The organism is Nocardioides baculatus (assembly GCF_016735675.1).
Classification (GTDB): Bacteria; Actinomycetota; Actinomycetes; order Propionibacteriales; family Nocardioidaceae; genus Nocardioides; species Nocardioides baculatus.
In genome coordinates this window covers 115137-169814 of the sequence record NZ_JAERSG010000001.1, presented here as the reverse complement: position 1 = coordinate 169814, position 54678 = coordinate 115137, and the positions used below count along the sequence as shown (strand labels likewise).

General features: G+C 72.0%; 60 protein-coding genes (2 of these 60 running past the window's edge). 38 read left to right on the top strand and 22 right to left on the bottom strand.

The window, feature by feature from the left end:
• Positions 1-613, bottom strand: partial view of a DNA repair protein RadA gene (radA, locus tag JI751_RS00815; protein WP_201932232.1) — the 5' portion only. Its footprint begins 782 nt before the window's first position; only the first 613 of its 1395 coding nucleotides appear in the window; its start codon is at positions 611-613; the stop codon falls past the left edge of the window.
• Between the two features lie 507 nt (positions 614-1120).
• Here radA and JI751_RS00810 point away from each other — a divergent pair.
• From JI751_RS00810 to JI751_RS00800, 3 genes are all read left to right on the top strand, one after another.
• Positions 1121-2164 (top strand): LacI family DNA-binding transcriptional regulator, encoded by a 1044-nt coding sequence (locus tag JI751_RS00810; RefSeq protein ID WP_201932230.1) that lies wholly within the window; start codon positions 1121-1123, stop codon positions 2162-2164.
• 78 nt (positions 2165-2242) lie between these two features.
• On the top strand, positions 2243-2743 hold the full coding sequence (locus JI751_RS00805; protein WP_201932228.1) for a SigE family RNA polymerase sigma factor: 501 nt from the start codon (positions 2243-2245) through the stop codon (positions 2741-2743).
• Positions 2740-4011 (top strand): hypothetical protein, encoded by a 1272-nt coding sequence (locus JI751_RS00800; RefSeq protein WP_201932226.1) that lies wholly within the window; start codon positions 2740-2742, stop codon positions 4009-4011. The genes JI751_RS00805 and JI751_RS00800 overlap by 4 nt, the downstream gene beginning before the upstream one ends.
• On the opposite strand, the gene JI751_RS00795 is transcribed toward JI751_RS00800, so the two are convergent.
• From JI751_RS00795 to JI751_RS00785, 3 genes are all read right to left on the bottom strand, one after another.
• Positions 4008-4697 (bottom strand): class I SAM-dependent methyltransferase, encoded by a 690-nt coding sequence (locus JI751_RS00795; RefSeq protein ID WP_236665507.1) that lies wholly within the window; start codon positions 4695-4697, stop codon positions 4008-4010. The genes JI751_RS00800 and JI751_RS00795 overlap by 4 nt on opposite strands.
• Positions 4698-4699: 2 nt before the next feature.
• Positions 4700-5338, bottom strand: coding sequence for a VOC family protein (locus tag JI751_RS00790; RefSeq protein WP_201932225.1), 639 nt, complete (start codon positions 5336-5338; stop codon positions 4700-4702).
• Positions 5339-5429: 91 nt separating this feature from the next.
• Entirely contained in the window at positions 5430-6206 is a 777-nt protein-coding gene (locus tag JI751_RS00785) for a DUF3109 family protein (RefSeq protein ID WP_201932224.1), read from the bottom strand.
• 26 nt (positions 6207-6232) lie between these two features.
• On the opposite strand from JI751_RS00785, the gene JI751_RS00780 reads away from it, so the two are divergent.
• From JI751_RS00780 to JI751_RS00745, 8 genes are all read left to right on the top strand, one after another.
• Complete coding sequence (locus JI751_RS00780; protein ID WP_201932223.1) at positions 6233-7177, top strand: Ppx/GppA family phosphatase; 945 nt, start codon at positions 6233-6235, stop codon at positions 7175-7177.
• Positions 7178-7181: 4 nt separating this feature from the next.
• Positions 7182-7982 (top strand): sugar phosphate isomerase/epimerase family protein, encoded by an 801-nt coding sequence (locus JI751_RS00775; protein ID WP_201932222.1) that lies wholly within the window; start codon positions 7182-7184, stop codon positions 7980-7982.
• Entirely contained in the window at positions 7979-8566 is a 588-nt protein-coding gene (locus JI751_RS00770; protein ID WP_201932221.1) for a TetR/AcrR family transcriptional regulator, read from the top strand. Before JI751_RS00775 ends, JI751_RS00770 begins: the two co-directional genes overlap by 4 nt.
• 204 nt (positions 8567-8770) lie before the next feature.
• Positions 8771-9481, top strand: coding sequence for an ABC transporter ATP-binding protein (locus JI751_RS00765; RefSeq protein WP_201932219.1), 711 nt, complete (start codon positions 8771-8773; stop codon positions 9479-9481).
• Positions 9478-10215: an ABC transporter permease gene (locus tag JI751_RS00760; protein WP_201932216.1), complete on the top strand. Its 738-nt coding sequence runs from the start codon at positions 9478-9480 to the stop codon at positions 10213-10215. Before JI751_RS00765 ends, JI751_RS00760 begins: the two co-directional genes overlap by 4 nt.
• 100 nt (positions 10216-10315) lie before the next feature.
• Positions 10316-11251, top strand: a complete 936-nt coding sequence (locus JI751_RS00755) for a proline dehydrogenase family protein (protein WP_236665506.1) — start codon at positions 10316-10318, stop codon at positions 11249-11251.
• Positions 11252-11373: 122 nt separating this feature from the next.
• Positions 11374-12174: a pyrroline-5-carboxylate reductase gene (gene proC, locus JI751_RS00750; protein WP_201932214.1), complete on the top strand. Its 801-nt coding sequence runs from the start codon at positions 11374-11376 to the stop codon at positions 12172-12174.
• Between the two features lie 40 nt (positions 12175-12214).
• Positions 12215-12934, top strand: coding sequence for a DinB family protein (locus JI751_RS00745; RefSeq protein WP_236665505.1), 720 nt, complete (start codon positions 12215-12217; stop codon positions 12932-12934).
• On the opposite strand, the gene JI751_RS00740 is transcribed toward JI751_RS00745, so the two are convergent.
• Both JI751_RS00740 and JI751_RS00735 read right to left on the bottom strand, forming a co-directional pair.
• Positions 12920-13585, bottom strand: coding sequence for a TetR/AcrR family transcriptional regulator (locus JI751_RS00740; protein ID WP_201932209.1), 666 nt, complete (start codon positions 13583-13585; stop codon positions 12920-12922). The two genes, JI751_RS00745 and JI751_RS00740, sit on opposite strands and share 15 nt — an antisense overlap.
• A 9-nt stretch (positions 13586-13594) precedes the next feature.
• Entirely contained in the window at positions 13595-14077 is a 483-nt protein-coding gene (locus tag JI751_RS00735) for a hypothetical protein (RefSeq protein WP_201932207.1), read from the bottom strand.
• A 107-nt stretch (positions 14078-14184) separates the two neighbouring features.
• Between JI751_RS00735 and JI751_RS00730 the strand changes: the two genes are divergently transcribed.
• From JI751_RS00730 to JI751_RS00710, 5 genes are all read left to right on the top strand, one after another.
• Positions 14185-15366, top strand: a complete 1182-nt coding sequence (locus JI751_RS00730) for an acetoin utilization protein AcuC (RefSeq protein WP_201932205.1) — start codon at positions 14185-14187, stop codon at positions 15364-15366.
• A 179-nt stretch (positions 15367-15545) separates the two neighbouring features.
• The gene (locus JI751_RS00725) at positions 15546-15752 is read left to right on the top strand and encodes a helix-turn-helix domain-containing protein (RefSeq protein WP_201932203.1); all 207 of its coding nucleotides are present in this window, start codon (positions 15546-15548) and stop codon (positions 15750-15752) included.
• Between the two features lie 108 nt (positions 15753-15860).
• On the top strand, positions 15861-15962 hold the full coding sequence (locus JI751_RS00720) for a 30S ribosomal protein bS22 (RefSeq protein WP_008356322.1): 102 nt from the start codon (positions 15861-15863) through the stop codon (positions 15960-15962).
• Positions 15963-15973: 11 nt separating this feature from the next.
• A complete protein-coding gene (locus JI751_RS00715) occupies positions 15974-16960 on the top strand; it encodes an NAD-dependent epimerase/dehydratase family protein (RefSeq protein WP_201932201.1) in 987 nt (328 codons plus the stop codon).
• A complete protein-coding gene (locus JI751_RS00710; protein WP_307813643.1) occupies positions 16953-18152 on the top strand; it encodes a lysophospholipid acyltransferase family protein in 1200 nt (399 codons plus the stop codon). The genes JI751_RS00715 and JI751_RS00710 overlap by 8 nt, the downstream gene beginning before the upstream one ends.
• Before the next feature lie 16 nt (positions 18153-18168).
• Here the strand turns inward: JI751_RS00710 and JI751_RS00705 are convergent, their stop codons facing one another.
• The 3 genes from JI751_RS00705 to JI751_RS00695 form a co-directional block, all read right to left on the bottom strand.
• Positions 18169-19422, bottom strand: a complete 1254-nt coding sequence (locus tag JI751_RS00705) for a DUF5667 domain-containing protein (protein ID WP_201934642.1) — start codon at positions 19420-19422, stop codon at positions 18169-18171.
• An 82-nt stretch (positions 19423-19504) separates the two neighbouring features.
• Positions 19505-20275 (bottom strand): sigma-70 family RNA polymerase sigma factor, encoded by a 771-nt coding sequence (locus JI751_RS00700; protein ID WP_201932199.1) that lies wholly within the window; start codon positions 20273-20275, stop codon positions 19505-19507.
• A gap of 86 nt (positions 20276-20361) precedes the next feature.
• Complete coding sequence (locus tag JI751_RS00695) at positions 20362-21246, bottom strand: HAD family hydrolase (protein WP_201932197.1); 885 nt, start codon at positions 21244-21246, stop codon at positions 20362-20364.
• Between the two features lie 40 nt (positions 21247-21286).
• Here JI751_RS00695 and JI751_RS00690 point away from each other — a divergent pair, with 40 nt between their 5' ends.
• The 7 genes from JI751_RS00690 to hemB all read left to right on the top strand — a co-directional run bounded on the left by JI751_RS00690 (position 21287) and on the right by hemB (position 28852).
• A complete protein-coding gene (locus JI751_RS00690) occupies positions 21287-22831 on the top strand; it encodes a class I adenylate-forming enzyme family protein (protein ID WP_201932195.1) in 1545 nt (514 codons plus the stop codon).
• Positions 22831-23067 (top strand): glutaredoxin family protein, encoded by a 237-nt coding sequence (locus JI751_RS00685; protein ID WP_201932193.1) that lies wholly within the window; start codon positions 22831-22833, stop codon positions 23065-23067. Before JI751_RS00690 ends, JI751_RS00685 begins: the two co-directional genes overlap by 1 nt.
• 233 nt (positions 23068-23300) lie before the next feature.
• Complete coding sequence (locus JI751_RS00680) at positions 23301-23975, top strand: redox-sensing transcriptional repressor Rex (RefSeq protein WP_201932189.1); 675 nt, start codon at positions 23301-23303, stop codon at positions 23973-23975.
• A complete protein-coding gene (locus JI751_RS00675) occupies positions 23972-25258 on the top strand; it encodes a glutamyl-tRNA reductase (protein ID WP_201932188.1) in 1287 nt (428 codons plus the stop codon). Before JI751_RS00680 ends, JI751_RS00675 begins: the two co-directional genes overlap by 4 nt.
• A complete protein-coding gene (gene hemC, locus JI751_RS00670; protein WP_201932187.1) occupies positions 25255-26208 on the top strand; it encodes a hydroxymethylbilane synthase in 954 nt (317 codons plus the stop codon). Before JI751_RS00675 ends, hemC begins: the two co-directional genes overlap by 4 nt.
• The gene (locus JI751_RS00665; protein WP_201932186.1) at positions 26205-27857 is read left to right on the top strand and encodes a bifunctional uroporphyrinogen-III C-methyltransferase/uroporphyrinogen-III synthase; all 1653 of its coding nucleotides are present in this window, start codon (positions 26205-26207) and stop codon (positions 27855-27857) included. Before hemC ends, JI751_RS00665 begins: the two co-directional genes overlap by 4 nt.
• Positions 27854-28852 (top strand): porphobilinogen synthase, encoded by a 999-nt coding sequence (gene hemB / locus JI751_RS00660; protein WP_307813640.1) that lies wholly within the window; start codon positions 27854-27856, stop codon positions 28850-28852. The genes JI751_RS00665 and hemB overlap by 4 nt, the downstream gene beginning before the upstream one ends.
• Positions 28853-29016: 164 nt before the next feature.
• Here the strand turns inward: hemB and JI751_RS00655 are convergent, their stop codons facing one another.
• Complete coding sequence (locus tag JI751_RS00655; protein WP_201932185.1) at positions 29017-29334, bottom strand: GIY-YIG nuclease family protein; 318 nt, start codon at positions 29332-29334, stop codon at positions 29017-29019.
• A 258-nt stretch (positions 29335-29592) separates the two neighbouring features.
• Entirely contained in the window at positions 29593-30792 is a 1200-nt protein-coding gene (locus tag JI751_RS00650; protein WP_201932183.1) for a lytic transglycosylase domain-containing protein, read from the bottom strand.
• Between the two features lie 178 nt (positions 30793-30970).
• On the opposite strand from JI751_RS00650, the gene hemL reads away from it, so the two are divergent.
• The 6 genes from hemL to ccsB are packed head-to-tail and all read left to right on the top strand — an operon-like array spanning position 30971 to position 36998.
• Positions 30971-32299, top strand: a complete 1329-nt coding sequence (gene hemL / locus JI751_RS00645; protein ID WP_201932181.1) for a glutamate-1-semialdehyde 2,1-aminomutase — start codon at positions 30971-30973, stop codon at positions 32297-32299.
• Complete coding sequence (locus JI751_RS00640) at positions 32299-32976, top strand: histidine phosphatase family protein (protein ID WP_201932179.1); 678 nt, start codon at positions 32299-32301, stop codon at positions 32974-32976. Before hemL ends, JI751_RS00640 begins: the two co-directional genes overlap by 1 nt.
• A gap of 29 nt (positions 32977-33005) precedes the next feature.
• Complete coding sequence (locus tag JI751_RS00635) at positions 33006-33542, top strand: TlpA family protein disulfide reductase (RefSeq protein WP_307813637.1); 537 nt, start codon at positions 33006-33008, stop codon at positions 33540-33542.
• Entirely contained in the window at positions 33539-34285 is a 747-nt protein-coding gene (locus tag JI751_RS00630; protein ID WP_201932178.1) for a cytochrome c biogenesis CcdA family protein, read from the top strand. The genes JI751_RS00635 and JI751_RS00630 overlap by 4 nt, the downstream gene beginning before the upstream one ends.
• Entirely contained in the window at positions 34282-35913 is a 1632-nt protein-coding gene (gene resB, locus JI751_RS00625) for a cytochrome c biogenesis protein ResB (protein WP_307813636.1), read from the top strand. The genes JI751_RS00630 and resB overlap by 4 nt, the downstream gene beginning before the upstream one ends.
• Positions 35910-36998, top strand: a complete 1089-nt coding sequence (gene ccsB / locus JI751_RS00620) for a c-type cytochrome biogenesis protein CcsB (RefSeq protein ID WP_201932177.1) — start codon at positions 35910-35912, stop codon at positions 36996-36998. The genes resB and ccsB overlap by 4 nt, the downstream gene beginning before the upstream one ends.
• Here ccsB and JI751_RS00615 read toward each other — a convergent pair.
• Positions 36903-37097: a hypothetical protein gene (locus JI751_RS00615; protein ID WP_201932176.1), complete on the bottom strand. Its 195-nt coding sequence runs from the start codon at positions 37095-37097 to the stop codon at positions 36903-36905. The genes ccsB and JI751_RS00615 overlap by 96 nt on opposite strands.
• Positions 37098-37133: 36 nt before the next feature.
• On the opposite strand from JI751_RS00615, the gene JI751_RS00610 reads away from it, so the two are divergent.
• On the top strand, positions 37134-37397 hold the full coding sequence (locus JI751_RS00610) for a DUF4229 domain-containing protein (protein WP_201932175.1): 264 nt from the start codon (positions 37134-37136) through the stop codon (positions 37395-37397).
• Between the two features lie 2 nt (positions 37398-37399).
• Positions 37400-38464, top strand: coding sequence for a DNA glycosylase AlkZ-like family protein (locus JI751_RS00605; protein WP_201932174.1), 1065 nt, complete (start codon positions 37400-37402; stop codon positions 38462-38464).
• Here JI751_RS00605 and JI751_RS21320 read toward each other — a convergent pair.
• Genes JI751_RS21320 through JI751_RS00585 form a run of 4 tightly spaced genes read right to left on the bottom strand, consistent with a single transcriptional unit; the run spans position 38451 to position 42563 of the window.
• Positions 38451-39707 (bottom strand): GNAT family N-acetyltransferase, encoded by a 1257-nt coding sequence (locus JI751_RS21320; RefSeq protein ID WP_201932173.1) that lies wholly within the window; start codon positions 39705-39707, stop codon positions 38451-38453. The two genes, JI751_RS00605 and JI751_RS21320, sit on opposite strands and share 14 nt — an antisense overlap.
• 52 nt (positions 39708-39759) lie before the next feature.
• Positions 39760-40272: a DUF1707 SHOCT-like domain-containing protein gene (locus JI751_RS00595; RefSeq protein WP_201932170.1), complete on the bottom strand. Its 513-nt coding sequence runs from the start codon at positions 40270-40272 to the stop codon at positions 39760-39762.
• A 52-nt stretch (positions 40273-40324) separates the two neighbouring features.
• Entirely contained in the window at positions 40325-41197 is an 873-nt protein-coding gene (locus JI751_RS00590) for a 1,4-dihydroxy-2-naphthoate polyprenyltransferase (RefSeq protein ID WP_201932167.1), read from the bottom strand.
• Entirely contained in the window at positions 41181-42563 is a 1383-nt protein-coding gene (locus tag JI751_RS00585) for an MFS transporter (protein WP_201932165.1), read from the bottom strand. The genes JI751_RS00590 and JI751_RS00585 overlap by 17 nt, the downstream gene beginning before the upstream one ends.
• Before the next feature lie 116 nt (positions 42564-42679).
• On the opposite strand from JI751_RS00585, the gene JI751_RS00580 reads away from it, so the two are divergent.
• On the top strand, positions 42680-43183 hold the full coding sequence (locus JI751_RS00580; protein ID WP_201932164.1) for a mycothiol transferase: 504 nt from the start codon (positions 42680-42682) through the stop codon (positions 43181-43183).
• Positions 43184-43188: 5 nt separating this feature from the next.
• Here JI751_RS00580 and JI751_RS00575 read toward each other — a convergent pair whose 3' ends face one another.
• Genes JI751_RS00575 through JI751_RS00565 form a run of 3 tightly spaced genes read right to left on the bottom strand, consistent with a single transcriptional unit; the run spans position 43189 to position 45120 of the window.
• Entirely contained in the window at positions 43189-43533 is a 345-nt protein-coding gene (locus tag JI751_RS00575) for a DUF1801 domain-containing protein (protein ID WP_236665504.1), read from the bottom strand.
• Positions 43533-43826, bottom strand: coding sequence for a DUF1330 domain-containing protein (locus JI751_RS00570; protein WP_201932163.1), 294 nt, complete (start codon positions 43824-43826; stop codon positions 43533-43535). Before JI751_RS00570 ends, JI751_RS00575 begins: the two co-directional genes overlap by 1 nt.
• Positions 43827-43854: 28 nt before the next feature.
• Positions 43855-45120 carry an MFS transporter gene (locus JI751_RS00565; protein ID WP_201932162.1) on the bottom strand — a complete coding sequence of 422 codons (1266 nt, stop codon included), beginning with the start codon at positions 45118-45120 and terminating at the stop codon, positions 43855-43857.
• A gap of 36 nt (positions 45121-45156) precedes the next feature.
• Here JI751_RS00565 and JI751_RS00560 point away from each other — a divergent pair, with 36 nt between their 5' ends.
• From JI751_RS00560 to menD, 3 genes are read left to right on the top strand one after another with little or no spacing between them, the layout of a single operon-like run.
• Positions 45157-46176 carry an AMP-binding protein gene (locus JI751_RS00560; protein WP_307813634.1) on the top strand — a complete coding sequence of 340 codons (1020 nt, stop codon included), beginning with the start codon at positions 45157-45159 and terminating at the stop codon, positions 46174-46176.
• Positions 46176-47135: an o-succinylbenzoate synthase gene (locus JI751_RS00555; protein WP_201932161.1), complete on the top strand. Its 960-nt coding sequence runs from the start codon at positions 46176-46178 to the stop codon at positions 47133-47135. Before JI751_RS00560 ends, JI751_RS00555 begins: the two co-directional genes overlap by 1 nt.
• The gene (menD, locus tag JI751_RS00550; protein WP_201932160.1) at positions 47132-48763 is read left to right on the top strand and encodes a 2-succinyl-5-enolpyruvyl-6-hydroxy-3-cyclohexene-1-carboxylic-acid synthase; all 1632 of its coding nucleotides are present in this window, start codon (positions 47132-47134) and stop codon (positions 48761-48763) included. Before JI751_RS00555 ends, menD begins: the two co-directional genes overlap by 4 nt.
• A gap of 47 nt (positions 48764-48810) precedes the next feature.
• Here menD and JI751_RS00545 read toward each other — a convergent pair whose 3' ends face one another.
• Positions 48811-50019: a glycoside hydrolase family 16 protein gene (locus JI751_RS00545; protein WP_201932159.1), complete on the bottom strand. Its 1209-nt coding sequence runs from the start codon at positions 50017-50019 to the stop codon at positions 48811-48813.
• Positions 50020-50155: 136 nt separating this feature from the next.
• Between JI751_RS00545 and JI751_RS00540 the strand changes: the two genes are divergently transcribed.
• Positions 50156-50791: an MBL fold metallo-hydrolase gene (locus tag JI751_RS00540; RefSeq protein WP_201932157.1), complete on the top strand. Its 636-nt coding sequence runs from the start codon at positions 50156-50158 to the stop codon at positions 50789-50791.
• A gap of 4 nt (positions 50792-50795) precedes the next feature.
• Here the strand turns inward: JI751_RS00540 and JI751_RS00535 are convergent, their stop codons facing one another.
• Positions 50796-52049: an isochorismate synthase gene (locus JI751_RS00535; RefSeq protein ID WP_201932155.1), complete on the bottom strand. Its 1254-nt coding sequence runs from the start codon at positions 52047-52049 to the stop codon at positions 50796-50798.
• Between the two features lie 119 nt (positions 52050-52168).
• On the opposite strand from JI751_RS00535, the gene JI751_RS00530 reads away from it, so the two are divergent.
• Entirely contained in the window at positions 52169-53353 is a 1185-nt protein-coding gene (locus JI751_RS00530) for an AMP-binding protein (protein ID WP_201932153.1), read from the top strand.
• A gap of 27 nt (positions 53354-53380) precedes the next feature.
• On the opposite strand, the gene JI751_RS00525 is transcribed toward JI751_RS00530, so the two are convergent.
• On the bottom strand, positions 53381-54367 hold the full coding sequence (locus tag JI751_RS00525) for a L,D-transpeptidase family protein (RefSeq protein WP_201932152.1): 987 nt from the start codon (positions 54365-54367) through the stop codon (positions 53381-53383).
• A 101-nt stretch (positions 54368-54468) separates the two neighbouring features.
• Between JI751_RS00525 and JI751_RS00520 the strand changes: the two genes are divergently transcribed.
• On the top strand, positions 54469-54678 hold the start of the coding sequence (locus JI751_RS00520) for a demethylmenaquinone methyltransferase (protein ID WP_201932151.1). 480 nt of this gene lie beyond the right edge of the window; 210 of the gene's 690 nt are visible here — the first part of the coding sequence; the start codon lies at positions 54469-54471; its stop codon lies off the right edge, out of view.

Genomic DNA, 54678 nt, shown 5'->3' with positions numbered 1-54678 from the left:
TGCGGGTCTTGGCGACCCGGATGAGGGCGGCCGCGACCTCCTTGACCTGGGTGACGCCGCCGGGCACGCCCTCGACGCCCGGGGCGCCGATGGTCTGCACGGAGTCGACCACGAGCAGGGTGGGCCGCACCTCCTCGATGTGGGTGAGGACCGCGCCGAGGTCGGTCTCGGCGGCGAGGAACAGCTCGTCCTGGACCCCGCCGGTGCGCTCGGCACGGATCCGCACCTGCGCGGCCGACTCCTCGCCGGTGACGTAGAGGGTGCGCTGGCGGGTGCGGGCGGTCTGCGCCGCGACCTCCAGCAGCAGCGTGCTCTTGCCGACGCCGGGCTCGCCGGCGAGCAGGATGGCCGCGCCGGGCACGAGGCCTCCGCCGAGCACGCGGTCGAGCTCGGGGACGCCGCTGGAGCGCGCGACCGACTCGGTGATCGCCACCTGGCCGATCGGCACCGCCGGCGTGGACACCGGACCGGCTGCGGCGCGGAGCGTCGGCGCACCGGCCTCGGCGACCGAGCCCCAGGCCTGGCACTCGCCGCAGCGACCCACCCACTTGGCGGTCTCCCAGCCGCACTCGGAGCAGCGGTAGGAGGTGCGGGTGCGAGCCTTGGTCGACATGGCCCTCACGCTAGGTCAGCGCACCGACAGCGACGTCGTACGCCCCGGCGCGGCGACGTGCCGTGCGGCCACGTCGATGACCGGCCGGTCCGGACCACCTCTCCACAGGTGGGGCCCGCCGCCTGTGGAGCACGCCCGGATCCTGTGGACGAGAGGGGTGGGACCTGGGGATGGAGAGCCCTGATCGGTGGAGGGGGAAACCCGTGCTCCGAACCCCTTGCGCGGGTCGTCCGTGACCCCGTAGAACTCTCCCTACGCAGCCCCGCAAGGGGCGGCGGGACGACTCGGAGACGAGGGTCCATCCGGCAGGGAGGCTTCGGCCGACCAGCCGCCGCGACTGGGTGACGCAGGCGCGGGGACTCGCGGGGAAGAGACGTCGACCGGAGGTCGTCACACGATCCGGTCACCCGAAGGGCCCTTGCGACTCATACTCGCGAGGGCCCTTCACCATTTCCCGCTCCCGCGCAGGCTTATGCTGCGGGGAGTTGGATCGATCAAGGGGGAGCCATGGCGCGCAGCGACCATCGGTCCGGCAGTCAGCTGCCGGTCACTCCGACGACGCTCGCCGACGTGGCGGAGCGGGCGGGTGTCTCGCGGCAGACGGTCTCCAACGCGGTCAACAACCCCGACCTGCTGCGCCCCGACACCCTCGAGCGGGTCCGGCAGACGATCGCCGAGCTCGGCTACTCGCCCAACCGCGCGGCGCGCAACCTCCGCACCCGCACGTCCTCGCTGATCGGGCTGCGCTTCACGCCCGCGCAGGAGGGCACGGCCAACGCGACGATGGACCGCTTCGTCCACTCGCTGGTCGAGGCCAGTGACGAGGCGGGCTACCACGTCCTGCTGTTCCCGGCCGACGACGAGGACCCGGTCGGCGGCTACGACAACCTGCTCCGCTCGACGGCGGTCGACGCGTTCGTCGTCACCGACACCTACCTCGGCAACCCGCAGGCCGCCTGGCTCAGCCAGCAGCGTGCGCCGTTCGTCGCCTTCGGCCGGCCGTGGGACGACGACGTCGCCCGGCACGTCTGGGTCGACGTCGACGGCGCCGCCGGCACCCGGCTCGCCACGCAGCACCTGATCGACCGCGGCCACACCCGCATCGCGTGGATCGGCTGGCGCAAGGACTCGCCCATCGGCGAGGACCGCCGCGCGGGCTGGCTCTCGACGATGCACGCCAACGGCCTGTCGACGACGGGCCTGGCCTCGCGGGTCGAGGACGTCGTGCACAGCGGCGCCGAGGCGGCCGCCGTGCTCCTCGACGAGTCCGAGCCCACCGCCTTCGTCTGCGCGTCCGACACCCTCGCCATGGGAGTGCTCCACACGCTCTGGATCCGCCAGCTCGCGCCCGGTCGCGACATCGCGGTGGTCGGCTTCGACGACTCACAGGTGGCGCAGGTCTTCCCGGTGGGCCTGACGTCCGTACGCCAACCGCTCGAGGACGTGGCAGTGGAGATCGTCCGGACCCTGCGCGCGCTGCTCGCGCACCAGCCGGTCGAGGCGCGCGGCGTGCTGCTCGAGCCGTCGCTCGTGATTCGCGAGTCCAGCTAGCCCGGCTGGTCAACCGGATCGGCGTCGCCGTCGTCTTCTGGGTCAGAGACCACGAGACGGACGAACCGAGGAGGTGCCGTGGCCCGTCGTGACGACGACTTCGTCGCCTTCGTCGACGCCCGCTCCGCAGCGCTGCTGCGGACGGCCCGACTGCTCACCGCCGGTGACCAGCACGCCGCCGAGGACCTGGTGCAGACGGCGCTCGAGAAGGCGTACGTCGCCTGGCCGCGGATCCAGCGCAAGGGTGCGCAGGAGTCCTACGTCCGCTCGATCATGACGCGCGCGGCGATCGATCGGACCCGGCAGCGGACCCGGCGGGGCGAGGTCGTGACCGACGAGGTCCCGGACGTCCCCGTCCACCAGGCCGGGCCCGAGGACCGCGACGAGGTCTTCGCGCTCCTTGAGGTGCTCTCGCCGCGCCAACGCGCGGTGATCGTGCTGCGCTACTACGACGACCTCTCCGAGGCCCAGATCGCCGAGGCGCTCGGCTGCAGCGCCGGCGCCGTGAAGTCGCACGCCTCCCGGGCGATGACTCTCATGCGTGCCCACTCCACTGACCTGTCAGGAGCCCACCGATGAGCATCGACACCCTGCTGCGGGCCCAGCTCACGTCCGCCGTCGACGACACCCCGGTCCCGCCCGGCCTGGCACAGCAAGCGGTGACCGGCGGTCGCCGTCGTCGTCGCCGTCGGAACCTCGCCGGCGCGGCTGCCCTCGCGGCCGTCGCCGTCGTCGCCACCTCGGTCGTCCAGCTCCCCGGCGTCGGGTCGCTGGGCCGTGGCGGTGACGTGGCCTCCGGCACCAGCGCCGACCTCGCGGACGGCCTCGCCTGGGCGCGGTCGCTGCCACAGGGCATGGCGCCGACCCTGCCGTTCTTCGGCGAGGGGGGCCTGTGGAGCGACGGACGGATGTACGACGTGCCCGAGGCGGTCAACTACGCCTACCCGCCGCGCCACGTCTACCACGGCTGGCTCGTCGTGACCGGCCATGACGACGAGCAGCTCGCCCTCGCAGTGCTGGGCTACGACGGCTCCCTGCGCGAGCTGCCGGGCGGCACCTTCGTCGAGGGTGTCGGCGACACCCGGTCGGCCGCGGTCTCCGCCGACGGGATGCGTGTGGCGTTCCGCGACCTCGTCGTCGACGTCGACACCCTGGAGTGGACCCGCCTGCCGCACCAGCCGGACGGCGCGGTCGGCTCCGACGGCTACGCGACCGAGATCAGGATCGTCGGGTTCACCGACGACGGTCTCGTCTACCAGGGCGCCCCCTTCGAGGAGGGCTTCGGCTCCACCTGGCTGCTGCGCGACGACGGGACGACCGCGCCGGTCGAGCCGCCCGAGGACAGCCACATCAGCGACACCGACTCCGCCGACATCGCCGTGCGCTTCGACTACGACGACGACAACACCGACACGTGCATGACGACCTACCGCCTCAGCGGCACCGCGTGGGACGAGTGGCGCAGCGACTGCATGGGCGAGTCGCTCGACGAGGCGCTCGGGGTCTCGCCCGAGGCCGAGTGGCTCCTCACCGACGACCTGCCGCGCGTGTGGGACATCGTGGACGGCCGGTGGCGGCGCCTCGACATGCCGGTGGGTGTCGGCCCCGCACAGATGGACGCGCAGCGCGGTGGTGCGGTGTGGGAGACCGACGACAAGTTCCTGCTGGCGTTCGCCGACCGGTGGGCCGGGCCGACGTCGCCCGAGCCCGACTTCGTGCAGCACGTGCAGGTGGTGCGCTGCTCCGCCCGGACCCTCAGCTGCGAGCGTGCGGGCGACGAGCAGGTCCTGCCGGTCGTCACGACGATGTGGGGCACCAGCCAGCTGGCGTTCGCCGCGCCCTCCTAGTAGTGCCGCCACCAGAGGTTGACGGCGTAGTCGACCTCGGTGCCGGTGTGCCCGGCCAGCGCCTCCTCGGCGACCGCGGGCGGCAGCTCGATGCGGACGACGGACTCGAGGTCCTCACGGGTCGCGAACGACCACCCCATGTCGATCTGCCGGCGCTGCCAGCCGTGCATCGACCAGAACCGCTCGACCGCGTCGGGGTCGACCTCGGGGAAGCCGCGACCGAACCAGCGGCCGAAGGTCGACCTGGTCGGGTCGTTGTCGATCACGAACGCGGTGCCACCACGGCGTACGACCCGGTCGAGCTCGCGCAGCCCGGGCTCCGAGCCGGGGCCGAAGAAGTAGGCCCACCGCGCGTGTGCCACGTCGACCGATGCGTCCGGGACCGGCAGGGCCTCGGCCGCGCCCTGGTGGACGGTGACGTGCGCCAGCGAGCGCGTACGACGACGGGCGAGCGCCACGAGCGGCGGGTGGGGCTCGACGCCGGTGACCTGCGACGCCGAAGCGGCCCACTGCGGGAGGTGGAAGCCGGCGCCGCAGCCGATGTCGAGGAAGGCGCGGCCGGACCAGTCGCCGATCTCACGCATGGCGGCGACGACGCGCCCGTGCGGGTCGGCGGACCGGTTCTCGAGCTCGTAGAGCTCGGGGGTGTTCCAGATGTTGGGGGACGGCCGCGGTGTGAGGGTCAAGCTCAGATGCGGACGAGCCCGTGTGGCGTCTGGAGCTGGACCGCCACGATGCCGGGGGTGCCGTTGGGGGCGACCCACTCGACCTTGATGTCCTCCAGCGGCGCCTCGACGGTCTCGCCGAGCCACTCGCTCACGCGCTGCGGGTCGCCGGCGATCTCCAGGCAGGCCAGCGAGTACTCGCCGGTGGCGCCGTGGCTGGGGTGCAGGTCGTCGGCGGTCTGCCAGTGGATGAAGTAGGGCAGCTGCGGGTCGTTGAGCAGGCCGTTGACGCCGATCTGCTGCCACAGCAGCTCGGTGCCGTCGGGGCGGTGGCGGTTGCCCTTGACGGCCTCGCGACCCAGGCGCTCCTCGACCGGGGCGATGTCGTCGACCGAGACGACCCAGCCCATCCAGCCGCCGCCGAGGGCGGAGCGGGCGCGCACGGCCTGACCGAACGGCGCCTTGTCGCTGGCGGGGTGGTCGAGCACCTCCACGATCTCCATGTAGGTGTCGCCGGCCAGCGGCAGGATCATGTTGCGGGTGCCGAAGCGAGGGTGCACGCCTCCGGTGACGAAGTCCGTGCCGAGCAGCCCCCCGATGCGCTGGGCGGTGCTGGCAAGTCCATCAGGTCCGGCGGCGAAGCTGACGTGGTCCAGGCGCATGCAGAGATTCTGAGCCTTTTCGTCGCGGGTGTTGACACCGGGGTCGTGTTTTCTTGATGTCAAGGAATCCCGACACGCGGACCGCGGGTTGTCAGCGGGGGTCGGCAGGGTGGAGGGCGAGGGCTGATCGCGACCGCACGTGGGCCTCGCAGTGGCGCACCAGCTCGACGTAGGCCTCGCGTCCCATCAGCTCCACCAGCTCGGGCTCGTGGGTGACGAAGACGGGCTCGAGGGCGACGTGCGCCTCGGTGTTGCCGGAGCAGTACCAGTCGAGGTCGTGACCGCCCGGACCCCACCCGCGACGGTCGTACTCGCCGATCGAGACCTCGGTGTAGGACGTGCCGTCCTGCCGCTCGACCGAGCGGTACTGCCGGCGGATCGGCAGCTGCCAGCAGACGTCGGGCTTGGTCTCCAGGGGGTTGCGGCCCTGGCGGAGCGCGAGGCCGTGCAGCGCGCAGCCCGCGCCGACGTGCCCGCTGTCGTTGGTGAAGTCGGTGCGGTTGTGGAACACGCAGGCCTGCTGGCCGTCGACCTCGACCGCCAGCGTCTTGCGCTCGCCGTCGTCGTCGGTCTCGATCCAGTCGGACTTCTTCACCTTGCGGCCCGGGTGGAGCTGCCAGTCTTCGGGAGTCAGCTGGTCGACGAAGCCGGCGACCCGCTTCTCGTCGTCCTTGTCGGCGAAGTGGGCGCCGAGCGTGCAGCAGCCGACGTCGGGCGCATCGGCGTAGATGCCCTGGCAGCCCTGCCCGAAGATGCACATGTAGGACGACGTCAGCCAGGTGAGGTCGCAGCGGAACACCTGGCCCTCGTCGGCCGGGTCGGCGAACTCGACGTAGGCGCGGGGAAAGACGAGGTCGACTTCGGGCACCACCAGAGCCTAGTAGCGTGGACGTCATGCGCCTGGGCGTTCTCGACATCGGCTCCAACACCGGCCACCTGCTGGTGGTCGACGCGCACGGTGGAGCCGCCCCGCTGCCGGCCTCCTCGCACAAGCAGCCGCTGCGCCTGGCCGAGCACCTCGACGACGACGGTGCGGTCACGAAGAAGGGCATCAAGGCCCTCACCGACTTCTGTGCGTCCGCGACCGAGATCGCGGAGGACAAGGGCTGCGAGGAGATGCTCGGCTTCGCGACCTCCGCGGTCCGCGACGCCGTCAACTCCCACGACGTGCTCGAGCACGTCGAGAAGCACAGCGGCGTGAGGCTGGAGGTGCTCTCCGGCGAGGACGAGGCGCGACTGACCTTCCTGGCCGTACGCCGCTGGTTCGGCTGGTCGGCCGGCCGGCTGGCGGTCTTCGACATCGGTGGCGGGTCGCTGGAGATCGCCGGCGGCACCGACGAGAACCCGGACGTCGCCTGGTCGCTGCCGCTGGGTGCGGCGCGGATGGCGCGGGCGTGGTTCGGTGGCGAGCGACCGTCTGAGGACGACATCCGCGACCTGCGCAAGCAGATCCGCGCCGAGATCGCCCGCGACGCCGGCCACCTGCTGCGTCCCGGCGTGCCCGACCGCGCAGCCGCGACCTCGAAGACCTTCCGATCGCTGGCCCGCATCTGTGGTGCCGCGCCCAGCGGCGACGGCCCGCTCGTGCCGCGGGTGCTGGAGCTGTCGACCCTGTCGGAGTGGATCCCGAAGCTGATGGACATGTCGCCCGACGAGCTCGCCGCGCTGCCGGGCGTGTCCCCGAGTCGTACGCACCAGATCGTGCCGGGCGCGCTCGTCGCCGAGGCCTGCATGGACATCTTCGACCTGTCCGAGCTGGAGATCTGCCCGTGGGCGCTGCGTGAGGGCGTCATCCTCGAGCGACTCGACCAGATCTCGGTCGTGACGAGGTCGCACTGATCCCATGCCCTTCGACACCCCGCTGATCGGCCTCTCCACCGCCTCGGTCTACCCCGAGTCGACGGCGCACGCCTTCGGGTGGGCGGCGTCGCTGGGCTACGACGCCGTCGAGGTGATGGTCGGCATCGACGCGCTGAGCCAGCAGGTCGACGCGGTCAAGAAGCTCAGCGACCACCATCAGGTGCCGATCTGCGCGGTCCACGCGCCCTGCCTGCTCTTCACGCAGCGCGTGTGGGGCACCGACCCCTGGGGCAAGCTCGAGCGGTCGGCCGAGATGGCGGAGGCGGTCGGCGCCGACGTGGTCGTCGTGCACCCGCCGTTCCGGTGGCAGAAGGACTACGCGGCCGGCTTCGTCGAGGGCATCGCGTCGCTGGAGGCGCGGACGGGCATCGCCTTCGCTGTCGAGAACATGTACCCGTGGCGGGCCTCGTCGCGGCGCGGCATGGAGATGTACCTCCCCGGCTGGGACCCCAGCGAGGAGCCCTACGCCAACACGACCATCGACCTCTCCCACGCCGCGATCGCGAAGAGCGACGTCGTCGAGATGGCCGAGCGGATGGGCAGCTCGCTGCGCCACATCCACCTGACCGACGGGTCCGGCTCGGCGAAGGACGAGCACCTGGTGCCCGGGCGCGGCGTGATGGGGGCCGAGGAGTTCCTGCACCACCTCACCCGCACCGGCTTCTCCGGCCACGTGGTGCTGGAGATCAACACCCGTCGCTGCGCCGACCGCGAGGAGCGCGAGGCCGACCTGGCGGAGTCGCTGGCGTTCGCCCGGGCGCACCTCGGCGTCACGACCCCATGACCGTCTCGCGGGGGCGCCGGCCGGGCGCCCCGGACACGCGCGCCGAGGTGCTCACCGCCGCGCGGACGTCGTTCGCGGAGAAGGGCTTCCGCGGGACGACGATCCGCGCCGTCGCGTCCGCCGCCGGCGTCGACCCCGCGCTCGTGCACCACTACTTCGGGACCAAGGACGACCTCTTCGTCGCCGCCCTCCAGATCCCGGTGGACCCGCGCGAGATCCTGGCGCCGGTGGTCGCCGCAGGTCCCGACGGCGCCGGGGAGCGCCTGCTGCGGACCCTCCTCTCGGTGTGGGACGACCCCGAGCTCCAGCCCGGGCTGGTCGCGCTCGCCCGCTCGCTGGTCTCGGACGACAGTGCGAGCCTGGTGCGCGACGGCTTCATCCCCGTCGTGATCGGTCCGGTGCTCGCGAGCCTGGTCCGCGACCGTCCGGAGGTGCGCATCCCGCTGGTCGCCAGCCAGATCATCGGCCTGGTCGTGGCGAGGTACGTCGTCGCCCTCCCGCCCCTCGCGCTCATGCCGGCCGAGGACGTCGTCGCCCGCGTCGGCCCGACGATCCAGCGCTACCTGACCGGCGACCTGCCGTAGCTCGTCGTACGTGCGGCTGGCCCCGAGCGGTGGTCCAGCCACGTTCGGACCCTGCGAGATGTGGCTCCACCACCTCCCGCGGGCGTGTCGCGAAGAGACGCGCTGTCGAGCGGTGGTCCACCCACATTCGCGCGACCCGAAATGTGGCTGGACCACCGCGTCACGGGTTGACGGCTCGCTCGGAGCGGGAGCACAATTCAACACATGATGAAAAACGTCGTGGAGGTACGCGCCCTCGTCGTCGTACGCGGTGCGCGGGAGGTGCTGCCCGGCATCTCGCTCGACGTCCCTGCGGGCGTCACCGGCCTGCTCGGGCCGAGCGGGTGCGGCAAGACCACGCTGATGCGCTGCCTCGTCGGGGCGCAGCAGGTGCGGTCGGGCACCGTCGAGGTGCTGGGGGAGCCGGCGGGCAGCGCGCCGCTGCGCACGCGGGTCGGCTACGTCACCCAGGCCGCGAGCGTGTACGACGACCTCACGGTGGCCGAGAACCTGAGGTTCTTCGCCCGCGTGCTCGGCGTCGACCCCGCATCGGTCGACGAGGCGATCGAGTCGGTCGACCTGGCGGGCCACCGCGACCAGGTGGTCGCCCGCCTCTCCGGCGGGCAGCGGAGCCGCGTCAGCCTCGCGGTCGCCCTGCTCGGCCAGCCGGACCTGCTCGTCCTCGACGAGCCGACCGTCGGCCTCGACCCCGTGCTGCGCCGCGACCTCTGGGCACTCTTCCACCGGATCGCCGACGCCGGTGCCGCCGTGCTCGTGTCGAGCCACGTGATGGACGAGGCCGAGCGGTGCCACCGGCTGCTGCTGATGCGGGAGGGCCGGATCATCGCCGACGGGCCGCCCGACGAGATCCGCGAGCGCACCGGCGCCGCCGACATCGAGCAGGCCTTCCTCCACCTCGTGGAGGCGACGCAGTGAGCGCCCGGATCACCCTCGCCGTCGCCGGCCGGGTGCTGACGCAGGTCCGTCGCGACCACCGCACGCTGGCGATGCTGCTCGTCGTCCCGTGCGTCCTGATCAGCCTGCTGTGGTGGATGTTCGATGACCTGCCGGGCGGGATGTTCGACCGCTTCGGCCCCGGGCTGCTCGCGATGTTCCCCTTCATCGTGATGTTCCTCGTCACCAGCGTCACGACCCTGCGCGAGCGCGGCAGCGGCACCCTCGAGCGGCTGCTGACGATGCCGATGGGCCGGCTCGACTTCCTCCTCGGCTACGCCCTCGCCTTCGGCCTGCTCGCCGCCGTGCAGGCGGCGCTCGCGGTCGGCGTGAGCGTCGGGCTGCTCGGTCTCGACGTCAACGGCCCGGTCTGGCTGCTCGGCGTCGTCGCGGTCGTGGACGCCGTCCTCGGCACGGCCCTCGGCCTGCTGGTCAGCGCCTTCGCGACGACGGAGTTCCAGGCGGTGCAGTTCATGCCGGCCTTCGTGCTCCCGCAGATCCTGCTGTGCGGGCTGTTCGTGCCGCGCGACGCGATGCCGGGCGTCCTCGAGGCGATCAGCAACGTCCTCCCGCTGTCGTACGCCGTCGACGCGATGCAGGAGCTCGTCGCGCGGGCCGACCAGGGAGAGGTCTGGCGCGACGTCCTGGTCGTGGCGGTCTTCGCGCTGGCGGCCCTCGGGCTGGGCGCCGCCACGCTGCGACGGCGTACGCCCTGACCAGCGATACCTGAGGACGTGGTGGACGTGCTCGAGCCCGATCCACGTCCGTGGCGTCCTCAGGTGTGTCGGGGAAGGAGGCGGGCGTAGCCTTCTGGCCATGTCGTTGCTCCGCCAGCCGATCCTCCTCCTCGCCCGCAGCCAGGGCGTCAAGAAGCTCGTCTCGACGATGCCCGTCTCCAGCGGGATCGTCACCAGCTACGTCCCCGGCGAGCACACCGCCGACGCCGTACGCGCGACGCAGGAGCTGGTCGACGACGGCCTGCGGGTGACGCTCGACTACCTCGGCGAGGACACCACCGACGCCGCCCAGGCCGACGCCACGGTCGCGGCCTACAAGGAGGTCCTCGCCGACCTCTCCGCCAAGGGCCTGGCACCGCAGGCGGAGGTCTCGGTCAAGCTCAGTGCGATCGGCCAGTTCCTGCCCGACAACGGCCACAAGGTCGCCCTCGAGAACGCCCGTGACATCTGCCGCGCCGCGCGCAACGCTGGCACCACGGTCACCCTCGACATGGAGGACCACACCACCACCGACTCGACGCTGTCGATCCTGCGCGAGCTGCGCAAGGACTTCCCCGAGACCGGCGCCGTGCTCCAGGCGATGCTGCACCGCACCGAGGCCGACTGCCGCGCCCTCGCCTACGAGGGCTCACGCGTCCGCCTCTGCAAGGGCGCCTACATGGAGCCCGAGGAGGTCGCCTTCCAGGAGAAGGTCGAGATCGACAAGTCCTACGTCCGCTGCCTCAAGGTGCTGCTGGCCGGCCAGGGCTACCCGATGATCGCGACCCACGACCCGCGGATGGTGCAGATCGCCTCGTCGCTCGCGAGTCGCTTCGGTCGCCGCGCGGGGACCTACGAGTTCCAGATGCTCTACGGCATCCGCCCCGAGGAGCAGAAGCGCCTGGCCGCCGCCGGCGAGACGATGCGCGTCTACATCCCCTACGGCACCGAGTGGTACGGCTACCTGATGCGCCGCCTGGCCGAGAAGCCCCAGAACCTCGCGTTCTTCCTTCGCTCGCTGGTCAGCAAGAAGTGAGACCACAGCGTCCGCGACGAAGGAGTGGGCGCGTCGTGGGCCAGATGGAGCAAGCACCTCGGGCGAGGCACGAGGCCGAGACGTGCGCGTCGACATCTCCGTGACGTCGTAGATTGACCTGCATGAGCACAGCGATCATCGGCGCGGGAGTCATGGGGGAGACCCTGCTGTCCGGGCTCGTACGCGCCGGGCGCCGCGTCGACCAGCTGATGGTCGGCGAGAAGCGCGCCGAGCGCGCCCGCGAGCTCGAGGAGCGCTACGGGGTGGCCGTCGTCTCCAACCGCGAGGCGGCCCGCAAGGCCGACACCGTCGCGCTGGTCGTCAAGCCGCAGGACATGGGCGACGTGCTGGAGGAGATCGCCCCCGAGCTGCGGGCCGGTCAGCTCGTCGTCTCGCTCGCCGCGGGCATCACCACGTCCTACATCGAGTCGCGCGTGCCGGAGGGCGTCGCCGTCGTGCGTGTCATGCCCAACACGCCTGCGCTCGTCGACGAGGGGATGGCGGCGATCTCGCCCGGCTCCCACTGCGACGAGGCCCACCTCGCCGAGGTCGAGGCGCTGATGGCGTCCACCGGCAAGGTGCTGCGCATCCCGGAGAAGCAGATGGACGCGGTCACCGCGATCTCCGGCTCGGGCCCGGCCTACATCTTCTTCGTCGTCGAGTCGATGATCGAGGCGGGCGTGCACCTCGGCCTCCCGCGCACCACGGCCACCGAGCTCGTCGTGCAGACCCTCGTCGGCTCGGCCACGATGCTGCGCGAGACCGGCACCCACCCCGTCGTCCTGCGTGAGCAGGTCACCTCGCCGAGCGGCACCACCGCGTCGGCGCTCCGCGAGCTCGAGGTGCACCGCGTCCGCGCCGCCTTCCTCGCCGCGATGGAGGCCGCACGCAACCGCTCCCGCGAGCTGGCCGAAGGGTCCTGACCGATCTGGTCTGTCGGTCGTCGGGCGTAGCGTGCCCGGCATGAGGCGCTTCTCGGACGAGGACCTGTCGGGCGCGGAGTTCCGCGAGTGCGACCTGAGCGAGGCCCGCCTGGTCGGCGTGGTCATGCAGGACGCCGTGATCGACGGCCTGGTGACCAACCTCGTCGTCAACGGCGTCGAGGTGACGGCGTACGTCGAGGAGGTGCTGGACCAGCGCCACCCCGTCCGGCTGCTCATCCGGTCCGACGACCCCGACGACCTGCGTCGCGGAGCGCGGCAGCTCCGGGCGGACTGGGCGGCGACCGTGGCGCGGGTGCGCCAGACCCCGGGAGTCGAGCACGCGACGGTCGACGACGAGTGGTCGACCGTGCAGACCCTGCGCCACCTGGTGTTCGTCCACGACTCGTGGTTCCGGCGGTGCTGCCTCGGGTCGAGCGAGCCGTTCACCCCGATGGGCCTGGGCATCGAGGACGTCCCCGACCGCGAGGCGCAGGGCCTCGACCCGACGGCCGACCCGACCCTCGGCGAGGTGGTGGCGGTCCGCGACGAGCAGGCGGCCGAGCTCGAGCAGTGGCTGGAGTCCGTCACCGCCGACCGGCTCGCGGCGCCCGCACCGATCCCCGACGACGACCGGTGGCCGCCCTACGCCCGCGGGCGCTCGGTCGCGCAGTGCCTGCGCACGGTGCTCACCGAGGAGCACGAGCACCACCGGTTCTGCGTCCGGGACCTCGACCTGGTCGAGGCCTCAGCCGCGCAGTGAGCGCACGAGGCCGATGCCGTCGTCGACCAGGCCCCGCACCAGGGGCAGCCGGGTGAGCCGCACGGATCGGTCGACGAGCGGGACGAGTCCCGCGATGAGGGTGCGCGTACGCCGCTGCCCCTCGCTGTCGTCGTGGACCCAGAAGAGCACGACCCCCATGTGCAGCAGCCACAGCAGCTCGGGCAGCTCCTGGCTCAGCGCCGGGGCGACCTTGAGGTCGGACCCCTCGACCGCCCGGCGGAAGAGCGCCGTGCTGGCCTCGCGCGCCGGCGCCGACTCCGCCGAGAAGGGGGAGAGCGGCGAGCGCGGGTCGGCGGCGTTGCGGAAGAACTGCCCGCCGAAGTCGTGGAAGGGCTCGGCCACGTCGACGAACGACTCCATCACCCCGCGCAACCGGTCGGCGAAGGCGGCCCGGTCGAAGGCAGTCTCGGCGGCGGCGCCGTGGTCGACCTGCAGCTGGTCGTAGAACGCCTGGATCAGCTCCTCCTTGCCGGAGAAGTAGTAGTAGGTGCTGCCGAGCGAGACGCCTGCCTCGTCCGCGATCGCCCGCATGGTGGCGGCGTCGTAGCCCTCCGAGCGGAAGAGCCGCAGCGCCGCGTCGACGATGCCGGCCCGCGTCTGCTCGGCCTTCGCTGTCAGCTTGTCGGCCACGACGCCACCCTAGGAGACCGGCTCCGGCAGGTCATCCATGCCTGCGGCCTTGGCCGCCATCAGCCCACCCATGACCGACGAGGCGAGCAGCACGATGCCGACGCCCGAGTCGACGACGGACGGCCACCCGCTCACGAACCACGACGCGTCACCGTTGATGACGCCGAACGTCGTGAGCAGGGCGAGCGGTGACACCGCGAATCCCAGGGTGAAGGCGCGACGCCGGGCCACGTCACGCGGAAGGTGTCGGCCGACGAGGAAGACGAAGGGCAGGCCGGCGAAGAAGCCGGCGATCGCGCCGAGGAATCCGCCGACGAGCACACCGACGACCACGAGCACGGGCAGGGCGAGCAGCATCTCCCCGGTGCCGTCGGAGACCGTGCCGACACCGAAGGTCCCCACCACCAGGACCAGTCCGACGAGGGCGCCCGCGGCGGAGCCGAGCAGCGGCCCCATGAGCAGCCAGAGGGGCTGCGGCCTGTAGGTGGTCATGCCGATCTCCTTCTTGAACGTGTTCAAAAGAGCGTCGCACAAAAACTGAACATGTTCAAGTAGTCCGCGGAGCGGACACCCGCACCGGCGGGGGTAACGTCCGCCACATGGAGTGCGCTGGTCCGACGTCTGTCGTGTTCGACCCGACGCTCACCGACTACAACTTCGGGCCGACCCACCCGATGTCCCCGGTCCGCGTCGACCTGACGATGAGGCTCGCCGAGGAGCTGGGCGTGCTCGAGGGCCTCAAGCTGGTCGACGCCCCGATGGCCACCGACGACCAGATCGCCACCGTCCACGACCGGGCACTCATCGACGCGGTGACCAGGTGCGGCACCGAGCCCGGCCACGAGTCGCCCGAGCACGGACTCGGCACCGACGACGACCCGGTCTTCAAGGACATGCACGTCGCGAGCGCGCACGTGGTGGGCGCGACCCTCGAGGCCGTACGGCAGGTGTGGAGCGGCGAGTCGCTGCACTCGGTCAACATCGCCGGCGGACTGCACCACGCCATGCCCGACCGGGCCAGCGGCTTCTGCATCTACAACGACGTCGCGGTGGGCATCAAGCAGCTCCTCGCGGACGGCGCCGAGCGGGTGGCCTACGTCGACATCGACGTGCACCACGGCGACGGCGTCGAGGCGATCTTCTGGGACGACCCCCGGGTGCTGACGATCTCCCTGCACGAGACCGGCCAGATGCTCTTCCCCGGCACCGGGTTCCCGGCCGACACCGGCGGACCGGACGCCGAGGGGACGGCGGTCAACGTCGCGCTCCCGCCCGGCACCTCCGACGCGGGCTGGCTGCGCGCGTTCCACGCCGTCGTGCCCCCGCTGCTCCGCGAGTTCGCCCCCGACGTGCTCGTCACGCAGCACGGCTGCGACTCCCACATGGACGACCCGCTCGCCCACATGATGCTCAGCGTCGACGGCCAGCGGGCGGCCTACCTCGCCCTCCACGAGCTCGCCCACGAGGTCGCCGGCGGCAGGTGGGTCGTCACCGGCGGTGGCGGCTACTCGGTCATCGACGTGGTCCCGCGGGCGTGGGCGCACCTCCTCGCGATCGCGTCGGGCCACCCCGTCGAGCCCGCGACGCCGACGCCGCCGGAGTGGCGGGCGTACGTCGAGGAGGTGCTGGGCGCATCGGCCCCGCACCGGATGACCGACGGGCGCACGCCGGCGTTCCGCGACTGGTCGGCGGGCTACGACCCCGACTCCTGGCTGGACCGGGCGATCAACGCGACCCGCACCGAGGTGTTCCCGCTCCACGGCCTCGACCCGCTGCCCTGAGCGCGAACCGGACCGTTCGAAGGTAAAGATTCAAACCGACACGCCGCCAGTCACACAAGTTTCTTTGGCATTCCTCTTCCCCACGCGTCACGCGCACCCTAATCTCAGTCGGAGCGGCACGCCTGTGACGCCGGTGGGGAAGCCGGCGCCGTCCCGCGAAGAAGGATCGGTGCACACCCATGGCTGAGAACACCGCTGGAGACATGTCCGAGGCCCGGTTCCTCACCATCGCCGAGGTCGCCGCGAAGATGCGCGTCTCGAAGATGACCGTCTACCGCCTGGTCCACGGCGGCGAGCTGCCCGCGGTCCGCGTCGGCCGCTCGTTCCGGGTGACCGAGGACGACGTCAACGAGTACCTGCGCAAGAGCTTCTACAACGCCGGCTGATCCGTGCGGGTCCACGTGATCTGACCGATTCCACCCCGCGCCTCACTGCCAAGTAGGGTGTCGGGGTCCGGCCGACGAGCGTCGGCGGAAAAGGAAGGTCTGATCCACGTGGGTTCTGTCATCAAGAAGCGGCGCAAGCGCATGGCCAAGAAGAAGCACCGCAAGCTCCTCAAGAAGACGCGCGTCCAGCGCCGCAAGCTCGGCAAGTAACACCCTCGACCATGGGACGGGTCGTGCTGGTCACCGGGATCTCCCGCGACATCGGCCGACGCTTCGCGCGCGCCGCGGCCGGCGACCCGTCCATCGAGCGTGTCATCGGGGTCGATGTCATCCCTCCGCGGGGTGACATCGGCGACGTGTCGTTCGTGCGCGCCGACATCCGCAACCCCGTCATCGCGAAGGTCCTCGCCAAGGAGGACGTCGACACCGTCGTCCACATGAGCGTGATCGCCACCCCCGGCTCGGCCGGGGGACGGGGGACGATGAAGGAGCTGAACGTCATCGGCTCCATGCAGCTGCTCGCTGCGTGCCAGAAGTCGACGACGGTCGACCGCCTCGTCGTGAAGTCGACGACCACGGTCTACGGCTCGAGCCCGCGTGACCCGGCGATGTTCACCGAGGACATGGGTCCCAAGCGGCTGCCGTCCTCGGGATATGCCAAGGACGTCTACGAGATCGAGGGCTACGTCCGCGGGTTCGCCCGCCGCCGGCCCGACGTCGACGTGACGATGATCCGCGCCGCCAACGTGATCGGCCCCCACGTCTCGAGCCCGCTCACCAACTACTTCCGGCTCCCGGTCATCCCGCGGGTGCTGGGCTTCGACCCGCGCCTGCAGTTCCTCCACGAGGACGACCTGATGCGGGTCCTCACCCACGCGGCGACGCGATCGGCCCCCGGCACCTTCAACGTCGCGGGCGACGGGCTGTTGACCCTGGCCCAGGCCGTACGCCGACTCGGCACGCCGTCGATCGCGATGCCCCGGTTCGCCGTCGGTCGCCTCGGCGCCACGATGCGCCAGGCCCGCCTGTCGGACTTCTCGCCCGAGCAGCTGGGGTTCCTGACCTACGGTCGGGGTGTGGACACCACCCGGATGCGCAGTGTGCTGGGCTTCGAGCCGTCCTTCACGACCGCTGAGGCCTTCGCCGACTTCTGCCGCTCGGTGGCGCCCGTGACCGAGCGGGTCGCGGAAGGGGCCGGACGTGGCTGAGGAAGCACGCAGGTCGCAGGGGCAGGACGCCGTCGTCATCCCCATCGGCACCGGCGGTCGCCCGGGTCGCGGATCCGGCAGCGCCCGCCCGTCGTCGGCCGCCCGCAAGCTCGCCCCGACCGCGAAGGGCTCTGCAGGGCCGAAGCCCCCGCGCCCCGGGCGTACGACCAGCGGTGGCTCAGCAACCGATTCGGGCGAGGAGAAGGTTGCTGACGCACCGCCCGAGCCGCGGCGTACGACGAGCGGTGGCTCAGCAACCGGTTCGGGCGAGGAGAAGGTTGCTGGGACACCGCCCACCGGCATCCCGGTCGGCGACTGGCTCGCGGCCCTCACCGGCGCGGCCCACGAGGTCTTCGGCGACGACTGGGAGCGCCGCGCTGCCGAGCTGATGGCCTTCGTGCGACGCCGGCTGGAGGGCGACTACGAGGTCGACGACTACGGCTTCGACCGCGAGCTGACCGAGCGCTTCTTCATGGCGGCGCTGCGCCCGATCGCCGAGAAGTGGTTCCGCCTCGAGGTGCGTGGCCTGGAGAACATCCCGGCCGACGGCGGTGCGCTCGTCGTCTCCAACCACTCCGGCACCGTCCCGCTCGACGGGCTGATGACGATGCTGGCCGTGCACGACCACGCCCACCGCTTCCTGCGCCCGCTCGGCGCCGACCTCGTCTTCAAGATGCCGGTCGTGAGCTCGCTGGCCCGCAAGGGCGGGGCGACCCTCGCGTGCGTCGAGGACGCCGAGCGGATGCTGTCCGGTGGTGACCTCGTCGGCGTGTGGCCGGAGGGCTTCAAGGGGATCGGCAAGCCGTTCAGCGAGCGCTACAAGCTGCAGCGGTTCGGTCGCGGCGGGTTCGTCTCCGCGGCGCTGCGCACCGGCGTTCCCATCATCCCGCTCTCCGTCGTCGGCGCCGAGGAGATCTACCCCCTCGTCGGCAACGTCCCGTCGCTCGCGCGACTGCTCGGCGTGCCCTACATCCCGATCACGCCGTTCTTCCCGTGGCTCGGCCCGCTCGGGATGGTCCCGCTGCCGTCGAAGTGGATCCTCGAGTTCGGCGAGCCGATCCGCACCGACTCCTACGACCCCGCCGAGGCCGAGGACCCGATGCTGGTCTTCAACGTCACCGACCAGGTCCGCGAGACCATCCAGCACACCCTCTTCGACCTGCTTCGCGAGCGCGACGGGGTCTTCAGCTAGCTGCGGCCCGAGACGGTCAGGGCAGCAGGCCGCCGGTCGCGTTGCCGAGCAGGCCACCCGTGACACCGTCGACGGTCCCGGTGACCTCGCCGATCAGTCCGCCGGTGGCGTCGTCGACGGCGCCGGTCAGTCCGCCGACCGCTCCACCGGTGACCCCGTCGAGCTGGGTGGTGAGGTTGCCGGTGGTGTCGGTGACCGTCGTGGTGATGTCGGTGACCGTCTTGGTCGGGTCGGCGCCCTTCGTGGGCGTCTGGGTGGGTGTCGGCGTGGGCGTCGGGAGCAGGGTGGGCGCCGTCGTCGGGACGACCTGGGTCGGGGTCGCGGACGGCTGCGGCAGCAGGCCGCCGGGCGACTGGAGCGCCTTCGGGACGGTGATGCCCGAGACGTCCTGGCCCGAGAGCGGCGCGGCGGCCTCGAGGGTGAGCTCGTCGGTGTCGAGGCCCTGGACCAGGTCGATCGCCGCACTGCTGAGCAGGAAGTCGGGCGTCGTGGTGAGCGCCCCGTCACACAGGCCGCAGGCCGTGCTGATCTCGGTGTCGAGGTCGGTCAGCGTGCGACCGGCGGCGAGCAGCTCGTCGCTCGCGCTCTCCGGCAGCTCGCGCTGGAGGGCGTCGAGGCGCTCCATGCTGGTCGAGGTGAACGCACGCGCGACCTGGACGTCGTCGTCGGAGCCGCCGGAGCCGTAGGAGGTCAGCAGGCTGCGGACGCCCTCGCCCGACTGCTCGGTGAAGGTGTCGAGCGTGTCGGGGATGAGCTGCTCGGCGCCACCGCTGCCGGCGGCGAGCTCCTCGAGCTCGGTGAGGCGGGTCTCGGCCTGCGCCAGCAGGGTGCGGCCGCGCGAGGCGTCGTCGGAGGCGATCCGCACCTGCGCCGACTCGATGCCTCGCTTGACGCCGTAGAGCGACTCGCCCGGCAGCGAGGTCTGCGCCGCCACGGCCATCGTCGCGGTGGCGCCGACGAGCGCGGCGCCGCCGAGGAGGGTGGCGAGACGGCGGTCGCGCGGTCGCGTGCTCGACGGCATGGCCAGGCGCTGCGGGGCGGGCGGCTGGCGCACCAGGACCGTGTCGGCCTCGGCCATCAGCCGCTCGCGGAGGGACCCGACGAACTCGGGCCGCGGCGCGACCTCGGGCAGGGCGCGCAGGTCGGACACGAGCGCGACCAGCTCGGCGAAACGGGCGGACTCGCGGTCGGTGAGGGGAGCACCGGCACCCGGGGTGAGGAGGGCCTCGAACTCGTCGGCGCGTCGTCGTGCCGAGAAGGCGGATGTCATCGCGCCCTTCCTGTCTCGCTGCTGGTGGTTCCTCCCACACAGACGAACGAAGAAGAGCGGGTGCAAGTTACGGGTGGGGTCATCAGTCTCTCAACCCCTCCGGCATGAGCTTGGCGAGGTTGCGTACGCCGCGGAGCTGGAGCTGCTTGACGGCGCCGTCGGAGCGGTCGAGGGCCTTCGCCGTCTCGGCGATCGACATGCCCTGGAGGAAGCGCATGATCAAGCAGTCGCGCTGCTCGGCCGGCAGCTCGGTGAGGGCGGTCAGCAGCACCTCGTTGGTCAGGCCGGCGAGGACCTCCTCCTCCGGGCCGTCGGTCGCGTCGTCGTGCGGCGTCATGTCCTCGGTGGTCATCTCGAGGCGTGTCCGACCGGCCTTGAAGTGGTCGGTGGTGAGGTTGCGCGCGATCGTCATCAGCCAGGCGCCGAAGTCCTTGCCCTGCCACCGGAAGTTGTTCATGCTCCGCAGCGCACGGAAGAAGGTCTCGGAGGTGAGGTCCTCGGCCAGCGTCTGCGAACGGGTGCGGTAGTAGAGGAAGCGGTAGACCGAGGCCTGGTAGTGGTCGTAGAGGAGGCCGAACGCCTCCTTGTCGCCCTGCCGGGCGAGCTCGACGAGCGCGATCAGGCGCTCGCGATCGGCCTCGTCGACCTCCGAGGACGCCGCCTGGTCCTCGTCACCGACCGGGTCGCCGGGCGTGCCGTAGCGGTCACCGTCGCCGACCGGCATCGAGGCCGGGCCGGGCGCCACGGTCTCGGCGTAGAGGATGCCGCCGGCGAGACCGGCCGCCGGCTGCGGCGCGAGGGCAGCCCACACCGCGCGCCGGAGCGCGTCGAGGCCGTCCTCGATGGGGTGCATGCGGTTTCCCTCCCGTTGCAGCAGTCTTCACGATAAAGGGCTGCAGCGTGGTTGTGAACCCGTGAGTAACTACGAGTTACAGGAGGTCAGGACCGGTCGCGCCCCCGCACGCTCACGCCCGCGGCGACCGCACCCGACACGGCACCGGCGACGGCGGCGGCCACGAGGCCCGCCCGCGCTGCCTTGCGACCGGTGCGGTAGTCGCGGATCCGCCACCTGTGGGCCCGGGCGTGGGCGCGCAGGCGCGCGTCGGGGTTGACGGCGCACGGATCGCCCACCATCGACAGCATCGGGAGGTCGTTGAAGGAGTCGGAGTACGCCGAGCAGCGGGCCAGGTCGAGCCCCTCGCGCTCGGCGAGGGCGCGCACGGCCTCGGCCTTGGCCGGGCCGTGGAGCAGGTCGCCGACCAGCTGGCCGGTGTAGACGCCGTCCACGTGCTCGGCCACGGTGCCCATCGCGCCGGTCAGGCCGAGCCGCCTGGCGATGATGCTGGCGATCTCGATCGGGGCGGCGGTCACCAGCCAGACCCGCTGGCCCTCGTCGAGGTGGAGCTGCGCGAGGGCTCGGGTGCCGGGCCAGATGCGGTGCGCCATCGCCTCGTCGAAGATCAGCTCGCCGAGCTCCTCGAGCTCGGTGGTGGTGTGGCCGGCGATGAAGGCCAGCGCTCCCGCGCGGGCCTCGGCGACGTGGGTGGGGTCCTCGACGCCGACGATGCGGAAGTAGGCCTGCTTCCACGCCGCCCCCAGGATCTCCCGCGTCGTGAAGAACTCGCGGCGGTGCAGCCCGCGCGCGAGGTGGAAGATGCTGGCGCCCTGCATGACGGTGTTGTCGACGTCGAAGAACGCTGCGGCGCCCGGGTCGCTGGGCAGCGTGAGCGCGCTCTCGACCTCGGCCGCCGCCGCTGCGGCCTCGCCCGCGAGGGCCGATCGCTGCTGCAGGTTGAGCCTGCGCGGTCGCTCCGACGGGGTCACGCCGCCAATCTAGCGGCGCCGGCTGTGGAAGGATCCCCGCATGCCGCGCACCGACGTCTCCGCGTTCGTGGCCGAGGCTGCCGACGACGTACCGGACCGCCAGGCGCTCGTCGAGGGCACTGGGCGGACCCTCACCTGGGCCGGTCTGGAGGACGAGGTCGCCCGGATCGCGACCGGCCTCGGCTCGCGAGGGATCCGTGCGGGCCAGCGGGTGATGATCCTCGTGGGCAACCGGATCGAGTTCGTCACCACCTACCTCGGTGTGCTCCGCGCCCAGGTCGTGGCGGTGCCGGTCAACCCGCGCTCGACCGCCGGCGAGGTCGCCCGGATGATCGCCGACTCGGGCACCCGGCTCGTCGTGGTCGACGACACGGCCGTCGACGTCGTACGCGGCGCGCTGGCCGAGCTGGGTGACGTGGCTGCCCCGACCGTGGTGGTCACGGGCGCCGAGCCTGGTCCGGGTGAGGTGGCCTTCGCCGACCTGCGCGCGGACGTCGTACGCCCCGTGCCGCCGCTGCCGGACCCGGAGAAGCTGGCCGCCCTGCTCTACACGAGCGGCACCTCGGGCCTGCCGCGAGCCGCGATGCTCAGCCACCGTGCGCTGCTGGCCAACGTCGAGCAGGTCGCGTCCGTCGAGCCGCCGATGATGCACGGTGACGACGTCGTGCTCGGGGTGCTCCCGCTCTTCCACGTCTACGGGCTCAACGCGGTCCTCGGCGGCGTGCTGCGCCACCGCGCCCGGCTGCTGCTCGTCGAGAGTTTCGAGCCGCAGGCGGTGCTCGACCTCATCGACGACGAGGCCTGCAGCGTCGTGCCGATCGCCCCGCCCGTCTTCGTCCACTGGCTCCCCGACGAGCACCTGCGCGAGCGGCTCGGCCCGGTGCGGCTGGTGCTGTCCGGCTCGGCGCCGCTCGAGGCACGGGTGATCGAGGAGTTCACCTCGATCACCGGCATCCCCGTCCACCAGGGCTACGGCCTGACGGAGGCCTCGCCGGTCGTGACGAGCACGCTGTGCAGCCGCGCCCCCCGCCCGGGCTCGGTCGGTGCAGCCCTGCCCGGCATCGAGCTCCGGCTGGTCGACGAGGCCCGGCTCCCGGTGGTCGGCGAGGACCCGGGCGAGATCCAGGTCCGCGGCGCCAACCTGTTCAGCGGCTACTGGCCCGACGGAGCCGACGGTCCCGACGACGACGGCTGGTACGGCACGGGCGACGTGGGCTTCCTCGACGCCGACGGCGACCTCACCCTCGTCGACCGGGTCAAGGAGCTCGTCATCGTGAGCGGCTTCAACGTCTACCCGACCGAGGTCGAGGACGTGATCCGCGAGGTCGACGGCGTCGCGGACGCCGCCGTCATCGGGGTGCCCGACGAGGAGACCGGCGAGGCCGTGGTGGCGTACGTCGTCGCCTCCCGGCCGGTGACCCACCTCGAGGAGGCCGTGCGGGCGCACGCGATCGTGCGGCTGGCGCGGTTCAAGCACCCGAGCCGCATCGAGGTCGTCGACGAGCTGCCCCTCACCGTGACCGGCAAGGTGCAGAAGGGGCGGCTCCGCGGGATCGAGCGCCGCCGGCTGGACGGACTGCTCTGATGGACGCGCGCGTCACCTTCTACTCCCGCCAGGGCTGCCACCTCTGCGACGACGCCCGGCAGGTCGTCGCACGGGTGTGCGACGAGCTGGGGGAGTCGTTCGAGGAGGTCGACGTCGATGGCGACCCCGACCTCGTCGACCGCTTCGGCGACGAGGTGCCGGTGACCTTCGTCGACGGCCGCCAGCACGACTTCTGGCGGGTCGACGAGGCCCGGCTGCGGGCCGCGCTCGGCTGACCCGCCGCCGTACGGCACCGCGACAGGGCGCGCGGAGGGTCGTCCGGACGAGGCCGCGGCTCGGGCTCCGATACGCCTACAACGGCCCCGGGCGCAAGTCGGGAGACCCCCGGATCCGGTGGGTCTTCTCACATGTGCTAGCCGACCCTTCTGCCGTTTTGTTCTCCCGTTCACAAACTCCTACAGTGACCGGGTCAGGTGATCCCCGTCCCTGGCTGGAGAGAAGCAACGCTGTGACCGCACGGACCCCCGACTCTGCCCGGGACATTCCCGAGGCAACCGTCGCCAGGCTTCCCGTGTACCTGCGTGCCCTGATCGGCCTCGCCGAGGACGGCACGACCACCTGCTCCAGCGAGGAGCTCGCCGCGTCGGCCGGTGTCAACAGCGCCAAGCTCCGCAAGGACCTCTCCTACCTCGGCAGCTACGGCACCCGCGGCGTCGGCTACGACGTGGAGTACCTCCGCTACCAGATCGCCCGCGAGATCGGCGTGACGCACGACTGGCCCGTGGTCATCGTCGGCATCGGCAACCTCGGCCACGCCCTCGCCAACTACTCCGGCTTCCGCAGCCGCGGCTTCCGGGTCGTCGCGCTGCTCGACGCCGACCCGAGCCGCCACGACGAGGTCGTCGCCGGTCTGGACGTCCGCTCCTTCGAGGACCTCGAGTCGATCGTCACCGAGCACGACGTCTCCATCGGCGTGATCGCGACGCCCGCGGTCGCTTCGCAGTCCGTCGCCGACCGGATGGTCGCGGCCGGCATCACCAGCATCCTCAACTTCGCACCGAGCGTCCTGTCGGTGCCGGACGGCGTCGACGTACGCAAGGTCGACCTCTCCATCGAGCTCCAGATCCTGGCCTACCACGAGCAGCGCAAGTCGGTGGCGACCGGGACCGAGGGGGTCTCGTGAGCGTCCTCGTCGTGGGGATCTCCCACAAGTCCGCCCCGGTCGAGCTGCTCGAGCGGCTCGCCCTCGACGCCGACGGCACGGTCAAGCTGATCGAGGACGTCATCGGCGGCGAGCACGTCACCGAGGCGACCGCGATCGTCACCTGCAACCGGATCGAGCTCTACGCCGAGGTCGACCGCTTCCACGGCAGCGTCGAGGACCTCTCCGGCCTGTTGGTCGCGCGCGCCGAGCAGTCGACAGAGGCGCTCCTGCCGCACCTCTACGTCCACTACGACGAGGGTGCCGTCTCGCACCTCTTCCAGGTCGCGGCCGGGCTCGACTCGATGGTCGTGGGCGAGGGCCAGATCCTCGGCCAGACGCGCGACGCGCTCCGGGTCGGCCAGGAGCACGGCACCGTCGGCCCCGCGCTCAACACGCTCTTCCAGCAGGCGCTGCGCGTCGGCAAGCGAGCCCACGCCGAGACCGACATCGACCGGGCCGCGCCGTCACTCGTCACGGCCGCGCTCGAGCGAAGCAGCGTCCCCGTCGCCGGTGCCCGCGCCGTCGTGGTCGGCGCCGGCGCGATGGCGTCGCTCGCTGCCGCCCACCTGTCGCGCGGCGGCGCGTCCGCGATCACCGTCCTCAACCGCACCGCTGCCAGCGCCGAGCGGCTCGCCCAGGAGTACGGCGCCACCTCGGCGCCGCTGTCCGCGCTCGCCGACGAGCTGCCGCTGGCCGACATCGTCGTGTCGTGCACCGGCGCCCCCGAGCCGCTCGTCCGGCTCGCCGACGTGGTCACCGCCCGCGGCGGCAGCGACCGCCCGCTGTCCGTCATCGACCTCGCCCTGCCCCACGACGTCGACCCCTCGGTCGCCGACCTGCCGGGCGTCGGGCTGATCAGCCTGGCCGGCCTCGCCGACGAGCTGCGCGGACTCGAGGCCGCGGCGGGCGTCGACGACGTACGCACCATCGTGGCGCAGGAGATCGCCGCCTTCCTCGCCGTCCGCCGCCAGGCGAGCGTGACCCCCACCGTCGTGGCCCTCCGCTCGATGGCCACCTCCGTGGTCGACGCCGAGATGGCGCGGCTCGCCACCCGGCTGCCGGACCTCGACGACGCCACGCGCGCCGAGGTGCTCCACACGGTCCGGCGGGTCGCCGACAAGCTGCTCCACGAGCCCACCGTCCGGGTCAAGGAGCTCGCCGACGCCGAGCCGGCCGTGTCCTACACCGCCGCCCTGGCCGAGCTGTTCCGCCTCGACCCCGAGGCCGTCGACGCCCTCACGCGAGCGGAGGACAAGGCATGAGCACCTCCGCCGCCCCGATCCGCCTCGGCACCCGCGCCTCCGCCCTGGCCACCACCCAGTCCGGCCTGGTCGCCGACCTGATCCGCGAGCACCTCGGCCGTGAGGTCGAGCTCGTCGAGGTCTCGACCGAGGGCGACCGCAGCTCCGCGCCGCTCGCCACCCTCGGCGGCACCGGCGTCTTCGTCAGCGCCCTGCGCGACGCCCTGCTCGCGGGCTCGGTCGACGTCGCGGTCCACTCGCTCAAGGACCTGCCGACCACGCCCGCCGACGGCATCGCCCTCGCCGCCGTGCCCCCGCGCGAGGACCCGCGCGACGCGGTCGTCGCCCGCGACGGCCTGACCCTCGGCGAGCTGCCGGTCGGCAGCCGCCTCGGCACCGGCTCCCCGCGCCGGGTCAGCCAGCTCGAGGCGCTCGGCCTCGGCCTCGACATCGAGGGCATCCGCGGCAACGTCGACACCCGGATCCGCAAGGTCCGCGACGGGGCGTACGACGCCGTGGTCCTGGCCCGCGCCGGCCTGGCCCGCCTCGGTCGCCTCGACGAGGTCACCGAGGTGCTCGACCCCCTCCAGATGCTTCCCGCCCCCGGGCAGGGCGCGCTCGCCGTCGAGTGCCGCTCCGCCGACACCGACCTGGTGGCCGCGCTCGGCCGCCTGGACGACGCCCCCACCCGCGCCGCGGTCACCGCGGAGCGGGCCGTGCTGAGCACCCTCGAGGCCGGTTGCTCCGCCCCGCTGGGTGCGCTGGCCGAGGTCGTCGAGGGCGAGGACGGGGAGGAGCTGTGGCTGCGCGCCGTGGCCCTCTCCGAGGACGGCGGCCTCTCCGTACGGATGAGCGCCACCGGCCCGGTCACCGAGGCCGAACAGCTCGGCAGACGACTCGCGAGCGACATGCTCGACGACGGAGCAGCAGACCTGATGCACGCACCACCAGTGAGGAACACACACGCATGACGCGAGTACAGACCCCGCAGGCCAGCTCCACCGAGCAGGGCAGGGCGGCGACCCCCGGGTGGGTGTCGTTCGTCGGCAGCGGACCCGGCGACCCGGGCCTGCTGACGGTGCGTGCCGTGGAGCTCATCCAGAGCGCCGAGGTGATCGTGACCGAGGCGCCCGAGCACGCCGACCTGGTCCGCTCGGTCCTCGGCCTGCCGCTGGGTGCCGAGGGCGGCCCGGAGATCGTGGACGGCGGCTTCGGCGAGGACGGCCAGCCGCTGACCCACGCGGCCCGCGCCAAGGTCGTCGTACGCCACGGCAAGAAGCAGCGCGTGGTCCGCCTGATGACCGGCGACCCGTTCCTCTACGCCTCCGGTCCCGAGGAGGCGCAGGCCTGCGTCAAGGCGGGCGTCGGCTTCGAGGTCGTGCCCGGCGTCTCCTCGGTGAGCGCGGTCCCGGCCTACGCCGGCATCCCGCTGACCGACAAGCGCCACCGCGAGATGGCCGTCGTCACCTGCGGCGACAAGGTCGACTGGAGCGCCTACGCCGACGACCGCACGCTCGTCCTGCTCTCCGGGGTGGGCAGCATCGGCGAGACCGCCGCCGCGCTCGTCGAGGCCGGCCGCTCGCCCGAGACGCCGGTCGCGGTGACCCGCGTCGGCACGACGACCGAGCAGCAGACCCTCATATCGACGCTCGCGAGCGTCGCCGCCGACGTACGCGCGTCCCGCATCGCGCCGCCGGCGATCATCGTCATCGGCGACGTCGTCGACCTGCGCAAGACGCTGTCGTGGTTCGAGACCAAGCCGCTCTTCGGCTGGCGTGCGCTGGTGCCCCGCACCAAGGAGCAGGCCGGCTCGCTGTCGCGTCGCCTGCGCGAGTACGGCGCCGTGCCCGAGGAGGTGCCGACCATCTCGGTCGAGCCGCCCCGCAACCCGCTCCAGATGGACAAGGCCGTCCGCGGCCTCGTCGAGGGCCGCTACGAGTGGATCGCCTTCACCTCGGTCAACGCGGTCAAGGCCGTGCGCGAGAAGTTCGAGGACTACGGCCTCGACGCCCGCGCGTTCTCCGGCCTCAAGATCGCGGCCGTGGGCGACAAGACCGCCCAGGCCATCGCCGACTGGGGACTGCGCGCCGACCTGGTGCCGTCCGGCGAGCAGTCCGCCGCCGGCCTGCTCGAGGAGTGGCCGCCCTACGACGACGTGCTCGACCCGATCAACCGGGTCTTCCTGCCGCGTGCCGACATCGCGACGGAGAACCTCGTCGCCGGCCTGATCGACCTCGGCTGGGAGTGCGACGACGTCACGGCCTACCGCACCGTGCGCGCCACCCCGCCGCCGGCGCCGGTCCGCGACGCGATCAAGACCGGCAAGTTCGACGCCGTCGTCTTCACCTCGTCCTCGACGGTGCGCAACCTCGTCGGCATCGCCGGCAAGCCGCACCCGTCGACGATCATCGCCGTCATCGGCCCGGCCACGGCCAAGACAGCCGAGGAGCACGGCCTCCGGGTCGACGTCCTCGCGCCGTCGCCCGACGTCGAGGTCCTCGTCGACGCGCTCGCCGACTTCGGTGCCTCGCGCCGCCTCGCGATGCTGGAGGCGGGCGAGCCCGTCACCCGGCCGAGCGAGCGCACCGCCTCGGGCCGCCGGAAGGCACGCGCCAAGTGACCGAGGAGCACCGCGAGATCCAGACCCCGCTCGTCCGGCCCCGCCGGTTGCGGCGCACGCCTGCGCTGCGCCGGATGGTGGCCGAGACGTCGGTGCAGCCGAGCTCGCTGGTGCTCCCCGTCTTCATCCGCGAGAACGCCACCGAGCCGCGGCCGATCGCGTCCATGCCGGGCGTGGTCCAGCACTCCCGCGACTCGCTCAAGGCGGCCGTCAACGAGGCGGCCGAGCTCGGCCTCGGCGGCGTGATGCTCTTCGGGATCCCGGAGACCAAGGACGCCACCGGCTCCGGCGGCATCGACCCCGCCGGCGTGCTCAACCTCGCGATCACCGACGTGGTCGCCGAGGTGGGCGACCAGCTCACGGTGATGTCGGACCTGTGCCTCGACGAGTTCACCGACCACGGCCACTGCGGCCTGCTCACGCCCGACGGTGACGTCGACAACGACCTCACGCTGACGGCGTACGCCGACATGGCGCTCGCGCAGGCCGCCGCCGGAGTCGACATGGTCGGCCCCAGCGGCATGATGGACGGCCAGGTCGGCGTGGTGCGCGACGCGCTCGACGCGGCCGGCCATCACCACGTCTCGATCCTCGCCTACTCCGCGAAGTACGCCTCGGCGTTCTTCGGGCCGTTCCGCGAGGCCGTCGACTCCTCCCTCGTCGGCGACCGCAAAACTTACCAGCAGGATCCCGCCAACGCCGTCGAGGGCGTGCGCGAGGTGCTGCTCGACGTCGAGCAGGGCGCCGACATCGTGATGGTGAAGCCCGCCCTGGCCTACCTCGACGTGATCCGCCGCGTCCGCGACGCCGTCGACATCCCCGTCGCCGCCTACAACATCTCCGGCGAGTACTCCATGGTCGAGGCCGCCGCCGCCAACGGCTGGATCGACCGCGAGGCCGCCATCCTGGAGACCCTCACCTCGATCCGCCGCGCCGGCGCCGACGTGATCCTCACCTACTGGGCCTCCGAGGCCGCCCGGCTCGTCCGCCGCTGACCCTGACGCCCGCCCTCAGGACCGTTGCTCGAGGAGGTCGCGCTAGCGGCCGTCACGAGACCCCTGACCCCTCGGGACCGTTGGTCGAGGAGGTCGCGCTAGCGACCGTCACGAGACCCCTGACCCCTCGGGACCGTTGGTCGAGGAGGTCGCGCTAGCGACAGTCACGAGACCCCTGACCCCTTTGCGCGCGCCCTGATCGCAGCCCAGCTGCGGCTGGACAGCGTGCCAAGCTCGTCGGTGCGGTCGTCTATCAGCGCCTGGCGCTTCGCTCGCGACCACCCCTGGATCCGCTTCTCCATGGCGAACGCCTCGTCGATCCGTGCGAACTCCCCAGCCCACACGAGACGGACAGGACGCCGGCGGCGCGTGTACGCCGCTCCCACACCTTCGTTGTGCTCGAACAGTCGCCGTTCGAGGTTCTTGGTGCTGCCGACGTAGAAGCTGCCGTCGGAACACTCGACGATGTAGGCATAGAGCATGCCCCCACGGTGCTGGGCCGACGGGTCGGTCGCCAGAGCGAGGCCCCGATCTGTGGATGGGTCTCGTGACAGGCGCCAGGGCGCCTTCCTCGACCAGCAGAGTCAGCCGGGTCTCGTGACAGGCGCCAGGGCGCCTTCCTCGACCAGCAGAGTCAGCCGGGTCTCGTGACAGGCGCCAGGGCGCCTTCCTCGACCAGCAGAGTCAGCCGGGTCTCGTGACAGGCGCCAAGGCGCCTTCCTCGACCAGCGGGTCGGCGGTCAGGGGTTGAGGAGCTGGTTGGCGCAGTCGAGGAGCTCGTTGGCGCCGGTGAGCGGGAGGTCGATGACGCCCTGGAGCGTGCACTGCGCGATCGCCTCGGCGAGGGTGAGGGTCTGCGAGATCGTGGCCGTCGGGAGGGGCGGCAGCGTCGTCGGCAGCGACGTCGGCAGGATCGTCGTCGGCACGGTCGTCGGGACCGCCGTCGTCGGCGACTGGGTCGGCGACTGGGTCGGCGACTGCGTCGGGCTCTGCGTCGGCGTCTGGGTGGGTGACTGCGTCGGCGTCTGCGTCGGGGTCTTCGTGGGCGAGGTGGTCGGCTTCACGGTCGGCGTCGAGGTGCCCTTGCCGCCGCCGGTCGCGCCGCCCTGGCCGCCCTTCTTGCCACCCCCGGTGCCCTTCGTCTCGGGCGTGATCACGCCCGAGGTGAGGACCGAGGACGGGACGGCGCTGAAGTCGCCGTCCATGTAGGCCTGCATGATCGACAGGACCAGGTCGACGTAGTCGTTGGAGTGGTTGTAGCGGTAGACCGAGGCGCGCTGGCCCTTCTCCGCGGAGAGGTCGTCGTCGCCCGAGCAGAGGTAGACGGCGGTAGCGAGCGCCGCGTCGTCGATGTCCTGCGGGTTGCGGGTGCCGTCGCTGTCGCCGTCCACGCCGACGACCGACCAGGTCGAGGGGATGAACTGCATCGGGCCGACGGCGCGGTCCCACTTGGTGTCGTTGTCGTACTGGCCGGCGTCGGTGTCGGCGATGCTCTGGGTGTTGTTCTTGCCGTTGAGGGCGATGCCGTAGATGCCGGGGCGGGCGACGCCCTGGTCGTCGAGGGTGTTGCCGCCGTAGCGACCGTGGTCGGACTCCACGCGGCCGATCGCCGCGATCAGCTCCCACGGGATGGCGCAGCCGCGGTCGGCCTGGTTGATGACGCCCTCGGCGCGCTGGTAGGCCGTCAGGGCGGCCTGCGGGATGCTGCTGGCCGAGCCGGGGGTGAGGGCGGCAGCGCGGGTCACGGCGTCGCCGACGCTCGCCGGTGCCTCGATGGCGGAGGCGGGGAGCACGGTGCCGTCCGGGAGGGTCCCGGGGCCGTCCTCGTCAGCGCTCGCGGCGGTCACGCCCACGCCTGAGAGGCTGGCGGTCCAGGCGGCGCTGAGCACGGCCAGCGGCACGATGACCGTCGCCCTGTGAAGTCGGCTCGAAGTCGACATGAGTATCGCTCCCCTTGCTGTTTCCCTCGCCATGATGCCCCCTCCGGGCGCCGGCACAAACCTCAACGAGTGAACTCCGCCACAAGTTACGCGCCGGTCACTTGTGGTTCGGAGCACATCCGGGAGCCGGATTGCGCACCGATTCGGGCACCTTGCCCGCCTACGCGACAATGATTCGGTGACCCCCGCGACGACGCCTGCCACGACAGCGGCCAGCGAGGCGCTCTTCGACCGCGCCCGCGCCGTGACGCCCGGTGGGGTGAACTCGCCGGTCCGTGCCTTCACCGCGGTCGGCGGCACGCCCCGCTTCATCACCTCCGCGTCCGGCGCCTGGCTCACCGACGCCGACGGCAACGACTACGTCGACCTGATCTGCTCGTGGGGCCCGATGCTGCTCGGCCACGCGCACCCCGACGTGCAGGCCGCGGTCGCCGGTGCGGTGGCCCGCGGTACGTCGTACGGCACCCCCACCGAGCCCGAGGTCGAGCTGGCCGAGGAGATCGTCGCGCGTACGCCGGTCGAGCGGGTCCGGTTCGTCTCCAGCGGCACCGAGGCGACGATGTCGGCGATCCGGCTGGCCCGCGGTGTCACCGGTCGCGACCTCGTCGTGAAGTTCGCCGGGTGCTACCACGGCCACGTCGACCCGTTGCTGGCCGAGGCCGGCTCCGGCATCGCGACCCTCGCCGTCCCCGGCACCAGCGGGGTCCCTGCCTCCGCGGCCGCCGAGACGCTCGTCCTGCCCTACAACGACCGCGAGGCCGTGCTCGCCGCCTTCCAGGCCCACGGGCCGCGCATCTCCTGCCTGATCACCGAGGCATCGCCGGGCAACATGGGCGTCGTCCCGCCCGCGCCGGGCTTCAACGCCTTCCTCGCCGAGACCTGCCGTGCCCACGGCGCGCTGTTCATCAGCGACGAGGTGATGACCGGCTTCCGCGCCACCGAGCAGGGCGGTTGGGGCCTGGACGGTGCCATCGAGGGCTGGGTGCCCGACCTGATGACCTTCGGGAAGGTGATGGGCGGCGGCTTCCCCGCCGCGGCCTTCGGCGGCCGGGCCGACCTGATGTCCCACCTCGCGCCTGAGGGCAGCGTCTACCAGGCCGGCACCCTCTCGGGGAACCCGGTCGCGACGACCGCCGGGCTCGCGACGCTCCGGCTCGCGACGCCGGAGGTCTACGCGCAGCTCGACGCCACCGCGCTGACCATCCGCAACGCCGTCACCGAGCACCTCCAGGCGGCGTCCGTGCCGCACACGGTGCAGGCGGCCGGGACGATGTTCTCGGTGTTCTTCCGCGACGAGCCGGTGCGCGACTTCGCCGAGGCCGGGCAGCAGGACACCGCGGCCTACGCCGCCTTCTTCCACTCGATGCTCGACCAGGGCGTCTACCTGCCCCCGTCGGCCTACGAGGCGTGGTTCGTCTCCGCGGCCCACGACGAGCGGGCGATCTCGACGATCATCGACGCGCTCCCGGCGGCCGCCCTCGCCGCCGCGACGGCAGGGGGTCAGTGATGGGCGTCCAGACCACCGTCCACCTGCTGCGGCACGGCGAGGTCCACAACCCGGCCGGGGTCCTCTACGGGCGTCGCGACGGGTTCCACCTCTCCGACCTCGGCCACCAGATGGCCCGGCGGATCGCGGAGACCATCGGCGACCGCGACATCGTGCACATGCGTACGTCCCCGCTCGAGCGGGCGCAGGAGACCGGCGCCCCGCTCGCGGCGGCGCGCGGCCTCACGCCGACCATCGACCCGCGGGTGATCGAGTCGACCAACAAGTTCGAGGGGATGAGCTTCGCCGAGGGCGGCATGACCTTCGTGAAGCGGCCGCACCTCCTGCGCCACATGTACAACCCCTTCACGCCGTCGTGGGGCGAGCCCTACGACGAGATCGCCGCCCGGATGGTGGCCGCGATCCACGACGCCCGCGACGCGGCGTCGGGCCACGAGGCCGTGATCGTCTCCCACCAGCTGCCGATCTGGACGACCCGGCTCTTCCTGGAGAAGCGCAGCTACATCCACCACCCCAAGAACCGCCAGTGCACGCTGTGCTCCCTGACGAGCATCGTCTTCGACGACGACCGGATGGTGCAGGTGCGCTACTCCGAGCCCGCCGGCGACCTGATCCCGGCAGGCGACCGCTCCGCTCCGTTCTCGGCCGGCGGCGCGCCGCAGGAGGACCGGCCCTGAGGATCCTCCGCTCGCTCGTCACACCCCTGGTGGGGCTCGCCTGCCTGCTCGTGCTGGCCGGCTGCTCGAGCCTGTCCGGCACCGGCGACAAGGGCTACATCACCGGCGAGGGCGTGCCCACCGAGGTGAAGGCCGCCGATCGTGGCGACCCGATCGAGATCACCGGCACCGACCTCGAGGGCACCGAGGTCGACCTCGCCGACCTGCGCGGCAAGCCGGTGGTCGTCAACGTGTGGGCGTCGTGGTGCCCGCCGTGCATCGCCGAGCAGCCCGACCTCAACGAGGCCCACGACCAGCTGGGCGACGACGTCACCTTCGTCGGGCTCAACATCCGCGACGCCTCGCGCGAGGACGCCTCGGCGTTCGTCCGCACCCTCGAGGTGGACTACCCGTCGATCTACTCCGCCGACGGCACCGCGCTGCTCTCCTTCGCCGGGACGCTCGGGCCGCGGTCGATCCCCAGCACCGTCGTGCTCGACGCCGAGGGGCGCATCGCCGCCTCCGTGCAGGGCCGCATCCCCAGCGTGCTCACGCTGGTCGACCTCGTCGAGGGGGTGGACCGGTGAACGACTGGCTCCAGGACACCGCCACGTCCGGGTCGATGATCCTGGCCCTTCCCGTCGCGCTCGTCGCGGGCCTGGTCTCGTTCTTCAGCCCCTGCGTGATCCCGCTGCTCCCCGGCTACCTCTCCTACGCGACGGGCGTGTCCGGGGCCGACCTCGAGGACGCACGACGCAGCCGGATGGTGCTGGGTGCGGTGCTCTTCGTGTCGGGCTTCGCCGTCGTCTTCGTGCTGCTGGGCAGCCTGACCGGCGCAGCCGGCGCCTGGCTGTTCGTGCACTACGACCAGCTCAACATCGCCCTCGGCGTCCTCATGATCCTGCTCGGCATCGCCTTCCTCGGCGGGATCGGCTTCCTGCAGCGCGACTGGCGCATCCACCGGGTCCCGGCCGTCGGGCTCGCCGTCGCGCCGGTGCTCGGCTTCCTCTTCGGGGTCGGCTGGACGCCGTGCGTCGGCCCGACCCTGGCGGCGATCAACCTCCTGTCGGTCAACGAGGCCACCGCCGGCCGCGGAGCCGCCCTGGCCGCCGTCTTCGCGCTGGGCCTCGGGCTGCCGTTCATCGCCGCCGCGTTCGCCTACCGACGGATGATCGGCGCCTTCGCGGTGGTCCGCCGCCACCAGGTGCTCATCATGCGGTTCGGCGGACTCATGATGATCGTCGTGGGGCTGCTGCTCGTCAGCGGCTGGTGGGAGCTGATGGTGCAGCGCCTCCAGTCCCTCGTCCTCGGGTTCTGGACGCCGCTGTGACCGATCTGCAGCAGCGGCCGTCCGACGAGCGCCAGGCCACGGCGCTGCCCGCGGACCTCAACGCCCGCGAGCTGGCGCGCTGGTCGTGGCGCCAGCTCACCTCGATGCGTACGGCGCTCGTGCTCCTGCTGCTGCTCGCCCTCGCGTCGATCCCGGGATCGGTGATCCCGCAGGAGGACATCGATTCGCTCGCGGTCTCGCAGTGGCGCGACAACCACCCCCGGCTCGCGCCGATCTGGGACCGGCTCGACCTGTTCGCGGTCTACAGCTCGGTGTGGTTCTCCGCGATCTACCTCCTGCTGATGATCTCGCTGGTCGGGTGCATCATCCCGCGCCTCTTCGTGTACGCACGCGCGTTGCGGGCCCGGCCGCCACGGGCGCCCCGCAACCTCTCGCGCATGCCCGAGAGCACGTCGTACACCACCGACGAGGACCCGGACGTCGTCCTCGACCGCGCCGCGGTGGTCATCCGCAAGCGGCGGTTCCGCGTCGACCGGCCCGCGGGGGGCGACTCGGTCGCCGCCGAGCGTGGCCACCTCCGCGAGGCCGGCAACCTGCTCTTCCACCTCGCGGTCATCGTCGTGCTGGTGGGCGTCGCGATCGGGAGCCTGTTCGGCTACAAGGGCGGCGTCATCCTGCTCAACGGCAAGGACTACGGCTTCACCAACAACCTGACGTCCTACGACGACTTCGCGCCGGGCAGCCTGTTCGACCCGTCCGTGATGGAGCCGTTCTCGTTCAGCATCACCGACTTCGACGTCGAGTGGATGACCGAGGGCCGCCGTCGCGGGCAGGCGCGCAACTTCGTCGCGCACCTCGACTACAGGACGCAGCCGGACGCCCCGACGCAGCAGTACGACCTCAAGGTCAACCACCCGCTGTCGATCGGCGGCACGGACGTCTTCCTCATCGGCCACGGCTACGCACCGGTCATCACGATCCGCGACGGCGACGGCAACGTGACCAAGACGGGCCCGGCCACCTTCCTGCCGATCAACCCGCAGACCTTCGAGTCGTTCGGCGTGGTCAAGGCGCCGTTCGCCGAGCCGACCCAGATCGGCCTCGAGGGGACCTTCTACCCGACCTTCCAGCTCGGGCGCGACGAGGACGGCAGCCTGTCGATGCCGTCGTCGGCGTTCGGCGACGCCGTCGATCCTCTGGTGTCGTTGTTCGTCTACACCGGTGACATCGGTGTCTCCGACGGATCGGCCTCCTCGGTCTACGTCCTCGACAAGGCCAACGCCACGCAGCTGCGCAAGGCCGACGGGCAGCCCTTCCGGATGGACCTCCGGCCCGGCGAGACGGTGACGCTCCCCGACGGGCTCGGCAGCGTCACCTTCGACGGCCTCCAGCGCTGGAACAAGATCCAGATCAGCCGCACCCCCGGCAAGTTCATCGCGCTCGGCGGCATGGTCGCCGCACTCCTCGGCCTGCTCGCCTCGCTGTTCGTGCGGCCGCGCCGGCTGTGGGTGCGCGCCCGCCGTCAGGACGACGGGACCACACTGGTCGAGGTGGCCCGGCTCGACCGGTCGTCCGGCGGTGACCCGGAGACCGGGCGTGACGAGCTGACTGGCATCGTGGCAGCACTGAAGAAGACAGCACCGGACAGAGATGGGGCCGAGTCGTGACCGACCTGCAGTGGGAGACGCTGAGCAACCAGGGCGTGGCAGCGGCCGGGGTGGTCTACTTCCTCGCCCTGCTGGCGTACGCCGTCCAGTGGGCCGCGCTGCGCGACGTGCCCGTCCGGCAGGCCGTCGCCGTCGGCGGTGGTGGCGACACGCTCGTGGAGGACGCCCCCGACGAGGCGGCCGCACACCGCCCCGAGATGGCGGGCCGGCTCGGCGTCCTGCTGGTCGCGATCGGCGCGCTGGCGCACTTCGTCGCGCTGCTCGGGCGTGGCCTGGCCGCTGACCCCGACCGGGTGCCGTGGGGCAACATGTACGAGTTCACCCTCACCGGCACGTTCGTCGTCGTCGCGCTCTTCCTCGCGACGACCCGGCGCTGGCGGCTCGACTGGCTCGGCCCGATCGTCGTCGGCTTCGTGCTCTGCGTCCTGCTCGCGGACGTGCTCTGGCTCTACGAGCCGGTCGCCCCGCTGACCGAGGCGCTCGAGTCCTACTGGCTGGTGATCCACGTCGTGGCGGCCTGCATCGCCACCGGCGCCTTCACCCTCGGCGGGATCACGTCGATCCTCTACCTCCTCAAGGCCCGCTCGACGAAGGAGACGGGCTACCTCGCGCGGCTGCCCGAGCTCCCGGTCCTCGACCGGATCGCCTACCGGATGCACGCGTTCGGCTTCCCGGTGTGGACCTTCGGCGTACTGATCTCGGGCCCGATCTGGGCGCACCAGGCGTGGTCGTCCTACTGGAACTGGGACCCCAAGGAGGTGTGGGCCTTCATCACCTGGGTGGTCTACGCCGCCTATCTCCACGCCCGCGCGACCGCGGGCTGGCGCGGCCGCAGGGCCGCGATCCTCGCCCTCATCGGCGCGGCGACGCTGTGGTTCAACTTCATCGGCATCAACTTCTTCAGCACGTCGAGCCAGCACTCGTACGCCGAAGGGGCCGCCGTGGGGCGGACCGTCGAGCAGACCGTCGAGCGGCCCCTCGAGACGACCTCAGTCGTCGTCGGGCTTGGGGCCGGGCTTGGGCTTCCGGTCGAGCCCGCGCAGGAAGTCGGGGTCGTCGTCGGGGCCGAGGGCCCGCGGGCGTGACCCGCCGGCGCCGCCTCCGTCGAGGCGACGCAGCATCAGCTTGACCAGCGCCCAGACGACGAGCGCGATCAGTGCGACCACCAGCACCACCTTCAGCATTCCTCCAATGTAGCCAGCCCCGCCTAGGCTGGTGGCGTGAAGGAGTTCGTGGTCTACACCGTCTTGCGGATCGTGCTGTTCCTTGCCTCGTTCGGGATCGTCGTCGGTCTCATGGCGCTCTTCTCCGGCGGGACCTACCACCTGTTCTGGGCCGTCGTCCTCGGGTTCCTGATCTCCGGCATCGGGTCGTTCTTCATCCTCGACCGGCAGCGTCGCGCCTTCGCCGAGCGGGTGGAGACACGCGCGGCCAAGGCGTCCGCGGCCTTCGAGGAGCGCAAGGCGCGCGAGGACGCGGACTGAGCGTGCCGTCGGTCTCGCGGCACTGGGCGCTCACGTGGCGCCTGCGCCGCCAGCACCTGGTCGACGGAGCGGACTCGTCCGTCGAGGTCGTCCGTACGCTCGCCGCGGTCTCGGTGTTCGGCAGCGATCCCGACCTCGCGGTCCGGCGCCGGCTGGCGGATCCCGGTGCTCCCGGCGAGGTGCAGCGCGCGCTCTCCGACGGTCGGCTTGTCCGCACCTTCTCGTTCCGCGGGTCCGTCCAGGTGATGGCCCCCGAGACCGCCGGTGCCTACCTCGCCCTCCGGGCTGCCGGCCGCCAGTGGGCGCTGAAGAGCTGGGTCGAGCACTACCGGCTCCGGCCCGACGACTGGCCGGACCTGCGCGCGCTCGTCCGTGAGGTCGTGGCCGACGGGCCGGTGCCGCCCCGGGCGATCGCCGACGCGGTCGCCGGCACGCGCTTCGACCACCTGGCGACGGAGTTCGCCGAGCCCAACATCACCCTGCTCAAGCCGCTCTGCTGGCAGGGCGACGTCGTGCTCGGCCCGCCGGTCGCCGATGGCCTGACGCTGCAGAGCCCGGCCGCCGCGCCGACCTGGGGAGGCATCCCACCGCTCGACGAGGCGGGCCCGCGGGTCGTGCTGGAGTACGTCGACGCCTACGGGCCGTGCACGCCCGCGCACGTCCACTCGTGGCTCGGGGAGGGCCTCAGCGCCGGTCGGAAACGGCTCACGACGTGGTGGACCGAGGTGCAGGACCGGCTCGCTCGCGTCGACGTCGACGGCGAGGATCGCTGGGTCCTCGCCGACCGGCTGCCCGAGCTGGTCGACGTACGCCCCGAGGAGTCGGTGGTGCTGCTGCCCGGCAAGGACGCGTGGGTGATGGGGCCTGGCACCAAGGACGAGTGGGTGGTGCCGGCCGAGCACCGGACGTCGATGACGCGCGGTGCCAACCCCGTCCTCGTCGACGGTGTCGTCCGCGGCACGTGGAAGGTCGTCGGCGGTGCCGTCGACGTCGACGCGCCGGACGCGCCGATCGACGGGACCGCAGCCGAGGTCGAGCGGCTGGAGACCCTGCTCAGAACCCCGTGAGGCTGTACGGCGCGTCGCTGAGGTCCGCCATGGCGGCGAGCCTGCCCACCGCATCGTCCTCACCGCCGATCCGGCCGGCGCGCTGCAGGTGCCGCACCCGGACGTCGGAGAGGTAGAGCGAGCCGAGGGTCTCCGCGGTGACCTGCACGTCGGAGGGACGGTCCGTCGCGCCGACCGTGGCGACGCCGCCGGAGGTGGTGATCTCGAAGCGGCCCGCGGCGTGGCCCTGCGGGTCGTCGACCTCGAGGACGACCACGCCGTCGGCAGCCCACGGGCGGGCGGTGAGGCACCTCGGCACGTCGAGGAGGCGGAGCCAGAGGAACTCCTCGACCTCGGTGGTCTTCACGCGGTTCATGTCGGTGAGGGCCCAGGCCAGCGGGTCCTCGGGGTGGAAGAGGTTGATGGTGACCTTCTTGATGCGGTCCATCTGGCCGAGGAACGACCACATCCCGAGCCGGGCGTCAGTGGTGAGCGCGACCGTCTCCGCGACCTTGATCGAGTAGTCCTCGCCGTGCGTGAAGATCACGAAGCCGTCGGGCCGGCCGGCTGCGTCGAGGTGGACGGCGGCGCGGATCTTCTTGTTGGGACCGCCCTCGTCGAAGTCGTACGACCCGGTGTGGATGTCCTCGTAGGGCGAGGGCCACTCGACCGACCCGCGCTGGCGGGCGTGGAAGGTGTCGAAGAGCGCCTTGACGTGCGGCCACGCGTCGGCGGGCTCGACGAGCTCGACCCGGCCGGGGTCGGTGAAGGACCGCATCGCGAAGCCGGGCGAGGTGTCGATCTCGACGCCGACGCGGAAGGTGGCCGGACCGAAGCCCCATCGTCCGTAGATGGTCGCCTCGGACGCGGTGAGCGCGGCCATCGGGACGCCCTGCGCCACGGCGTCGGTGAGGTCGTCCTCGATGAGGCGGCGGAGCAGGCCCTGGCGGCGGTGGCTGGCGCTGGTGGTGACGTCGGTGATCATCCGCAGGGGGAGCAGCTCGCGCCCGGCGTTGAGCGTCTTGTCGAGGCTGGCGTAGGTCGCGACCGGCCACGGCCCGGCGCCGAACTCGCCCTCCGGCAGCCACGCACCACTGACGTCGACCTCGTCCGCGCGGTAGTGGCGGACCCACCGCTCGACCATCTCGTCGTCGGGTCGACCGTCCCGGAAGCCGCGCAGCACGGCCTCGATCCAGCCCTTCCGGCGCGCGACGGCGTCGTCGGATTCGTCGCTGAAGTCGAGGTGCGCGAAGTCGTAGTCCACGAGTCGCACGCTAGTGAGCCGGCACCGCGCCGGCCACGCAATATCGCGCGGGTCAGCGCGGGGTGGACCAGCGGGTGTCCCGGTCCTTCCCGTAGGTGCGTCGGCGCAGGGCGTACAGCACGGGGACGAGGACACCCAGGAGCACGATCCCGAAGATGCGGCTGCCGAACCCGTCGCCGCCCATGGTGAGGCCGAAGCCCATCAGCAGGAAGGGCGACATGAAGAACGCGACGACCCAGAAGACCAGCTTGTTGACCACGTGCGTCGGGGCCGCAGCGACGGGAGTATGGAGGCCGGTGAGCACCTGGTCGAGGTCACCCAGGGTCCGCGCGGTGAAGGTGCGCGTCGTGCGGTCGGCGTGCTCCTCGGGCGTGAGCCGACCCTGGGCGAACGCCTCGTTGAGGATGCTCGCGGTGCGGTCGCGGTCGAGGTCCGAGGCCAGCGAGGAGGCTCGCAACGAGCTCTCGCGGTCCTGCTGGGCACGCCGGCGTTGTACGGCGTCCGCGACCTGCCGCTGCACGAACTCGTCGAGGCGTGCGCCCTCCTCCGGCTGCTGCTGGGACATGGCACGAGGATCCCATGTGTCCGGCGGCCGCGGCCGGTGATTCGGCGAAGTGTCAGGCCACGAGCAGGGGCAGCGCGACGAGCACCGACCAGGCCAGCTCGGAGGCACCGGTGGCCGCGAGCACCGGGATCAGCGCCGGCCCGCTGGCGCCGCCGAGCACCGCCTTCGTCGGCGCGGCGGCGCGGCCGAGGAAGACCAGTCCGAGCAGGGCCCACCAGGTCGTGGCGGCTGCCACGGCCACCACGGCGGCCGCCGCGACCAGCACGAGGAAGGCGTAGAGGTAGCGGGTGCGCTCGTCACCGAGGCGTACGGCGAGCGTGCGCTTGCCGGCCACGGTGTCGGTGGGGATGTCGCGCAGGTTGTTGGCGACGAGGATCGCGCAGGCGAGCGCACCGATGCCGATGCCGGCGTAGAGCGCCGGCCACTCCCACGTCCCGGTCTGGACGTAGGTCGTGCCGATCACCGCGACCAGGCCGAAGAAGACGAACACCATCACCTCGCCGAGGCCGAGGTAGCCGTAGGGCTTGTCGCCGCCGGTGTAGAACCAGGCCGCGACCACGCAGACCGCGCCGACCGCGACCAGCCACCACGCGGTGGTGGCGGCGAGGACCAGTCCGGCGACCGCGGCGACCCCGAAGGCGGCGAACGCTGCGGTCTTCACGGCCCGCGGCGTCGCCGCACCGGATCCGACGAGGCGCATCGGGCCCACGCGGTCGCTGTCGGTGCCGCGGATCCCGTCGGAGTAGTCGTTGGCGTAGTTGACGCCGACCTGCAGGGCGAGGCTCACGACCAGGGCGAGCAGGGCCTTCCACCAGACGGCGCCGTCGACGAAGGCCGCGACGCCGGTGCCGGCGAGGACGGGAGCAACGGCGGCGGGCAGGGTGCGCGGCCGGGCACCGGCGATCCAGTCAGCGGATGAGGTCACCGGTGGATTCTGGCAGGGAGTCGAGCGGGCTCGGGCCTCCGGGCTGCGCCGGCTGGTCGACGGTCGGTGGACCGACCGGGGCGTCCTCGGGCTGGTGCGCGCTGGCATCGGCGAGCACGTCGGCCGGGACGTGCTGCTCGAGGAAGCGGCGCGCCATCGCGGTGGACGGGTGGATGGCGACGGCGGCGAAGACCATCAGGCCGGCGATGACCAGCCAGCCCCACGTGCTCCACGTCATCGCGAGGAACGTGAAGGCCGCGGGCGCCCACACCCGACCGAGCGTGCCGGTGAGCTCCGCGGCGCCCTGGTACTCGCCGCGACGGCGCGGGTCCATCAGCTCGGCCTCGAAGGTCCAGCTCGCGGCCGAGAGGAACAGCTCGGCGCCTGTCAGCGTGACGTGGCCGAGGAAGAACAGCGCGATCGTCCAGAAGCCGACCGTGTGGTGCGTGGACAGCGTGATGACGCACGAGACGACGAAGAAGACCGTCGAGACCCGGATCGCACGCAGCGCCGTGGTGACGTCCTTGACCCCCCGCGCCGCTGCCATCGGCAGCACGATGCACATCACCGTGTTGGTGCCGAAGAGCAGCGACAGGATGACCCACGGGGCGTCGGTCTTGTCGACCAGCCACAGCGGGATGACGACGTTGAGGATCACCTGGTTGGTCCAGAGCATGCCGGTGAAGAAGCTCGTCGCGAGCCAGCCGACGTTCTTCATCGGTCCGGCGCCGGGGACCTTCACCTTCTTCTCCTCCGCCGTGCGCATGTCGTGCGCAGCGTCGGGCAGCCGGGTGATGTTGAAGGCGTTGAACAGGAAGACGATGGCCGTGAACAACGGCATCGCCATCAGCAGCGTCAGCGACTCAGGCCCGAGCGCGATGATCCCGAGCAGGGAGCCGAGCGTGAAGCCGACGTTGAGCGCGGAGTACATGTAGGCGCGCGACTTCACCCGCTCCTGCGGCGGCAGCACGTCGATCGTGTACGCGCCGTGCGCGACGCCGCCGAGGGCACCGATCACCTCCATCACGACCGCCATGGCGAGGTAGCCCTGGAAGCTGTCGATGAACGGCCACACGGCGAACATCGCGCCCTGCCCCGCCGAGCTGATCGCCCAGCACCGCTTGGCGCCGAGCCGGTCGACGACCCGACCCATCGGGTACGCCGCGATGAACGACGCGATGCCCGCGATCGTCAGGCCGAGTCCGACCTGCACCACCGAGAGCCCGACGACCTGGGTGAAGAACACCGCCGACCCCGCCATGAACGTGCCCTCGCCCAGCGCGAACAGCAGCGACTGGGTCGCCAGCCGCCCGGCCAGCGGGGACGGGGGAGTGGCCTGCTGCTTCAGTGTCGTCAGGATGCTCATCGCCGACCATTCTGCGTCGCGGGTCCGACACTCGCCTGCCATTTTCGGGACGCGGCCGTGTGACCTCCCCCTCCCACCCGTGGGTGCTCGAGCCCCCATCGGCTTCACTGGGACTCATGACCGCTGACCCCGCTGACGACGCCACCCGCGACGAGCTGATCGGCTGGCTCGAGAGCAAGCGCCGCCATGTCGTCCAGCAGGTGGGCGCGATGTCGCCGCAGGAACGGCGCCGCTCGCAGGTCCCGTCCGGCTGGACGCCCCTCGGGCTCGTCCACCACCTCACCCACGACGTCGAGCGACTGTGGTTGCGATCGGTGATGGCGGGGGAGGCGGTCGAGATCTCGTCCGGCTACGACGGCTGGGTCGCCCCGGAGGACCTGACGGACGAGGAGATCATCGCGGAGTACGTCGAGGAGTGCCGGGCGGCCACGGCGGCGATCGCGGGGATGCCCGTCGACCAGCCGCCCGCCGCCATCTCGGACGACATGCCGCCGTACGCATCGCTCCGCGACGTCCTTCTCCACGTCCTCGTCGAGACCACGACCCACGCGGGCCACCTCGACATCTGCCGCGAGCTCGCGGACGGCGGCCAGCGGCTCGTGCTCGACGTACCGGACTGAGTCGACTACGCCCGGTTGGCCGAGACGGCCTCGCGGACCAGCGCGACGAACGCGGCCTCGTCGAGCTCGTCACCCTCGACGATGTCGACCGCCCGCCGCGTGCCGGCGTCGAGACTGGCGTTGAAGATCCCGGACGGGTCGTCGAGGGACGCGCCCCTGGCGAAGGTGACCTTCACCTTGTCCTTGTAGGTCTCGATCGTGCAGATCAGGCCGTCGAGCGAGAACGTGGGGACGCCGTCGGGGTTCGACGCCTTCTTCCACTTCGCCTCCTCGGTGGCGTCGGGCTCGGCCTCGAGGATCAGCGCACGCAGGTCGTCGACCCTCGACGCCCGCCAGTCGCCGGCCACCATCAGCCCTCCGCGCCCGGCACCACGCGGAGGTCACGGTCAGCGCCGTCGCCGAGCGCACGCAGCGCCTCCTGGTAGGCCTCGCTGTCGTGCGTCGAGACGGCGGCGTCGACGGAGGGGAACTCGATGACGACCGTGCGGGTGACCTCGCCCAGCTCGAACGTCGCCTCGGGGTTGCCGCGGGCGAGGAAGCGACCGCCGCCCGCGCGGATGGCAGGCCCGGCGAGCTCGGCGTACGCCGTCACCTTGTCCTGGTCGTGCACGGCCTTGTAGACGCAGATCCAGTACGCACTCATGCCGCGAGCCTATGACGCCGGTCGAGGCTCAGGTCGCGGACCCGTGGCGCGCGAGATAGCGCTCGGCGGCGCGCGAGGACGGACCCATGGTGAAGGTCGCGACGATGCAGATCGACGCGATGGTGATCCAGCCGAGGGAGCCGTGCTCCATCGCGAGCCAGGTGAAGAGGGCAGGGGCCCAGACGGAGCCGAGGGTGCCACCGATGTGGGCCGCGCCCTGGTACTCGGCGCGCTGGTCGGCGTCGGTGAGCTCGGACATGAAGCCCCAGTGGCCGGCGGACTGGAAGAGCTCGGCGCCGGTGACGGTGACGTGGCCGAGCCAGACGAGCGCGATCGTGAGCCAGCCGATGGTGTCGTGGGTGACGAGCACGATGGCGCAGGAGAGGACGAAGAACCCCGCGGAGATGTACGACGCCCGCAGCGAGCGCGCGACCGAGTCGACCCCGCGCGCGGCCGCGACCTGGAGCAGCACCGCCATCACGGTGTTGGTGCCGAACAGCCAGGCGAGCAGGACCCGGGGTGCGTCGGTCTCCTCGACCAGCCAGAGCGGGATCACGATGTTGAGCAGCACCTGGTTGGTGCCGAGCACGCCGTCGCCGGTCATCAGGGCGAGGAAGGCGCGGTTCTTGAGGGCGGCCGGCTTGACGACGGCCTCCTCGGTGGCGACTGGTTCGCGGGCCGGAGGGTCGGGGAGGCGGGTGATCCAGTAGGTGTTGGCCAGCAGGATCGCGCCGGTGAGGATCGGCACCGCGCGGACGACGGCGTCGCTGTCGGTGGCGAGCGCGAGCCCACCGATGAGGGCGCCGAAGGTGAAGCCGATGTTGAGCGCCGCACGCATGAAGGCCTGCGACTGGACGCGCTCTTCCTTGGTGAAGATGTCGATCGTGTAGGCGCCGCGTCCGCTCCACCCGGCCTGGCTGACGACCTCGAGGACGACCATCATCACGAGGTAGGCCGCGAACCCGTGGAGCAGCGGCCACACGAAGTAGAGCAGCGACGTGCCGAGCGCGCTGATCGCCCAGATCCGCTTGGTGCCGACCCGGTCGGCGAGCTTGCCGGCCGGCACGGCGAAGAAGAACGACACGATGCCGGCGACGGTCAGGCCGATGCCGACCTGGGCGGCCGACAGGCCGACGATCTGGGTGAAGAACACGGCCGAGCCCGTGATGAACGTGCCCTCGCCGACGGCGAACAGGATCGACTGCACCGACAGGGAGCGGGCCAGGGGGCTCGGCGGGAGCTGCCGCCGCCACCACGACTCCTGCTGCGTCGTCTGCTGGTCCGTCTGATCCATCGCGCCCATGGTGGCAGAGCCACTAGCGTTGGTCGCGTGAGTTTCCTCCGGCCCTCGGACGAGCCCTCGGTCGCGATCAGGCAGCTGTCGCGGTGGCTCGAGGCCGACAACCCCGACCCGCTGCTGATCGAGACCTCCGGCTCCACCGGGAGTCCGAAACGCGTGGTCCTGCCGCGCCGGGCCGTCCTCGCGAGCGTCGAGGCGTCCGCCCGCCGACTGGGGGAGTCGGGCCGCTGGCTGCTCGCGCTCCCGTCGTCGTACGTCGCCGGGGTGCAGGTGATCGTGCGCTCGCTCGTCGCCGGCCACGAGCCGATCGTCGTCGACGGCCTGGACGTCGGCCGCGCGGCCGCCTCCGACCACAGCCCCACGCCGACCTTCGTCTCGCTGGTGCCGACGCAGCTGCACCGGATCCTCGCCAACCCCGAGCAGCTCGCCTCCCTGGCGCGCTGCCACACCGTGCTCGTCGGCGGTGCGGGCCTCGACCACGACCACCGCAGCCGGGCCGAGGAGGCGGGCGTCCGCCTCGTCTCCACCTACGGCTCATCGGAGACGGCGGGCGGCTGTGTCTACGACGGCGTACCCCTCGACGGGGTCGGCGTCAGTCTCGGCGACGCCGACCGCGTCCGGATCGCCGGACCCACGCTCTTCAGCCACTACGAGTCCGACCCCGAGCTGACGGCGGCCTCGGTCGAGGACGGCTGGTTCCTCACCTCCGACGAGGGCCGCTTCGACGACGACGGCCGGCTCCGGATCGTCGGGCGTGTCGACGACGTCGTGATCAGCGGAGGGGTGAAGATCCCCGTCGCCCTCGTCGCGGAGCGGCTCCGCGGCCACCTCCAGGTCGAGCAGGCCGAGGTCTTCGGCGTGCCCGACCCCGAGTGGGGCCAGAAGGTCGTCGCGGTGGTGGTCGGCACCGCCACCGACGCCGAGCTGCGCGACTGGGTCAGCGTGGTGCACCCCCGGTCGTGGGCGCCGCGCGAGTTCGCCCGCGCCGCCAGCCTCCCGCTGCTGCCCAACGGCAAGGTCGACCGCCAGGCCCTCCAGGCCGGGCTCTGATGCAGGTCGACGCGTCACTGCACGTCTTCTCGATCCCCCTCCGCACGCGCTTCCGCGGCATCACGGTGCGCGAGGGCGTCCTGCTGCGCGGCGACGCGGGCTGGGGGGAGTGGTCACCCTTCCTGGAGTACGACGACGCCACCTCGCGTCCGTGGCTGGCGTGCGCCCGCGAGGCCGCCGACGTCGGCTGGCCCGACCCCTTGCGCAGCGAGGTGCCGGTCAACGTCACCGTCCCGGCCACCGATCCGGAGCGTGCCCACGCGATCGTCCTCGCGGGCGGCTGCCGCACCGCCAAGGTCAAGGTCGCCGAGCGCGGCCAGGAGCTCGCCGACGACCTCGCCCGGGTCGAGGCCGTCCGTGACGCGCTCGGCCCGGACGGGCTGGTCCGCGTCGACGCCAACGGCGCCTGGGACGTCGACGAGGCGGTCCGCGCGATCGCCGCGATCGACCGGGCGGCCGGCGGCCTGGAGTACGTCGAACAGCCCGTGATGTCGGTCGAGGACCTCGCCGTCGTACGCCGTCGGGTGGACGTGCCGATCGCCGCCGACGAGTCCATCCGCCGGGCCGAGGACCCCTACCGCGTGCGCGACCTCGAGGCCGCGGACATCGCCGTGCTCAAGGTGCAGCCGCTCGGCGGGGTGCGGGCGTGCCTCCGGATCGCCGAGGACATCGGCCTGCCGGTCGTGGTCTCCAGCGCGGTCGAGTCCAGCGTCGGCATCGCCGCCGGCGTGGCCCTCGCGGCCGCCCTGCCCGAGCTCCACCACGCCTGCGGTCTCGCCACCGTGCAGCTGCTCACCGACGACGTCGCCGTCGACCCGCTGCTCCCCGTGGACGGCATGCTGCCGGTCGCCCGCGCCGAGGTCGACGACGCCGCACTGGACCGCCTCACCGCTGCAGGCGACCGCGTCGACCACTGGCGACGCAGGCTCGACGCGGTAGGGAATGATCGCTCCTCGTGAACGACTCCACCGCACTCGCCCGGACGGTGGCGACCGCACTCCGCGGTGCCGGCGTGCGCGAGGTGGTGGTCGCGCCCGGCTCCCGCAACGCACCGCTCTCGTTCGCCCTCTTCGACGCCCAGCGGCCCACCACGACGACCGAGCCCGGCCTGCGGCTGCACACGCGCATGGATGAGCGCACGGCCGCCTTCCTCGCCCTCGGCCTGGCGAAGACCAGCGGTCGCCCGGCGGCCGTGGTCTGCACCTCGGGCACCGCGGTGGCCAACCTCTTCCCGGCCGTGATGGAGGCCGCGCACGCAGGCGTACCGCTCGTCGTCGTCACCGCTGACCGGCCGGCGCGGCTGCGGGGCACCGGCGCCAACCAGACCACCAACCAGGTCGGACTCTTCGGCACCTTCGCGCCGACGCTCGACGTGGCAGCCGGGCAGGACGGGGCGGAGCTCGACGAGCTGCTCGCCTTCCTCCGCGCCGACGACGGCCAGCGCACCGTCCACCTCAACATCCAGCTCGACGACCCCTTGCTGCCCGACGACGGCGGGTGGGACGGCGGGGAGCGGCCCGAGTGGGCGGTCACCCTGCAGGCCCCTGCGCGCGACGAGCTCAGGCTCGAGCCCGGACCTCGCACGGTCGTGGTGGCCGGCGACGACGCCGGACCACCGGCCCGGCAGCTCGCGGAGAAGGCCGGCTGGCCGCTGCTCGCCGAGCCGTCGAGCGGCTGCCGGACGGGCGACAGCGTGATTCGCACCTATCGGCTGCTCCTCGACGGCGACCTGGGGCCCCGGGTCGAGCGCGTGGTCGTCTTCGGCCACCCCACGCTGTCCCGCCCGGTCGCACGCCTCCTCGCCCGCGACGACGTCGAGGTGGTCGCCGTCCGGCACCCGGGCATCTGGCCCGACCGCCCGTTCGCGGTCGCCGCGGAGGCGGACCGGGTCGACGTGGCCGGTCCGGACGACCCGGCCTGGGCCGCCGCCTGGCACGAGGCCGACCGCGACACCTCCCGCGCCCTCGACCGCCTGCTCGCCGCGGAGCCCGACCTCACGCCGCACGAGGTCGCCGGCGCGGTCAGCCGCGCGCTGCCGCGCGGGGGCCTGCTGGTCGTCGGCGCCTCGAACCCGGTCCGCGACCTCGACCTGATGGTCGCGCCCTACGAGGTCGGCGGGCGCCGCAAGGTCATCGCCAACCGGGGCCTCGCCGGCATCGACGGCACGATCTCGTCGGCGATCGGCGCGGCCCTCGGACGGCCCCAGTCGTCCCGCGCGCTCGCGCTGATGGGCGACGTGACGTTCCTGCACGACACGACCGGGCTGTTCCTCGCGCCGCGCGAGGAGCGCCCGGACCTCACGATCGTCGTGGTCAACGACGACGGCGGGTCGATCTTCGCGACCCTGGAGCAGGGGGCACCGGCGTACGCCGACCGATTCGACACGCTGTTCGGCACCCCGCACGGCGTCGACCTCGCGAGCCTGTGCGCGGCGGCCCGGGTGCCGCACCTGCGGGTCACCGGCCTGCCCGAGCTCGAGCAGGCGCTCGCCATGCCCAACGGCGGCATCGAGGTCGTCGAGGCCCGCGTCCGTCGCGACAACCGCGCGGACCTGGACAGACGAATCCGCGCGCTGGCCCTTCCCTGACGGGAGAGTGGGCCAACGCGCGGATCGCGTGGTTCAGGTGCGGTCGATCAGGGCTGCGGGGTCTCCCACACGCGGACCCAGTCGACGTACATGTGCTGCGGGAGCTTCTTGTCGGGCATCTCGAGCGCCTCGTAGTCGGAGGCGAGCAGGCTCAGGATGAGGTACTGCTGGGCCTTGGAGACGCGGGCCGACGTGCGCCAGGTCTCCTTGCCGTCGATGTACATCGAGATGGACTTCGGGGTCCACTGGACCGAGAAGACGTGGTAGTTCTTCGACCAGCCGTCGCGCTTGTTCTGCAGGAACGACGTCGAGTTCTTGATCCACGAGCCGGTCTTGATCAGGCGCTGGCCCTTGTACCAGTGGATGAAGCTGGTGAGGCCGCCCTGCGGGTGCTTGTCGCCGAAGTACTCGATGATGTCGATCTCGTGGCCGTCGCTGCCGGGCTTGTTCTCGCCGAGGGGCTGCATCCAGAAGCTGGCGTGCTGACCCTGGAGCTTCTGCATCTTGATGCGGGCCGAGGCCACGCCGTAGCGGAAGCTGAACGCCTTGTCGGTGCCGACGTGGCCGTTGAGGCGGTAGGAGATCTTCTTGGTCTGCTTGCGCGAGACGGCCTTGCACTTGTCGCTGCGCGACTTGTCCTTGATGACGCTGAGGCGCAGGGCGCCGCCGGTCACCTTGACCGCGGACGGGTCACCCTTGGAGCAGACCCGCTTGCTCAGCGGCTCGTAGCTCTGGCCGCGCATGCCCCAGACCGGGTTCAGCGTCGAGCCGCTGAACTCGTCGGTGAAGGTCGGGACGAGCCAGCGCGTGGTGTCGACGCTCGCGCTCTTCACGGCCTTGAGCGAGCCCTGCTTCTGGGCGGTGACGCGGTAGGTCAGGGCCTGGCCGCCCTTGGACACGGCTGCCTTGAAGTAGGCCTTGCCGGACTTCTCCTGCTTGGCCGTGCCGACCTTCTTCCACGACGAGCCGCGCTGCTGCTCGAGGACGACCTTGCGGCCGACCTTGACCGGCTTGATGGTCGCGATCGCGGAACCCTTGGCGGCGTTGACGCTGGCGGTGCGCTTGCCGGGCTGGACGATCCCCGGGAGCACCTCCAGCGAGATCTTCTGGCCGGCCTTCTTGGTGGTGACCGAGCTCGACGCGGCGCGGGCCGCGGAGTCGGAGTCAGTGGCCGAACCCGTCTCGGTGTTCAGGAGCAGGGTCGCGGGCAGGATCAGCGCGAGGGCGCTGCCTGCGAGCACGCGGCGTGCAGACATGTGAACTCTCTTCGTCTCGGGTGCGATTGGTGTGTTCCCCCTGGGCACTCCACCCGTCGGAGGCGCCACCACCTTAACCGCGAACCCCATGCGTCACACGATTCCGCGCGCATCCGGCGGGCCTAGTCTGGTCCACATGCGGATCACCAAGTTCGGCCACGCGTGCGTCCGGATCGAGGGCGAGGGCGGCGTCGTCGTCATCGACCCGGGCAACTTCACCGACGCCGGTGCGCTCGACGGTGCGGACGCGGTCCTCGTCACCCACGAGCACGCCGACCACGTGCACCCGCCCCACCTGCGCGGCCTCGACGTGCCGATCTGGACGATCGCGGCGGTCAAGCGGATGCTGCGCGACGAGGCGCCCGACGTGGCCGAGCGCGTCACGGTCGTACGTCCCGGCGACCACCTCGAGGTGGCGGGCACCGCCGTCGAGGTGATCGGCGAGAAGCACGCCGTGATCCACCCCGACTACCCGCGCTTCGACAACTCCGGCTACGTCCTGGAGTCGGGCGGGGCGAGCGTCTACCACCCCGGCGACTCGCTGACCGCGCCCGGACGCCCGGTCGACGTGCTGCTCGCACCGGTGAGCGCGCCGTGGCTCAAGGTGGGGGAGGCCGTCGACTTCGTCCGCGACGTCGCCGCGCCCACGTCGCTCGGCATCCACGACTGCATCTACAGCGAGGTCGGGCTCGGCATGGTCGAGCGCCACATGCACAACCTGCTGCCGGAGGGCCAGGCCTTCGAGCGGCGCCAGCCGGGCCAGGACCTCTGAACGCCTAGCCGGCCTCGAGCGCGTCGCGCACCGGCACGAACTTGGCCTGCGACTCGGCGAGCTCGGCCTCGGGGTCCGAGCTCGCGACGATGCCGCAGCCCGCGAACAGGCGTACGCCGCTCTCGATGACCTGGGCCGAGCGGAGCGCGATGCCCCACTCGCCGTCGCCGGAGGCGTCCATCCAGCCGACGGGCCCGGCGTAGCGGTCGCGCGGCATGCCCTCGATCTCGTGGATCAGCGCCGTGGCGGCAGCCGTCGGCGTGCCGCCCACGGCGGCCGACGGGTGGAGCGACTCGGCCAGCTGCAGCGACGACGCGAGGTCGTGCACGACGCCGTTCACGTCCGTCGCGAGGTGCATGACGTTGGGCAGGTGCAGCACGAACGGGGCCTCGGGGACGTTCATCGACGAGCAGTGCGGCTCGAGCGCGTCGGCGACCGAGCGGACGGCGTACTCGTGCTCCTCGAGGTCCTTCGACGACCGGGCCAGGGTCGCGGCGAGGGCGAGGTCGCGCTCGTCGTCGCCCGTACGCCGGATGGTGCCGGCGAGCACCCGCGAGGTCACCAGGCCGCGCTCGCGCCGCACCAGCATCTCGGGGGTGGCACCGAAGAGGCCGTCGACGTGGAAGGTCCAGCACATCTCGTAGTTCTCGGCGAGGCGACGCAGGGGCCAGCGCACGTCGAGCGGCTCGTCGGTCGTGGCGATCAGGTCGCGCGCCAGCACGACCTTCTCCAGTGCGCCGGAGGTGATGCGGCCGACCGCGTCGGCGACGACCGACATCCACTCCTCGCCGTTGCGGGCGCCGTCGGAGAAGGTCAGCCCGACCGGCGGACGCGCGGCGGTCGCCGGCTGGAGCTCGGGGGCGTCGACCGAGACGGTCGTCAGCCAGGCGCGGTCGCCGCGGAGCCCGACGACGACCTCGGGGATCACCAGCACGGAGTCGCCGGGGTCGTCCGCGAACGCGAAGGCACCGAAGCACACCGGCCCGCTGCCGGGCTCGCCCACGGTGTCGACGACGTCGGCGCGGGCGATCGTCTCCGACCACCACTTCACCGCGTCGCTGAAGCGGGTGGGCCCGGACGTGTCCAGGCGGGCGGCGACACCCCAGCCGACGAGGCCCTCGCCGCGGCGCAGCCAGCTCACGTGGTCCTGCTCGGGGAGCAGGTCGAGGAGCGGCAGGTCCGCCAGGTCGACGGGGACGGTGCGCACGACGAGGGGCGCGGCAAGTCCAGGCTGGGCGCCGGACGCGGGGGTCGTCACGAAGGGGGAGCCTACGCCGGGGCCTGCAGCGACCGGGTGTGAGATCGGTCAAACGGCGAACAGGACGGCGTCCGGTGACCTACGTTGCGCTGGTACATCACGGACGCAGGGGGTCGCAAGTGCCTGTTCACGAATCGCCGCTGTCACGGCTCGAGCGTCACGCCCGCGCGCGTGCGCTCGAGATCGCCGTGGTCGAGCAACGCGAGCGGGACGGCCACGCGGAGTGGGCCTCGTTCACCTGGAACGAGCTCTACCGTCGCGTCATCGACGGCGCCGCCGGCATGATCGAGGCCGGGGTCAACCCCGGCCAGGTCGTCGTCATCCGCGTCCCCACCGGCATCCGCCAGCTCGAGCTCGAGCTCGCCACGCGCGTCGCCGGTGCCGTCCCGCTGCTCCTGCCCGACCACCTGGACCCGGTCGAGGTGGGCCGCCTGCTCGACGAGATCGAGGTCCGCCTGGTCATCGTCGACGACGAGAGCCGCCTGCCGCTGCTGCGCCGGGCCTCGCTGGCCGAGGCACAGCTCTTCGAGTGCGACGACCGCTCGTGGGAGCGGCTGCGCGGGATGGGCCTCGAGCGCCGCAAGCGCCAGCCCGACCTGCTGTCGTACGTCGACGCGGTGCGCAGTGACGCCGCGTCGAGCGCCGTGCTCGGCCTGCCCCGCGCGAAGTCGACGGCGTGGCTCTTCCGGCCCGAGTGCTCCGGCATGCTCGCCGACCTCCGCCCCGACGACGTCGTGCTGCTGACCGGCGAGGCCACCGACCGGTTCACCACCGTCGCGCGCGACGCCCACCTGACCGCGGGCTGCACGATGGCCTGGGTCGAGCGGCCCGACCAGCTCGAGGCAGCCCTGGCGCACGTCAGGCCGACCCATGTGCTGCTCGACCAGGCGACCGCCAAGGTGCTCGAGCAGCTGCTCGCGGCCGGCCAGGTCGACGGCGTCGCCTGGCACGAGACGCCGGTCGAGGTCCTCGAGGCCGCTGCGGCCCGCGTCGCGGAGGCCAGGCTCAAGGGCAAGGACAAGAAGCTCGCTGCCGAGGTCGACGCGCTCACCCCCTGGTGGGGTGGTCGCCTGCGGATGCTCGTCCTCGACCTGCGCGTCAACCACACGATCAGCGGCATGGCGTCCGCGCTCGGTGTGAGGATCGGACGCATCGCGCACCACCCCGCGGTCAAGCTCGACCTGGCGGGCGAGCACGAGGTCGTCGCCGTACCGGACGCGCCGAGGATCGAGGTCTCGGACATCTCCCTGCCACGTCGTGGCCGGGCAGGCGCCGAGCTCGACGCGGCGTTCTCCTTGGCCTGAGCGGCCCCGGGGGCGCCTCGCGCCCCCTCAGGAGTGGTAGACGATCACCTTGTCGCCGAGTCGCACCTGGTCGAAGAGCCACTCGACGGCCGCGCGGTCGCGCACGTTGACGCACCCGTGGGACGCCCCGTTGTAGCCGTTGGCGGCGAAGTCGGGGGAGTAGTGCACGGCCTGCCCGCCGGAGAAGAACATCGCGAACGGCATCGAGGTGTCGTAGAGGCTCGACACGTGGTCGCGCGACTTCCTGAAGACCGCGAACGCGCCCTCGCGGGTCGGCAGCTCGTCGGAGCCGAACCGGACCTCGACGGTCTTGAGCACGACGCCGTCGACCACCCAGCGCAGTGACCGCGACGTCTTGTCCACGCACATCGCGCGCCCGGTCGTGCAGCGCGGGTCGAGCGCCGGACCCTGCGGCACGATGTTGAAGAGCTGGGCCTTCGTCGGCTCGCTGGTCATCGCCTTGAGGCGGTCGAGGGTCCGTCGGTCGACCTGGCCGGTCACCGGGATCTTCCGCTTCGCCTGGAAGCCCTGCACCGCCGCGACGGTCTTCTGGGTGTAGCGGCCGGTCACCTTGGCGTCGTACCAGCGCACCTGCTTGAGCCGGGCCTGCACCTGGCGCACCCACATGCCCCGGTCGCCCTTCTGCAGCAGCGGGCGGCCGGGTGCGTAGATGTTGTGCAGCGCCTCGGCCGTGGGCTCGGCGGTCAGGCTGACGAGCTTGAGCCAGGTGCGCTCGTCGACGACGCCGCCGGTGTCCCACCCGCGCCTCTTCTGGAAGGTCGTCACCCCGGCACGGGTCTCGGGGTCGTAGCGGTTGGTCACGACCTCGGAGTGCAGGCCGAGCTGGTGGAGCCGGCTCTGGAGCTCGCGCACCCGCCAGCCGGTGTCGCCGGGGCGGATCGGCTCGAACTCCGCGCGGCTGGAGGCTCCGGCCGCGACCGCGCCGTCCACGACGGACAGGGCGGTGAGCGAGCAGAGCAGGGCGAGCAGGAGCGCGGTGATGCGGCGTGTCATGTGGTGATCCCCCGGGATGCGGCGTGGTCCGACGAGTGTAGGGACGCAACCGACGCACCCCAGGTTGCACCCGATCCGCGCGAGACGCCTACGCTCGGCGCGTGGCTCGCGCTGACCTGGACAAGCAACCGACCGACGTACGTCGCATGTTCGACACCGTCGCGAAGCGCTACGACCTGACCAACGACCTCATGACGGCCGGCATCCAGCGCAGCTGGCGGCGGTCCATGGTCGCCGCGGTCGGCCCGGGCAAGGGTGACCTCGTCCTCGACCTCGCCGCCGGCACCGGCTGCTCGAGCGAGCCGTTCGGC

What these genes read in the sequence shown, in the direction of transcription:
- JI751_RS00640 (WP_201932179.1), top strand. Translation starts at nt 32,299, where the DNA reads ATGGGCGTCCAGACCACCGTCCACCTGCTGCGGCACGGCGAGGTCCAC.
- JI751_RS00685 (WP_201932193.1), top strand. Translation starts at nt 22,831, where the DNA reads ATGGACGCGCGCGTCACCTTCTACTCCCGCCAGGGCTGCCACCTCTGC.
- JI751_RS00745 (WP_236665505.1), top strand. Translation starts at nt 12,215, where the DNA reads ATGAGGCGCTTCTCGGACGAGGACCTGTCGGGCGCGGAGTTCCGCGAG.
- JI751_RS00800 (WP_201932226.1), top strand. Translation starts at nt 2,740, where the DNA reads ATGAGCATCGACACCCTGCTGCGGGCCCAGCTCACGTCCGCCGTCGAC.
- JI751_RS00540 (WP_201932157.1), top strand. Translation starts at nt 50,156, where the DNA reads ATGCGGATCACCAAGTTCGGCCACGCGTGCGTCCGGATCGAGGGCGAG.
- JI751_RS00565 (WP_201932162.1), bottom strand. Translation starts at nt 45,120, where the DNA reads ATGGATCAGACGGACCAGCAGACGACGCAGCAGGAGTCGTGGTGGCGG.
- JI751_RS00735 (WP_201932207.1), bottom strand. Translation starts at nt 14,077, where the DNA reads ATGACCACCTACAGGCCGCAGCCCCTCTGGCTGCTCATGGGGCCGCTG.
- JI751_RS00775 (WP_201932222.1), top strand. Translation starts at nt 7,182, where the DNA reads ATGCCCTTCGACACCCCGCTGATCGGCCTCTCCACCGCCTCGGTCTAC.
- JI751_RS00730 (WP_201932205.1), top strand. Translation starts at nt 14,185, where the DNA reads ATGGAGTGCGCTGGTCCGACGTCTGTCGTGTTCGACCCGACGCTCACC.
- JI751_RS00765 (WP_201932219.1), top strand. Translation starts at nt 8,771, where the DNA reads ATGATGAAAAACGTCGTGGAGGTACGCGCCCTCGTCGTCGTACGCGGT.
- JI751_RS00690 (WP_201932195.1), top strand. Translation starts at nt 21,287, where the DNA reads ATGCCGCGCACCGACGTCTCCGCGTTCGTGGCCGAGGCTGCCGACGAC.
- JI751_RS00555 (WP_201932161.1), top strand. Translation starts at nt 46,176, where the DNA reads ATGCAGGTCGACGCGTCACTGCACGTCTTCTCGATCCCCCTCCGCACG.
- JI751_RS00585 (WP_201932165.1), bottom strand. Translation starts at nt 42,563, where the DNA reads ATGAGCATCCTGACGACACTGAAGCAGCAGGCCACTCCCCCGTCCCCG.
- JI751_RS00575 (WP_236665504.1), bottom strand. Translation starts at nt 43,533, where the DNA reads ATGGTGGCCGGCGACTGGCGGGCGTCGAGGGTCGACGACCTGCGTGCG.
- JI751_RS00715 (WP_201932201.1), top strand. Translation starts at nt 15,974, where the DNA reads ATGGGACGGGTCGTGCTGGTCACCGGGATCTCCCGCGACATCGGCCGA.
- JI751_RS00810 (WP_201932230.1), top strand. Translation starts at nt 1,121, where the DNA reads ATGGCGCGCAGCGACCATCGGTCCGGCAGTCAGCTGCCGGTCACTCCG.
- proC (WP_201932214.1), top strand. Translation starts at nt 11,374, where the DNA reads ATGAGCACAGCGATCATCGGCGCGGGAGTCATGGGGGAGACCCTGCTG.
- JI751_RS00525 (WP_201932152.1), bottom strand. Translation starts at nt 54,367, where the DNA reads ATGACACGCCGCATCACCGCGCTCCTGCTCGCCCTGCTCTGCTCGCTC.
- JI751_RS00595 (WP_201932170.1), bottom strand. Translation starts at nt 40,272, where the DNA reads ATGTCCCAGCAGCAGCCGGAGGAGGGCGCACGCCTCGACGAGTTCGTG.
- JI751_RS00780 (WP_201932223.1), top strand. Translation starts at nt 6,233, where the DNA reads ATGCGCCTGGGCGTTCTCGACATCGGCTCCAACACCGGCCACCTGCTG.
- JI751_RS00650 (WP_201932183.1), bottom strand. Translation starts at nt 30,792, where the DNA reads ATGTCGACTTCGAGCCGACTTCACAGGGCGACGGTCATCGTGCCGCTG.
- JI751_RS00580 (WP_201932164.1), top strand. Translation starts at nt 42,680, where the DNA reads ATGACCGCTGACCCCGCTGACGACGCCACCCGCGACGAGCTGATCGGC.
- JI751_RS00615 (WP_201932176.1), bottom strand. Translation starts at nt 37,097, where the DNA reads ATGCTGAAGGTGGTGCTGGTGGTCGCACTGATCGCGCTCGTCGTCTGG.
- JI751_RS00665 (WP_201932186.1), top strand. Translation starts at nt 26,205, where the DNA reads ATGACGCGAGTACAGACCCCGCAGGCCAGCTCCACCGAGCAGGGCAGG.
- hemC (WP_201932187.1), top strand. Translation starts at nt 25,255, where the DNA reads ATGAGCACCTCCGCCGCCCCGATCCGCCTCGGCACCCGCGCCTCCGCC.
- JI751_RS00790 (WP_201932225.1), bottom strand. Translation starts at nt 5,338, where the DNA reads ATGCGCCTGGACCACGTCAGCTTCGCCGCCGGACCTGATGGACTTGCC.
- JI751_RS00725 (WP_201932203.1), top strand. Translation starts at nt 15,546, where the DNA reads ATGGCTGAGAACACCGCTGGAGACATGTCCGAGGCCCGGTTCCTCACC.
- JI751_RS00755 (WP_236665506.1), top strand. Translation starts at nt 10,316, where the DNA reads ATGTCGTTGCTCCGCCAGCCGATCCTCCTCCTCGCCCGCAGCCAGGGC.
- JI751_RS00570 (WP_201932163.1), bottom strand. Translation starts at nt 43,826, where the DNA reads ATGAGTGCGTACTGGATCTGCGTCTACAAGGCCGTGCACGACCAGGAC.
- JI751_RS00705 (WP_201934642.1), bottom strand. Translation starts at nt 19,422, where the DNA reads ATGACATCCGCCTTCTCGGCACGACGACGCGCCGACGAGTTCGAGGCC.
- JI751_RS00655 (WP_201932185.1), bottom strand. Translation starts at nt 29,334, where the DNA reads ATGCTCTATGCCTACATCGTCGAGTGTTCCGACGGCAGCTTCTACGTC.
- JI751_RS00700 (WP_201932199.1), bottom strand. Translation starts at nt 20,275, where the DNA reads ATGCACCCCATCGAGGACGGCCTCGACGCGCTCCGGCGCGCGGTGTGG.
- JI751_RS00545 (WP_201932159.1), bottom strand. Translation starts at nt 50,019, where the DNA reads ATGTCTGCACGCCGCGTGCTCGCAGGCAGCGCCCTCGCGCTGATCCTG.
- JI751_RS00770 (WP_201932221.1), top strand. Translation starts at nt 7,979, where the DNA reads ATGACCGTCTCGCGGGGGCGCCGGCCGGGCGCCCCGGACACGCGCGCC.